The 57,671-nt window shown below is 73.0% G+C and carries 41 protein-coding genes and 2 pseudogenes (1 of these 43 running past the window's edge); 19 read left to right on the top strand and 24 right to left on the bottom strand.

Features of this window, described 5'->3' with window-relative positions; genetic code table 11:
• Positions 1-6,526 carry the 5' end (the start) of a hemopexin repeat-containing protein gene (locus Dsi01nite_RS47870; protein ID WP_203853153.1) on the bottom strand. It extends 6,863 nt beyond the left edge of the window, so 6,526 of the gene's 13,389 nt are visible here — the first part of the coding sequence; its start codon is at positions 6,524-6,526; its stop codon lies off the left edge, out of view.
• A 365-nt stretch (positions 6,527-6,891) separates the two neighbouring features.
• Between Dsi01nite_RS47870 and Dsi01nite_RS47865 the strand changes: the two genes are divergently transcribed.
• A complete protein-coding gene (locus Dsi01nite_RS47865; RefSeq protein WP_203853152.1) occupies positions 6,892-7,254 on the top strand; it encodes a hypothetical protein in 363 nt (120 codons plus the stop codon).
• Between the two features lie 216 nt (positions 7,255-7,470).
• Here Dsi01nite_RS47865 and ptsP read toward each other — a convergent pair whose 3' ends face one another.
• The 9 genes from ptsP to Dsi01nite_RS47820 form a co-directional block, all read right to left on the bottom strand.
• Entirely contained in the window at positions 7,471-9,108 is a 1,638-nt protein-coding gene (gene ptsP / locus Dsi01nite_RS47860; RefSeq protein ID WP_203853151.1) for a phosphoenolpyruvate--protein phosphotransferase, read from the bottom strand.
• Positions 9,101-9,376 (bottom strand): HPr family phosphocarrier protein, encoded by a 276-nt coding sequence (locus tag Dsi01nite_RS47855; protein WP_203853150.1) that lies wholly within the window; start codon positions 9,374-9,376, stop codon positions 9,101-9,103. Before Dsi01nite_RS47855 ends, ptsP begins: the two co-directional genes overlap by 8 nt.
• A gap of 10 nt (positions 9,377-9,386) precedes the next feature.
• Positions 9,387-10,427 carry a zinc-dependent dehydrogenase gene (locus tag Dsi01nite_RS47850; protein WP_203853149.1) on the bottom strand — a complete coding sequence of 347 codons (1,041 nt, stop codon included), beginning with the start codon at positions 10,425-10,427 and terminating at the stop codon, positions 9,387-9,389.
• A complete protein-coding gene (locus Dsi01nite_RS47845; protein ID WP_203853148.1) occupies positions 10,424-10,852 on the bottom strand; it encodes a PTS mannitol transporter subunit IIA in 429 nt (142 codons plus the stop codon). The genes Dsi01nite_RS47850 and Dsi01nite_RS47845 overlap by 4 nt, the downstream gene beginning before the upstream one ends.
• Positions 10,845-11,153, bottom strand: a complete 309-nt coding sequence (locus tag Dsi01nite_RS47840; RefSeq protein ID WP_203853147.1) for a PTS sugar transporter subunit IIBC family protein — start codon at positions 11,151-11,153, stop codon at positions 10,845-10,847. The genes Dsi01nite_RS47845 and Dsi01nite_RS47840 overlap by 8 nt, the downstream gene beginning before the upstream one ends.
• A gap of 2 nt (positions 11,154-11,155) precedes the next feature.
• Positions 11,156-12,295: a mannitol-specific PTS transporter subunit IIC gene (gene mtlA, locus Dsi01nite_RS47835; RefSeq protein ID WP_239136836.1), complete on the bottom strand. Its 1,140-nt coding sequence runs from the start codon at positions 12,293-12,295 to the stop codon at positions 11,156-11,158.
• A gap of 11 nt (positions 12,296-12,306) precedes the next feature.
• Positions 12,307-13,260, bottom strand: coding sequence for a 1-phosphofructokinase (gene pfkB / locus Dsi01nite_RS47830; RefSeq protein ID WP_203853146.1), 954 nt, complete (start codon positions 13,258-13,260; stop codon positions 12,307-12,309).
• A gap of 82 nt (positions 13,261-13,342) precedes the next feature.
• Positions 13,343-14,104, bottom strand: a complete 762-nt coding sequence (locus Dsi01nite_RS47825; RefSeq protein ID WP_203853145.1) for a DeoR/GlpR family DNA-binding transcription regulator — start codon at positions 14,102-14,104, stop codon at positions 13,343-13,345.
• Positions 14,105-14,113: 9 nt separating this feature from the next.
• Positions 14,114-14,662: a hypothetical protein gene (locus Dsi01nite_RS47820; RefSeq protein ID WP_203853144.1), complete on the bottom strand. Its 549-nt coding sequence runs from the start codon at positions 14,660-14,662 to the stop codon at positions 14,114-14,116.
• A 110-nt stretch (positions 14,663-14,772) separates the two neighbouring features.
• Here Dsi01nite_RS47820 and Dsi01nite_RS47815 point away from each other — a divergent pair, with 110 nt between their 5' ends.
• On the top strand, positions 14,773-15,888 hold the full coding sequence (locus Dsi01nite_RS47815) for a sensor histidine kinase (protein ID WP_203853143.1): 1,116 nt from the start codon (positions 14,773-14,775) through the stop codon (positions 15,886-15,888).
• Entirely contained in the window at positions 15,885-16,517 is a 633-nt protein-coding gene (locus tag Dsi01nite_RS47810) for a response regulator (RefSeq protein ID WP_203853142.1), read from the top strand. The genes Dsi01nite_RS47815 and Dsi01nite_RS47810 overlap by 4 nt, the downstream gene beginning before the upstream one ends.
• A 15-nt stretch (positions 16,518-16,532) precedes the next feature.
• On the opposite strand, the gene Dsi01nite_RS47805 is transcribed toward Dsi01nite_RS47810, so the two are convergent.
• Positions 16,533-17,993 carry a glutamate synthase subunit beta gene (locus Dsi01nite_RS47805; protein WP_203853141.1) on the bottom strand — a complete coding sequence of 487 codons (1,461 nt, stop codon included), beginning with the start codon at positions 17,991-17,993 and terminating at the stop codon, positions 16,533-16,535.
• A gap of 166 nt (positions 17,994-18,159) precedes the next feature.
• Here Dsi01nite_RS47805 and Dsi01nite_RS47800 point away from each other — a divergent pair, with 166 nt between their 5' ends.
• Together Dsi01nite_RS47800 and Dsi01nite_RS47795 are read left to right on the top strand one after the other, a co-directional pair.
• Complete coding sequence (locus tag Dsi01nite_RS47800; RefSeq protein ID WP_203853140.1) at positions 18,160-18,483, top strand: ArsR/SmtB family transcription factor; 324 nt, start codon at positions 18,160-18,162, stop codon at positions 18,481-18,483.
• On the top strand, positions 18,480-18,968 hold the full coding sequence (locus Dsi01nite_RS47795) for an SRPBCC domain-containing protein (RefSeq protein WP_203853139.1): 489 nt from the start codon (positions 18,480-18,482) through the stop codon (positions 18,966-18,968). Before Dsi01nite_RS47800 ends, Dsi01nite_RS47795 begins: the two co-directional genes overlap by 4 nt.
• Here the strand turns inward: Dsi01nite_RS47795 and Dsi01nite_RS47790 are convergent.
• A complete protein-coding gene (locus Dsi01nite_RS47790; protein ID WP_203853138.1) occupies positions 18,965-20,572 on the bottom strand; it encodes a methyl-accepting chemotaxis protein in 1,608 nt (535 codons plus the stop codon). The two genes, Dsi01nite_RS47795 and Dsi01nite_RS47790, sit on opposite strands and share 4 nt — an antisense overlap.
• 240 nt (positions 20,573-20,812) lie before the next feature.
• Between Dsi01nite_RS47790 and Dsi01nite_RS47785 the strand changes: the two genes are divergently transcribed.
• The gene (locus tag Dsi01nite_RS47785; protein ID WP_239136835.1) at positions 20,813-23,947 is read left to right on the top strand and encodes a fascin domain-containing protein; all 3,135 of its coding nucleotides are present in this window, start codon (positions 20,813-20,815) and stop codon (positions 23,945-23,947) included.
• 77 nt (positions 23,948-24,024) lie between these two features.
• On the opposite strand, the gene Dsi01nite_RS47780 is transcribed toward Dsi01nite_RS47785, so the two are convergent.
• The 3 genes from Dsi01nite_RS47780 to Dsi01nite_RS47770 all read right to left on the bottom strand — a co-directional run bounded on the left by Dsi01nite_RS47780 (position 24,025) and on the right by Dsi01nite_RS47770 (position 30,018).
• Positions 24,025-25,575: a penicillin-binding transpeptidase domain-containing protein gene (locus Dsi01nite_RS47780; RefSeq protein ID WP_203853137.1), complete on the bottom strand. Its 1,551-nt coding sequence runs from the start codon at positions 25,573-25,575 to the stop codon at positions 24,025-24,027.
• A gap of 242 nt (positions 25,576-25,817) precedes the next feature.
• The gene (locus Dsi01nite_RS47775; protein WP_203853136.1) at positions 25,818-29,525 is read right to left on the bottom strand and encodes an FHA domain-containing protein; all 3,708 of its coding nucleotides are present in this window, start codon (positions 29,523-29,525) and stop codon (positions 25,818-25,820) included.
• A 49-nt stretch (positions 29,526-29,574) separates the two neighbouring features.
• Positions 29,575-30,018: a CBS domain-containing protein gene (locus Dsi01nite_RS47770; protein ID WP_203853135.1), complete on the bottom strand. Its 444-nt coding sequence runs from the start codon at positions 30,016-30,018 to the stop codon at positions 29,575-29,577.
• Positions 30,019-30,550: 532 nt separating this feature from the next.
• On the opposite strand from Dsi01nite_RS47770, the gene Dsi01nite_RS47765 reads away from it, so the two are divergent.
• From Dsi01nite_RS47765 to Dsi01nite_RS47745, 5 genes are read left to right on the top strand one after another with little or no spacing between them, the layout of a single operon-like run.
• The gene (locus Dsi01nite_RS47765) at positions 30,551-30,721 is read left to right on the top strand and encodes a hypothetical protein (protein ID WP_203853134.1); all 171 of its coding nucleotides are present in this window, start codon (positions 30,551-30,553) and stop codon (positions 30,719-30,721) included.
• A 10-nt stretch (positions 30,722-30,731) separates the two neighbouring features.
• A complete protein-coding gene (locus Dsi01nite_RS47760) occupies positions 30,732-31,763 on the top strand; it encodes a sugar ABC transporter substrate-binding protein (RefSeq protein WP_203853133.1) in 1,032 nt (343 codons plus the stop codon).
• The gene (locus Dsi01nite_RS47755) at positions 31,763-33,250 is read left to right on the top strand and encodes a sugar ABC transporter ATP-binding protein (protein WP_203853132.1); all 1,488 of its coding nucleotides are present in this window, start codon (positions 31,763-31,765) and stop codon (positions 33,248-33,250) included. The genes Dsi01nite_RS47760 and Dsi01nite_RS47755 overlap by 1 nt, the downstream gene beginning before the upstream one ends.
• Positions 33,247-34,239 (top strand): ABC transporter permease, encoded by a 993-nt coding sequence (locus Dsi01nite_RS47750; protein WP_203853131.1) that lies wholly within the window; start codon positions 33,247-33,249, stop codon positions 34,237-34,239. The genes Dsi01nite_RS47755 and Dsi01nite_RS47750 overlap by 4 nt, the downstream gene beginning before the upstream one ends.
• A 58-nt stretch (positions 34,240-34,297) precedes the next feature.
• Positions 34,298-37,411, top strand: coding sequence for a hypothetical protein (locus Dsi01nite_RS47745; protein WP_203853130.1), 3,114 nt, complete (start codon positions 34,298-34,300; stop codon positions 37,409-37,411).
• On the opposite strand, the gene Dsi01nite_RS47740 is transcribed toward Dsi01nite_RS47745, so the two are convergent.
• Positions 37,403-39,508: a DUF4132 domain-containing protein gene (locus Dsi01nite_RS47740; RefSeq protein ID WP_203853129.1), complete on the bottom strand. Its 2,106-nt coding sequence runs from the start codon at positions 39,506-39,508 to the stop codon at positions 37,403-37,405. The two genes, Dsi01nite_RS47745 and Dsi01nite_RS47740, sit on opposite strands and share 9 nt — an antisense overlap.
• 126 nt (positions 39,509-39,634) lie before the next feature.
• On the opposite strand from Dsi01nite_RS47740, the gene Dsi01nite_RS47735 reads away from it, so the two are divergent.
• From Dsi01nite_RS47735 to Dsi01nite_RS47715, 5 genes are read left to right on the top strand one after another with little or no spacing between them, the layout of a single operon-like run.
• Complete coding sequence (locus Dsi01nite_RS47735; RefSeq protein ID WP_203853128.1) at positions 39,635-39,979, top strand: CU044_2847 family protein; 345 nt, start codon at positions 39,635-39,637, stop codon at positions 39,977-39,979.
• Positions 39,976-41,220, top strand: a complete 1,245-nt coding sequence (locus Dsi01nite_RS47730; RefSeq protein ID WP_203853127.1) for a S1 family peptidase — start codon at positions 39,976-39,978, stop codon at positions 41,218-41,220. Before Dsi01nite_RS47735 ends, Dsi01nite_RS47730 begins: the two co-directional genes overlap by 4 nt.
• Entirely contained in the window at positions 41,220-42,143 is a 924-nt protein-coding gene (locus tag Dsi01nite_RS47725) for an AAA family ATPase (protein ID WP_203853126.1), read from the top strand. The genes Dsi01nite_RS47730 and Dsi01nite_RS47725 overlap by 1 nt, the downstream gene beginning before the upstream one ends.
• Positions 42,144-43,295: a VWA domain-containing protein gene (locus Dsi01nite_RS47720; RefSeq protein WP_203853125.1), complete on the top strand. Its 1,152-nt coding sequence runs from the start codon at positions 42,144-42,146 to the stop codon at positions 43,293-43,295.
• Entirely contained in the window at positions 43,292-48,091 is a 4,800-nt protein-coding gene (locus Dsi01nite_RS47715) for an FtsK/SpoIIIE domain-containing protein (RefSeq protein WP_203853124.1), read from the top strand. The genes Dsi01nite_RS47720 and Dsi01nite_RS47715 overlap by 4 nt, the downstream gene beginning before the upstream one ends.
• On the opposite strand, the gene Dsi01nite_RS47710 is transcribed toward Dsi01nite_RS47715, so the two are convergent.
• Positions 48,088-49,722, bottom strand: coding sequence for an amidohydrolase (locus tag Dsi01nite_RS47710; RefSeq protein WP_203853123.1), 1,635 nt, complete (start codon positions 49,720-49,722; stop codon positions 48,088-48,090). The two genes, Dsi01nite_RS47715 and Dsi01nite_RS47710, sit on opposite strands and share 4 nt — an antisense overlap.
• Positions 49,723-49,888: 166 nt before the next feature.
• Here Dsi01nite_RS47710 and Dsi01nite_RS47705 point away from each other — a divergent pair, with 166 nt between their 5' ends.
• Positions 49,889-51,457: a putative Ig domain-containing protein gene (locus Dsi01nite_RS47705; RefSeq protein WP_203853122.1), complete on the top strand. Its 1,569-nt coding sequence runs from the start codon at positions 49,889-49,891 to the stop codon at positions 51,455-51,457.
• 54 nt (positions 51,458-51,511) lie between these two features.
• Here Dsi01nite_RS47705 and Dsi01nite_RS47700 read toward each other — a convergent pair whose 3' ends face one another.
• Complete coding sequence (locus tag Dsi01nite_RS47700) at positions 51,512-52,207, bottom strand: DUF899 family protein (RefSeq protein ID WP_203853121.1); 696 nt, start codon at positions 52,205-52,207, stop codon at positions 51,512-51,514.
• A 56-nt stretch (positions 52,208-52,263) separates the two neighbouring features.
• Here Dsi01nite_RS47700 and Dsi01nite_RS47695 point away from each other — a divergent pair, with 56 nt between their 5' ends.
• Positions 52,264-52,926: a winged helix-turn-helix transcriptional regulator gene (locus tag Dsi01nite_RS47695; RefSeq protein ID WP_203853120.1), complete on the top strand. Its 663-nt coding sequence runs from the start codon at positions 52,264-52,266 to the stop codon at positions 52,924-52,926.
• 101 nt (positions 52,927-53,027) lie between these two features.
• On the opposite strand, the gene Dsi01nite_RS47690 is transcribed toward Dsi01nite_RS47695, so the two are convergent.
• Positions 53,028-53,786 (bottom strand): GNAT family N-acetyltransferase, encoded by a 759-nt coding sequence (locus tag Dsi01nite_RS47690; protein ID WP_239136833.1) that lies wholly within the window; start codon positions 53,784-53,786, stop codon positions 53,028-53,030.
• Positions 53,787-54,239: 453 nt separating this feature from the next.
• On the opposite strand from Dsi01nite_RS47690, the gene Dsi01nite_RS47685 reads away from it, so the two are divergent.
• Positions 54,240-54,698: an Rv0361 family membrane protein gene (locus Dsi01nite_RS47685; RefSeq protein ID WP_203853119.1), complete on the top strand. Its 459-nt coding sequence runs from the start codon at positions 54,240-54,242 to the stop codon at positions 54,696-54,698.
• Here the strand turns inward: Dsi01nite_RS47685 and Dsi01nite_RS47680 are convergent.
• The 5 genes and pseudogenes from Dsi01nite_RS47680 to Dsi01nite_RS47665 all read right to left on the bottom strand — a co-directional run bounded on the left by Dsi01nite_RS47680 (position 54,692) and on the right by Dsi01nite_RS47665 (position 57,503).
• Positions 54,692-55,690: a hypothetical protein gene (locus Dsi01nite_RS47680; RefSeq protein ID WP_203853118.1), complete on the bottom strand. Its 999-nt coding sequence runs from the start codon at positions 55,688-55,690 to the stop codon at positions 54,692-54,694. The genes Dsi01nite_RS47685 and Dsi01nite_RS47680 overlap by 7 nt on opposite strands.
• A gap of 91 nt (positions 55,691-55,781) precedes the next feature.
• Positions 55,782-56,075 carry a hypothetical protein gene (locus Dsi01nite_RS57930; RefSeq protein WP_239136831.1) on the bottom strand — a complete coding sequence of 98 codons (294 nt, stop codon included), beginning with the start codon at positions 56,073-56,075 and terminating at the stop codon, positions 55,782-55,784.
• Between the two features lie 251 nt (positions 56,076-56,326).
• Positions 56,327-56,458 (bottom strand): annotated as a pseudogene (locus Dsi01nite_RS59045) (IS5-like element ISFal3A family transposase); the annotation flags it as partial.
• A 71-nt stretch (positions 56,459-56,529) separates the two neighbouring features.
• Positions 56,530-56,731, bottom strand: a pseudogene (locus Dsi01nite_RS59040) (transposase); the annotation flags it as partial.
• 55 nt (positions 56,732-56,786) lie between these two features.
• Positions 56,787-57,503 (bottom strand): DUF7919 family protein, encoded by a 717-nt coding sequence (locus Dsi01nite_RS47665; RefSeq protein WP_203853117.1) that lies wholly within the window; start codon positions 57,501-57,503, stop codon positions 56,787-56,789.
• Between the last annotated feature and the right edge of the window lie 168 nt (positions 57,504-57,671).

Raw genomic sequence — 57,671 nt, 5'->3', positions numbered from 1 at the left:
CGCCGGCGAACACGTAGGCGGTGCGGTCGTTGCCGGTCACCGCGTCGATCAGCGGTCCGGCGCCCAGCCCGGCGAGCTCGTCGTCGAAGGTGGCCGGCAGGTTCGCGAACGGCTCCTCGAGGCGCAGCCCGCCCACGATCGGCTTCGGGTAGCCGGCGTCGGCGTACTCGTAGTCCGCGCCGCTGTAGCGCACGAACTGGTCGCCGGAGAACAGGTACGTCACGCCGCGCAGCACCACGGCCGCGTCGACCCGCGCGCCGGCGGCCAGGAACGCGTTGCGGGAGCGGCCCCACCGGTCGCGGATCGGCTGGCGGGGCTCGACCACGCCACCGGCGTACCGCGCGTACTCCCCGTCCAGGAAGAAGTAGGTCGCGCCGTCGCGGCCGGTGAACGCGGCCGTGAGACCGGTCGCGTCGCCGAGCCCGCGCCAGATCCGCTCCAGCGGTCGCGGGTAGGACCAGGTGCCGGTCCGCTCGTCGCGCTGCAGGCACACGCCGCCGGTGACCAGCAGCATCGTGTCGCCCTCGAACAGCACCGCCGCCGGCAGCACCGTCCCGGCCGGCCGGTGCTGCCGCGGGATGTCCCAGAAGGTGGCGTCGACCGTGACCGGCGTGCGCTCGTCGGGCCGGCTGTAGTCGGCACCGGAGTAGGTGACGCAGCGCGCGGTGCCGTCCGGGCCCGGCGGCTCGAACAGGTAGGTGGTGCCGGCCCGCACGTAGGCCAGCGCCACGCCGCGCAGCCCGCCCCAGTGCTCGGCGACCGGCCGGGCCGGTCCCTCGGCGTCCGCCCCCGCGTACTGCGTGCCGGTGTAGGTGACGAAGTGCTCGCCGCCGAAGACGTAGGTGTTGCCGTCGGCGCCGACGAACGCCGCGTCGACCCGCCGCTGGATGGTGGCGCGGGCGCGGCCCCATTCCTCGGCGAACGGGTAGGCGCGGTTGAGCCCGGTGTTCCAGCAGGCGTCGCCCTGGAACAGGTAGGTGGTGCCGTCGGTGCCGTGCAGGACCGCGTCCAGGCCGGCGCGGAACCGCTCCGGGACGCCGCGCAGCGCGCGGGGCCGGGCCGGCGTCGCGGTCGGCGAGGTGCCTTCCAGGGCGCTGAGGTGGCTCCAGCCGCCGGGACGCTCGGCCAGCAGCGCGCCGTCCTCGACGAACGCGCAGCCGATCGGGCCCGGCAGGTCGTCGTAGCGCCGGTAGGTGGTGGCGGACACGACGTGGCACTGCGCCCCGCGGAACAGGTAGACGTTGCGCCGGTCCGCGACCGCCGCGTCGACGCCGTCGAGGCGGGCGGCGAGGTGCCGCAGCCGGGGCTCGTGGCGCAGGTCGGTGAGCAGCTTCGGGTAGCCGAGGTCGACGGTGTCGTACCCCCGGCCGGTGTAGCGGACGTACTGGTCGCCGGAGAACAGGTAGGTGTGTTCGCCGGCGACGAACGCCGCGTCGACCCGGCCGGTGCGGGCGATATTGTTCGGCACGTTGCCCCAGAACGCCGCGACGCGCGCCGGGTAGCGCTCGTCGACGCGGGTGCAGCGCGGGTCGGTGTACCGCACGTACCGGCCGTCGGCGAACACGTAGGTCTTGCCGTCGGCGCCGACGAACGCCGCGTCGACGTGGTCGAACGGCAGGCTGTTCCAGTCCTCGTCCAGCGACATCGGCGGGGACCACCAGCGGCGCTTGTTGTCGAACACCACGTACTGCCCGCCGCTGAACAGGTAGGTGCGCCGGTCGTGGCCGGTGAAGACCGCGTCGATGCCGGCGAGGCGCCCCGGGCCGGACACGAACTCGTCGGGCAGGTTCCACCAGTTGTCGCCCAGCGGCCGCGGGTACCCCGGGTCGGGGACGGTGTAGTCGCGGGTGGAGTAGCGCACGTGGACCTCGGTGTCCTTCGCCGGGTCGAAGTGCGCCTCGATCCGGGCCGCGGTGGCCGCGCCGGTCTCCGGGTCGGTGCCCGCCTCGACCAGCCGCAGCCGCACACCCTCGACCGACCAGGCCGGGCGAGCGCCGGTGACCTTCGCGTCCTCGGCGACGGTGACGGCGTGCTCGGCCAGGCGCTGCCGCAGGACGCGCGGCAGCCGGCCCGTGTCGAGGGCGGCGGCGTGCTCGGCCGGCGCGTCGAACAGCTTGCCGCCGGTGCCGAACAGGTACGTCGCGCCGTCCAGCACCACCGCCGCGCCGACCCGGCGCAGCCCGCCCCAGTCCCCGGCGATCGCCCGCGGAAAGCCGGGATCCACCGCGGAGTAGTCGGCGCCGCCGTAGCGCAGGTAGGTGTCGCCGCTGAACAGGTAGGTGTGGCCGTCCAGCCCGACGAACGCGGCGTCGACGGCACCGTCCGGGTTCAGCGACGGACGCAGCACGCCCCACCGTTGCCGGGTCGGCACGGTTTCGGTCTGGTACCCCGGGTAGTCCGCGTCGGTGCCCAGCGCGACCGTCTGGCCGTCCTTGAACAGGTGCGTGGTGCCGCTCGCGTCCACGAACGACGCCTCGAGCCCGTGCCGGAACGCCGGCGGCGTGGCCGGGCGGTGCGTCTCGATGCGCTGCGGGTAGCCGCCGTCGACCCGCAGGCCGGCGTTCTCGAGGTCGTCCGTGTGCCGGAGCACCTGGTCGCCGGCGACGAGGAAGTGCTGCGAGCCGTTCGTGTACGCGGCGTCGACCCGCTCGGCCGCCTCGAACGCGTTGCGGACCCGGCCCCACACGGCGCCGACCGGGCGTCCCTCGTCCGGGTCGTCGGTGCCCGCGCCGGGCCCGACGGTCCGGAACCGGTCGCCGGCGAAGAGGTAGGTGCGGCCGTCGTGGCCGAGGAACGCGGCGTCCAGCGACCGGCGGAACGGCGCCGGCAGCGCGGCGGCATGCTGCTCGTTCTCCCACCACTGCCCGATCGGGCGCGGGTAGCCGTCGTCGACGGTCGCGGCGCCGCTGGTGGTGTACCGCACGTACTGGTCGCCGCAGAACAGGTAGGTGCGGCCGTCCCGGTCGACGAAGGCGGCGTCGATGGCGGCCGGGGCGGCGAACGCGTTGGTCACGGCGCCCCACTGCTGCGTCCGCGCCGCCCACCGGCCGCTGCCCGGCTGCCGCACGAACGTCAGCCCGGCTCCCGCGGGGTCGCGGCCGACGAGCCACTCCGCGCCCGCCGGGTCGGTGAACGCGGCGTCGACGCTCAGGCCGGTCAGGGCCGCCGACAGCGCGGACAGCGGCGCCGGAGCAGGGTCGGCCGGGGCCTGCGCGCCGGCCGGGTAGGTCCAGTAGGCCGTGTCGCGGAACACCAGGACCGTGCCGTCGGCGCGTTCGAGCAGCGCGTCGATGCGGTCGATGCCCGGCGGCAGCGCCAGAGGCTCGGCGAACTTCCCGGTCAGCTGCTGGTCGCGGAAGGCCAGCGCCACCTCGTCGGCGTCGAGGCCGAGCCGGGCGGCGAGCAGCGCGAAGCCCTCGATGCGGCGGAACGCCCGGAGCAGCGGCACGTCCTCGTCGTCGTCGTCCGGCACCAGCAGCTCGACGACCCCGGCGGCGGCACCGAGGACGGCGGTGCAGATCGCCTCCGCGACCGCTGCTGGCACGCCGAGCGCGTCGCGGAGCACCTCGAAGACCAGGGCCCGTTGCCGCGCGCCGTGATCGGCCAGGACGGTGGTGATCTCCTCGATGCCGGCCAGGACCCGCACGGCCACCGCGTGCAGCAGGAAGAACACGTCCATGCTGAAGTCGGCCAGCCCCGGCACGGTGAACGCCGGCGCGTTGGTGACGGTGGCGAAGTGGGCGAGCCGGTCCTCGGGCACCGTCAACGCCGGGGTGAGGTGCCCGACGCCGATGAGGTGGGCGACGAGCTGGTCGCGGCGGGTGTCGTCGAAGCCCAGCCCGGTGAGCGCGGCGAGGTCGAGCCGGAAGGCGCGCTGCTCGGCCAGGATCGCCGCGATCCGGTCGAACACCGTGTCGTTTTCGCTGTCGGTGAAGCCCTCGACGGCCAGGGTGTTGCCGGGGTCGGCGAAGAACGCGAGCCCGTCCGGGCCGGGGCGCCCGTCGACGAGCGCGAAACCGTCGAGCCCGTCGGCGAACCGCTGCGCGACCGCCACGTCGGCGATGTCGCGCAGGTCGTCGGGGCTCAGCCGGAGCAGCCGGTCCCGGGCGTCGCGCAGCTGCGCCTGCATGGCCGCGAGGACCTGGCGGCGGTACGGGTACAGCTCCAGCGCCAACCCGAACTCGGCGGGTGAGCTGTCCAGCAGGCCGAGCGGATCGGCGTAGGTGCCGTCGGCGTCGATGTGCCCGTTGTGACGCAGGCTGTCCAGCAGCACCCGCTCGTCCGCGCCGGTCCCGGCGAAGATGGCCGGGTCCAATGGGATCGGTTCGGTGCCGAACCTGGCCACGACCTCGCGCAGCAGCGCCAGGACGGGCTGGGTGACGTCGTCGAGCTCGGCGTCGACCTGCAGCTGCGCCGCGTTGCCGGGGTCGCCGAAGAATCCGGGCTCGCGCACCCGCCCGTCCGGGTCCAGCAGGCCGTTGTAGATCAGGTTGCCGTACAGCTCGGTCCGCTGCGCGGCGGTCAGCGTCCCGAGCGTCTCCAGGTCCGACGGGTACACCATGGGCCCGTCCGAGCCCTCACACAGCCCGGCGATCAGCGCGAACACGTCGTCGCGGACGTGGCCGAGGCCGCCCGACAGCCGCAGCGCCTCCGGGGTGGACGGCAGCCGGTCGGCCACCACGGTGCCGTCGGCCTCGACGTAGCCGCCGGCGACGAGGCCGGTGAGGATCCGCTCGGTGGTGCGCGCGTCGAGCCCGAGGCCGAGCAGGTCCGCCGGCACGATCACGCCCAGCTCGTTGACCGCCCGGTACGCGGCCGCGGCGCCGGTCCAGGTGAGCACCACCCGGTCGTCGCGGTCGCACAGCACGCCGCCGGTGACGGCGAGGGCGCTGTGCAGCACCTCGGCCGCCCGTTCGCCGAACTGGCCGGCGGTGAACGCGGCGGGGGTCAGCGCGACCGCGTCGAAGCCGCCGCGCAGGCGCTCCAGGACCGCCGTCAGGGCGTCACCGCGCGAGCCGCCCAGCACGGTCACCAGGTCACGCCCGGTGAGCCCGCTCTCGCGCAGCCAGGTGACCGCGCCGAGCAGCGTCTGGGCCAGCCAGAGCCCGGCCACCGGGTCGGTGCCGGCCAGCGCCGACGAGGCCCGGTCGAGCGTCACGCCCGGGTCGATGAGCAGTGGGAACGGGGCGAAACGCGACGCCGCCGGGTCGCGGTCGAGGGCGTCGAGCACGTCGAGCAGGTCGGTGACGCCCAGCCCGAGCCCTCCGGCGAGGCGGGCCACGCGGTGCAGCAGGGCCAGGCCGGCGGGGCCCAGGCCGCGGTCGAACGGGCCGCTGTCGTCGGCGGCGCGGAACCGCTCGACGATCGCGGCCAGGTCGGCCTCGGTGATGCTCAGGGCCGTGGTGATCCGGCGGCGCACGTCCCGGTTGCGGGACGCGAGGATGTCGCCGACGCAGACGAGCTCGCGCAGCCCGGCGTAGGCGCTCGGCGCCGGGCCGGTCCCGCGCAGGACGGTGCCCTCGGCGGCCACGAACGGCACGTTGAACACCCGGTCGAACAGGTCCGCCGGCTCGGCGTCGTCGCCGGCGCCGAGCTCCGGGATCGGCGCGACCAGGCTCACCACCACGTCGACCGGCAGGCGCAGGGCGCGTTCCAGGTGCCGCACGATCGCGATCACGCGCAGCGCCGCCAGGTCGATCCGGTTGCCGCAGCAGGCCCGCAGGACGAGGTCGAGGTCGGTGAACGACAGGCCGGTCCGCCGGGCCAGCCGCACGAACCGGTTGACCCGCTCGAACCACTCGACCGGCACCGGCCGGTCGGCACCGGAGCGCAGCCGCTCCTCGGCCGCGTCGAGCCGGACCACGGCGCCGCCCTGGTGGATGAAGGACCCGGCGGTGCTCTCCGCCGCGCCGGTGCGCTGGTAGAGCAGCTCCCGCAGGTCGGCGGCGCTGAGTTGCATGGCCTGCCGGAGCCGGTCGGCGGACTCGAGCCGGTTCCACGGCTCGTTGCCGAGCGCGAAACACCCGCGCAGGTCGGGGCCGTTGGTCAGCACCGTGGTGAGCAGCGTGACGTCGGCGGCGGTCAGGCCGAGGTGCTCCCGCGCGACCGTGTCCGGGTCGATGCCGTCGGCGAACAGTTTGTACAGGTCGGTGGCCTCGACGCCGAGGTGCCGCAGGTAGGTGCGGATCCGTTCGTGGCGCAGCGAGAACGGCAGCGCGGCGGGCGAGTGAGCGCCTTCGAGGATCGTCTCGGCGGTGGTGTCCGCGGTCGCCTCCAGGGCGCGCTCGAGGACCTCGTTGACGATGTCGAGGTACGGCACCTCGGTGTACGTGTGTGCCAGGTCCAGCGGCACCCGGGCGATGTCCGGCCGCCGCTCGGCGATGCCGCCGTCGACGCCGGCCACGAGTTGCAGCAGGTCGGCCAGGTACGCGGCCGGGGAGTACACCGAGCGGGACTCGTCGCCGCGCTGGAACAGCAGCTCACCGAAAAGGTCCTGGTAACTCGGCAGGGCACCGTCTGAGGGCATGACTGTTTCCTCCGCGACGTGGGGTTGCGGGCGCCGGGCACGCAGCATGAAGATCACGCCGCGCTATGACTCATGCGCTGAACGTGACATCGACCAAGCTATTCGGGCCTGCGCGTGAGCCGGTATCCACCGTTCGGCGAAGAAGCGCGGATGGCGAACATGTCCGAGGTTCGCCGTATTTGAACGCTGCGTCCCGGATCACGGGCAGGTGGGCCTGGCCGGGGACCGGCGCCGCGCGGGAGCAGACCGGCGGGCCGATCGGGGCGGCGGGCAACTGGCTTTATCGTCCGTGAAGGGAATAAAACGTGTCAATCGGGCATTCGGCCCTGTCAGTCGGCGTTTTCCCTTCATATCGTTGCCAGCCGGTGAGCCACCCGAGCCTGGAACGCGAACGGCTGGACCACCTCGCCGCGTCGCCCGACCCGCGCCTGCGCGGGCTCACCTACCGCGACCCGAGCGTGCCCGCCGAGGTCATCGAGCGGCTCAACCACGATCGGGAGACCTTCGTCCGCGGCTTCGTCGCCGTCGACGCCAGGCTGTCGCCCCGCCGGGTCCTCGAACTCTTCGCCGACCCGGACCTGTGCGGTCAGGCCGCCGCCAACCCCCACCTGCCGGTGGACGTCATGCGACGCATCATCGACGACGGCCGGGAGCTGGCGAACGAGCGGCCACCCGAGGGGATGGCGGTCTTCCTCGGCAACTGGGACCCGGAGAAGTCGCCGGCGTAGTGCTCGGGCGACCCCGGGATCAGGGGCAGGTGGACCTGGTCGTCGGGAGCCGACGCGGGGGCAGTTCGGTGCGGCGGTGGCCATGGCACCGACGCGGCCGAGCGCCGATCCTGCCGTCGCGATGTCCCACAATCCCGGGCCTGGCGGAGCGTCCGGGCATCGCAACGGCAGGATCGGCGCGGCTCGGGGCGCCGCAGCGGCCGGTGGGAAGGACGGTCAGGGGCGGACGGCGGCCCGGGCGGCGGTCGGGGTGTCGGCGGCCAGGGCGGCCTTGGCGAACTGGACGCACTCGTCGTGGGTGTGCGCGGCGAGCGCCTCGCGGACCGCGGGGATGCTGCGGGCCGCCATCGACAGGCTGGTGATGCCGAGGCCGACGAGGACCAGGGCGAAGTCGGGGTCGGCGGCCGACTCGCCGCAGACGCCGACGGGCTTGCCGGCTTCGCGGCCGGCGGTGGCGCAGGCGGCGATGAGCGAGATGAGCGCGGGCTGCCACGGGTCGAGGAGGTCGGCGAGGTCGCCGCACATCCGGTCGGCGGCGAAGGTGTACTGGCTGAGGTCGTTGGTGCCGATGCTGAGGAAGTCGACGTCGCGCAGGACGGTGCCGGCGCGCAGGGCGGCGGCGGGGACCTCGATCATGACGCCGGCGGTGCGCAGGCCGTGGTCGCGGCAGGAGGCGGCGAACGCGGCGGCCTCGGCGGCGGTGGCGACCATCGGGGCCATGACCCACACGTCGGCCGTCGACGCCGCGGCGGCCGCGGCGATCGCGGACAGCTGGGTGTCCAGGACGGCGGGCGTGGCCCGGGCGACCCGCAGGCCGCGGATGCCGAGCGCCGGGTTGGGTTCGTCGGCCAGGCGCAGGAACGGCAGGGGCTTGTCGGCGCCGGCGTCCAGCGTGCGCACGACCACCTTGCGGCCGGGGAGCGCGGCGAAGACCTGCTGGTATGCGGCGACCTGCTCCTCGAACGACGGCGGTTCGGTGCGGTCGAGGTAGAGCAGCTCGGTGCGGAACAGGCCGACGCCTTCGACGTCCACCCCGGCCGGCAGGTCGCGGGCCGAGCCGATGTTGGCCAGGAGCGCCACGGGGTGGCCGTCGGCGGTCGCGCCGGGGCCGGCGGAGGCGGAACGGCGGTCCAGCAGGGCCCGCTGCGCGTCGTTGACCGACTTCGCGGACGCGTCCGACAGGCCGGCGGCGACAGCGCCGGACGAGCCGTCCAGGCTTACCAGTACCCCATCCGCAATGTCGAGAACAGCACCGCAGCGGACCACGGCGGGGATGCCGAGGGTCCGGGCCAGGATCGCGGTGTGGCTGGTCGGCCCGCCCTCGGCGGTGATCAGGCCGAGGACGACGGACGGGTCGAGGCCGGCGGTGTCGGCGGGGGCGAGATCGCGGGCCACCAGGATGAACGGGTGGCCGGGCGATGGCACGCCCGGCATCGGCAGGCCCAGGCAGGCGGCGACGAGCCGGTCCCGCAGGTCGTCGAGGTCGCTGACCCGCTCGGCCAGGTATCCCCCGGCGGCCTCGAACGCGGCGCGGTGCTCGGCGAGCGCGGCCACGAACGCGTGCGGCGCGTCGGCGCCGCCGTCGATCGCGGTGTCGACGGCGTCCAGGAGCGTCTCGTCGGCGGCCATGAGGACCTGGGCGCGCAGGACCTCGGCGGCGGTGGCGTCGGCGGCGGCGTCGGCGCGCTCGCTCAGCGCCGACGTGACGGTGGCGACGGCGGCGCGGGCGCGGGACCGCTCGGCGTCGATGTCGATGACCGCCGGTGCGGGCGGGAGCGGAGGCGGCGGGGCCAGCCGGTGGACCGGCCCCGCGGCGCGTCCCGGGCTGACGCCGATGCCCTGGAGGTCAGCCATCTTCGGCGTCCAGGTCCCGCTCGAGGAGGGCGGCGAGGGTGTCGACGGCGTCCTGCGCGCCGTCGCCGTCGGCCTCCAGGGTCACCTCGGTGCCCTTCTTCGCGCCCAGGGACAGCACGGAGAGCATGCTGCGGGCGGGCACGGCCTTCTTCTCGCCGGTGCGGATGGTGACCGGCACGGGCTGTTTCGCGGCCGCGGCGACGAACAGCGCGGCGGGGCGCGCGTGCAGGCCGCTGGCGGAGCCGACGACGACGGTCCGAGTGGGCATCAACGACCTCCTAGGGTTCGATGGTGACCTTGATGGCCTCGCCGCGGGCCACGATGCCGAAGGCGTCGAGGGCGTCGGCGAGGGGCAGGCGGTGGGTGATGAGGTCCGCGACGGGGACCGCGCCGGAGGCGATGAGCTGCAGTGCCTCCTTGTTGTGGGCGGGGCTGGAGCCGTTGGCGCCGACGATGGTGAGCTCGCGGTAGTGCACCACGTTGGAGTCGACGGACACGACCGGCTTGTCCTTCGGCAGGCCGCCGAAGAAGCTGATTCTGCCCTGCCGCGCGGTCATCTGCAGCGCCTGCTCCTGGGCGGCGCCGGACGCGGCGGCGGTAATGACGACGTCGGCGCCGCGGCCCTCGGTGAGTTTCATGACGGCGTCGACGACGTCGGTCTCCGCGCCGCAGATGGCGGCGTCGGGACGGACCAGGTCGGCGGCGAGGTCGAGGCGCTCGCGGTTGAGGTCGACGAGGAAGACGCGGGCGGCGCCGCGGGCCCGGGCCAGCCGCACGTGCAGGCAGCCGATCGGGCCGGAGCCGACGACCACCACGTCGTCGCCGTCGCCGACGCGGGCGAGGTTCTGGCCGTTGAGGACGCAGGCGAGGGGTTCGGCGACGGACGCCTCGGCGTAGCTGACGCCGTCGGGGATGCGGTTGAGGCCGTCGACGTCGAGCACGTTGCGCGGCACGACCATGTACTCGGCGAAGCCGCCGTCGAAGTGGTATCCCATCGACACCTGGTTGGGGCAGACGGTCATCCGCCCGCGCCGGCACTCGCCGCAGCGGCCGCACGGGATCGCCGCGATCACCTGAACCCGGTCACCGGGCGCCCACCCGGTGACGTCGGCGCCGACCTCGACGACCTCGCCGGCGATCTCGTGACCCATGACCCGCGGCGGGACGATGTGGTGGTGGCCGTGGTTGTAGATCTTCACGTCGGTGCCGCAGGTCGAGCAGGCCCGGACGCGGATCTTCACGTCGGCGGGGCCCGGGGTCGGCTCCGGCGCGTCCTCGATGCGGACGTCGCCGGGGGCGTGGAACGTCAGGACTTTCACGATGTCTCCAGGAGTTCTAGCACGTCGGCGGGGTCGGTCGCGGTGCGGAGCCGCTGTGCCTGGTCGGGGTCCATCAGGACTTCCGCGAGGGACGCCAGGATGTCGATGTGGCCGTCCCCGGCGGCGGCGATGGCGACGCAGACGCGCACGTCGTTGCCGTCCCAGTCGACGCCGTCGGGGAAGCGCAGCACCGCGAGGGCGTCGCGGCGCACGTTCTCCTTGCTGTTCAACGTGCCGTGCGGGATGGCGACGCCCTCGCCGATGTAGGTGGAGACGCTCTGCTCGCGGGCGAGCATCGCGTCCACGTAGTCCTCGCTGACGGCACCCACCGAGACGAGGACCTCGCCGCAGCGGCGGATCGCCTCGTCCCGCGATCCGGCCCGCTCCTGGAGCCGGATCGCGTCGCTGGTCAGCAGGTCAGCCACTGAGCTCACCGCCGCGTTGGACGGCGTTGACCACCTTCGTCACCGCTGGGTCGCCGATGAACACCTGGATGGGCACGATCACCTTGTCGGGGGCGCTGACCCGGGCCCGGGCGGCGAGGCCCTGGTGGCAGATGACCACGTCGGCGTCGGCCGGGATCTGGTTCACCGGGGTGTGCTCGACCGTGACGTTGGTCTTCGACAGCTGCCGCCGCAGGGTGCTGGCGAGCATGACGCTGCTGCCCATGCCGGCGTCGCACGCGACGACGACCTTCTTGATCTCGGTGCCGTTGATGGTGGGCATGCTCAAACCTCCTGGCGGGCCTGGGGAGTGCGCGGGGCGCCTTCTTCCACCACGGTGGCGTCGTCGGCCGCCACGGCGTCCGGGTCCTCCGCGGGCGGTTCGCCGCGGCCGAAGCCCAGCAGCAGCGAGGCGACGGCGAAGGTGACGGCGGCGGAGATCGCGATGCCGAGCAGGACGACGAAGTAGCCGCCCTTCGGGGTGACCGCCATGTAGGCGAAGATGCTGCCGGGCGCCGGGGTGGCGACGAGTCCGGCACCGGTGACCATGAAGGTGCCGACGCCGGCCGCGCCACCGGCGATCATGGCGAGGATCAGCTTGGGCTTCATGAGCACGTACGGGAAGTAGATCTCGTGGATGCCGCCGAGGAACTGCACGATGATCGCGGCCGGGACGCTGGGACGCAGCGCGCGGGGGCCGAAGAGCATGAACGCGAGCAGCAGGCCGAGGCCGGGGCCCGGGTTCGACTCGATCATGAACAGGATGGACTTGCCCTTGTCGGCGGCCTCGGCGACGCCGAGCGGGCCGAGCACGCCGTGGTTGATGGCGTTGTTGAGGAACAGCACCTTCGCCGGCTCGACCAGCACCGAGGTCAGCGGCAGCAGGTCCTTGTCGACCAGCCAGTCCACGCCGGAGCCGGCGCGCTTGGTGAGCCACTCGACGACGGGGCCGATGCCGTAGACGCCGCCGATGGCCATGGCGCCGCCGATGATGCCGGCACTGAAGTTGTCGACCAGCATCTCGAAGCCGGGACGGATCCGGTTCTCCACGAGCCCGTCGAAGAGCTTGAGGAGATACGCGGTGAGCGGACCGATGATCATGGCGCCGAGGAACATCGGCACGTCGGCGCCGATGACGAGGCCCATGGTGGCGACGGCGCCGACGACCGCGCCGCGCTGGCCGTGCACGAGCCGGCCGCCGGTGTAGCCGATGAGGACCGGCAGCAGCACCGTGATCATCGGGCCGACGAGCCCGGCGAGCTTCGCGTTGGGCAGCCAGCCGGTCGGGATGAACAGGGCGGTGATCAGCCCCCAGGCGATGAAGGCGCCGATGTTGGGCATGACCATGGCGGCCAGGTAGCCGCCCACGCGTTGCACGGAGGCCTTGAAGCCACCGCCTTGGACCTGCGGGGTGTAGGTCGACACGGGGTTCTCCTTCAGGAGGGCGGACCGGAGCGCAGCAGGGGGCGGAGCTGGTCCGGTTGGGGGTGGATGGCGACGTTGTGGCGGATCAGGTCGGCGGGGCCGGGCATGCGGCTGCCGGGCAGGCTGACCGCGGCGGCGCCCCAGGCCAGGCCTTCGGCGAGGGCGGCGGCGCCGTGGGCACCGGCGGCGAGGAACCCGGCCAGGAGCGCGTCGCCGGCGCCGACGGTGCTGCGGGGGCGGACCACGGGGCAGGTGCCGGTGACGACCCCGTCGGCGTCGACGAGGACCGCGCCGTCGGCGCCGAGGCTGGCGACGACCGTGCCGGCACCCCAGGAGCGCAGTTGCTGGGCGGCCTCGACGACGTCGCCGAGGTCCGCGAGTGGGGTGCCGACGACCTCGGCGAGCTCGTCGCGGTTGGGTTTGAGCAGGGTCGCCCCGGCGAGCGCGGCCTCGCGCAGGGCGGGGCCGCTGGTGTCGACGGCGACCCGGATGCCGGCGGCGCGCAGCCTGCGGCAGAGCTGCGCGTACGCGTCGTCCGGCAGGCCCGGGGGGACGCTGCCGCACAGCACGACCCAGTCGGCGCTACCGGCGCGGGTCAGCACCCGGTCGGTGATCTCGTCGAACTCGGCACGGAACATCGCCGGGCCGGGCTCGTTGACCTTGGTGACCGTGCCGTCGGGCTCGGCCAGGGTGATGTTGGAACGGGTCCGGCCGGTGATCGGGACCGCGAGGACCTCGACCCCTTCGGCCTTGAGCAGGCGGACGAGCTGACCGCCCTCGTCACCGCCGCACGGCAGGACCGCCACGGACGGCACTCCGTTGGCGAGCAGCGCCCGGGACACGTTGACGCCCTTGCCGCCGGGGTCGAGGTGGGCGGCGGTGGCGCGGATGACCTCTCCCCTGGTCAGCGCATCCACCTCGACCGCCCGGTCGAGGCTGGGGTTGAGCGTGACAGTGACGATCATGCTGACCCCCTGGCCGCACTCCGGCGGCAACCCAAGCAGAGCCGGCGACGCATGACCAGCCCTCCACTTCGCTGCGGGCCGGTCATGCGCGCGTCACCCGAACGCCCGCGGCCTCGAGGTCGCCGACCAGGTCACTGTCGGCGACGGTGTCGGTGATGAGCAGGTCCAGGTCGGCGAGCTCGCCGAACCGGGCCAGGTAGTCGTTGCCGAGCTTGGTGTGGTCGGCGAGCAGGACCGTGCGCCGGGCGGCGCGGATCATGGCCCGCTTGACCGCGGCCTCGGCCGGGTCGGGGGTGGTGAGGCCGCGCTCGACGGAGATGCCGTTGGTGCCGACGAACGCCACGTCGACGTACAGGTCCGCGAGGGGCCGCAGCGACCAGTCGTCGACGGTGGCGAGGGTCTTGCCGCGGACCCGCCCGCCGAGCAGCAGCACGTTGAGGTTGGGGCGGACCCCGAGGGTGGTGGCGATGACCGGCGAGTTGACCACGACGGTCAACTCCCGGTCGGCGGGCAGCAGCGAGGCCAGGCGGGCGGTGGTGGTGCCCGCGTCGAGGATGATGGCGCCCTCCTCGGGCACCTCGGCGAGCGCGACCTTGGCGATGCGCTCCTTCTCCTCGATGAGCACCGCGTCACGGGTCGCCAGGGCGGGCTCGAACCCGATCCGTTCGACCGGGATCGCCCCGCCGTGCACCCGGCGCAGGACGCCGGCCCGCTCCAGCATGGTGAGGTCCCGGCGGATGGTCTCCGTCGTGACGTTGAGCTCGTCGGCCAGGCCCGCGACCTCGACCCGGCCCTTGGCGCGGGCGATCCGGAGGATCTCCTGCTGCCGTTCTTCGGCGTACATCGTGTTGTTTCACCGCCGTTTCGTTTTGCTTGTGCTTTGTTTACGCCCGCTTTTGTTGGAAGTCAAGAGTGGCCCGGTCACGAACCAGATGGCGAGCACGACCGACACCTGACTCAGGCCCGCCTTCAGCGCGCCGGTGCGGGCCGGGTCGCCGATCCACCAGATCCCGGCCCCGAGAAAAGCGCAGGTCAGCGCCCACGCGATGGCCGCCAGGCCGAAGAGCCGCCACTCGTGTGCCCGTTTGTTGGTTGGTTTCTGTGGTTTCGGGCCGCCGGCGAAGCGGTGCGCGAACCGCACGTCCGCCCAGCGCACCATGCTGTGCCCGAACGCGAGGGAGAACCCGAGGTACAGCGCCGCCAGGGCGTGCCGCGTCCCGGCCGTGGCGCCGGCGCGCAGGTCGAGCGCGCACGCGACGAGCAGCACCAGGTCGACGAGCGGGACGGCGGCCAGCACGACCGCGCCGGCCCGCGGGCGGCGCAGCGGGTACCGCAGCAGCAGCCCCGCGGCCAGGACGACCCAGAACGCGATCTCACAACCGATGATGAATCCGATGACCATGTTCTGAGGGTTCCGTGCCCCGGGGGCCGGCGCGTCAGTCGTGACGACGGGCCACGGGTACATCCTTCGTCGCATACCGGTCCAGCCGCCCGAAGTGGTGGAATCGAGTCATGCGAGGACGGACCGTCGACCTGGCGCTCGCCGGGACCGGGCTGGGCGTGGGGCTGCTCATGTTCGCCACCGGGCAGTACCAGGCGCAATGGGGCGTCGGCTGGCTGGTGCCACCGCTGCTGGTGTGCTGCGCGGCGGTCCTGCTGCGTCGGGTGTCGCCGCTCGCGTCGGTGCTGATCGGCACGGTCGCGCTCACCGCCGACGTGATCGTCGGGCCCTCGCTCGCGACGCCGCTCGTCTACACCCAGGTCCTCTACGACGCGTGCGTGCACGGCCGGCAGTCCCTGGCCCGGGCGCTGCTGGCGTGCTCCGTCGTCGGCTCGGTGGTCACCGCCGTGGTGGGCCTCGTCGTGTTCCGCGACATCCGGGCGCTCGGGCTGGCGATCCTGCTCGCCCTGGTCACCGTCGTGCCGGTGCTGACCGGCACCCACGTGCGGCACCATCGCGAGCAGGCGATCGTCGCGCGGCAGCTGGTGCGCCTGGCCGAGCTGGACCGGGCCAACGCCGTCGCCGGGGAGCGCGCCCGGATGGCCCGCGAGCTGCACGACGTCGTCGCCAACCACCTCAGCGCCGTGGCCATCCACGCGACCGCGGCGCTCAGCGCGGACCTCGGCCCTGACGGGACCCGCGACGCGCTGCGGGTCATCCGTGAGAACAGCGTGCGCGGCCTCGCCGAGATGCGCCAGCTCGTCGGGTTCCTCCGCGACCCGGCGGCCGGCGAGGACGTCACGGCCGGGCTGGCCGACCTCGAGGATCTCGCCGGTCGCGCCAGGCGTTCGGGTCTGTCCGTCGCGGTGTCGGTGCGGGGTACGCCCGCCGACCTGCCCACCTCGGTGGACCTGGCCGCGTATCGCATCGTCCAGGAGTCGCTCACCAACGCCCTCAAACACGGCGACGACGGCCACGTCACGGTCGAAATCGACTACGGTCCATCCACAGTGGACATCGCCGTGGCGTCACCCCTGGCCGGCGGCGCGCCGCGCACCGACGGCGCGGGCGCGGGCGTCATCGGTATGCGGGAACGCGCCGAGCTGCTCGGCGGGTCCCTGGCCGCCGGCCCGCGCGACGGCGGCTGGCTGGTCGCGGCCCGGCTCCCCCGCGAGGTGACGGCGTGACGGTGCGGGTGCTGGTCGCCGACGACCAGGGTGCGGTCCGCGCGGGCCTGGTCCTCATCCTGGGTTCCGCGCCCGACCTGGAGGTGGTGGGCGAGGCCGCCGACGGGCAGCAGGCGATCGACCTGGCCCGCGCGCTGCGCCCCGACGTCGTGGTCCTGGACGTGCGGATGCCGCGCCTCGACGGCATCGCGGCCACCCGTGAGCTCGTGGCGCTCGGCGTGCCGGGCGTGCTGATCCTGACCACGTTCGACCTGGACGAGTACGTGTTCGGCGCGCTGCGGGCCGGCGCCGCCGGGTTCCTGCTCAAGGACGCCGAAGCGGCCGACCTGCTGGCCGCGGTGCGGGCCGTGGCCCGGGGCGACGGTGTGATGGCGCCTGCGGTGACCCGGCGGGTGATCGCCACGTTCGCGGGGCCGCCGGCACCGCCGGTCGACCTGGCCGAGCTCACGGAGCGTGAGCGCGAGGTGCTGCGTTGCCTCGGCGACGGTCTCTCCAACGCCGAGATCGCCGGCCGGCTCGGTATCGCCGAAGCCACCACGAAGACCCACGTGAGCCGCGTCCTGGCCAAACTCGGCCTCCGCAGCAGGGTGCAGGCGGCCATCGCCGCCCGGGGCCTCAACATGGGCTGAGGCCCCGGCGGCGGCTTATGCGAGGGGCGCGGACGCCGGGGTGATCGGGGCCGGGAGCCGGCCGCCGCCGCCCAGGTACTGGTGGACCGCCGCGGCCGCGGAGCGACCTTCCGCGATCGCCCAGACGATCAGCGACGGGCCGCGACGGGCGTCCCCGGCGACGAAGACGCCCGGGGCGGCGGTCTGCCACTCCTTGTCGGTGTCGATCGTGCCGCGCCGGTTGCGGGGCAGCTCGACCTGCTCCAGGTGCGGGCCGGGCTGCGTGCCGGCGAACCCGATCGCCAGGAACGCCAGGTCCGCGGGGATCTCGCGGATCGTGCCCTCGACCTCGGTGAGGGTGAAGCCCGGGCCGAGGACGACGTCGACGAGCTCGACCGCCCGCAGCTGGCCGTCGTCGTCGCCGATGAAGCGGCGGATCGTGCAGCCGTAGTTGCGCTGGCCGCCCTCCTCGTGCGCGGAGGCGGTGCGGAGCATGATCGGCCAGGTCGGCCACGGGTTGCGGCTGCTGTCGCGCTGCGGCGGCGGCAGCGGGACGACCTCGACGAGCTGCACGCTGACCGCGCCCTGGCGGTGCGCGGTGCCGAGGCAGTCCGCGGCCGTGTCACCGCCGCCGACGACGATGACGTGCTTGCCCGCCGCGGAGATCGGCGGGGCGTCCAGCTTGCCGGCGACGACCTTGTTGGAGCCTTCCAGATACACCATCGCCTGGTGGATCCCGCTCAGCTCGCGGCCCGGCGTGCCGGGCACGTCGCGGGCGTCGAGCGCGCCGCAGGCCAGCACCACAGCGTCATGCCGCTGGCGCAGGTCGGCGAGGGAGACGTCGACGCCCACATTGCAGTTGGTGACGAACGTCACGCCCTCCGCTTCCATCTGGGCGAGCCGCGCGTCGATGTGGTGCTTCTCGAACTTGAAGTCCGGGATGCCGTAGCGCAGCAGACCTCCGGGGGCGTCGCTGCGCTCGTACACCGTGGTCGCGTGCCCGGCGCGGGCCAGCTGCTGCGCCGCGGCCAGGCCCGCCGGTCCGGAGCCGATGACGGCAACGGTGCGACCCGACGGCGCCGCCACCGGGAAGGGCCGCAGCGGCCCGTCGTCGGTCGCGCGGTTGATGATCTCGACCTCGACCTGCTTGATCGTGACCGGGTCGTCACCGATGCCGAGGACGCAGGCGGCCTCGCAGGGCGCCGGGCAGAGCCGCCCGGTGAACTCGGGGAAGTTGTTCGTCGCGTGCAGCGCGTCGGCGGCGCGGCCCCAGTCGCCGGTGCGCACCAGGTCGTTCCAGTCCGGGATCAGGTTTCCCAGCGGGCAGCCGTTGTGGCAGTACGGGACGCCGCAGTTCATGCACCGGCTGGCCTGCTCGTGGATCAGCTGGCCGTCGGCGCGCTGGTAGACGTCGCGCCAGTCGGCGACCCGTTCGGGCACCGGCCGCAGCAGCGGCAGTTGACGACCGTATTTCAGGAACCCCGTCGGATCGGGCACAGCTGACCTCCACCGTTTGCCTGGCGGCGCAAATCGAAGGTGGGACAGCGTTGGCCCGGGATATGGCACCTTAGCCGCCGCGCCCATGACCTTCACAAGGGGCTACCCCTGCCCAATGCACCACACCGTCTTGACATGTGACCTTTAGGTCACATAACTTTGGGTAGTGGATGACGACGACCGCGTCTTCAAGGCACTCGCCGATCCCACCCGGCGGTTCCTGCTCGACCTGCTCTTCGCGCGTGACGGCCGCACGCTCACGGAGCTGGAGTCGGAGCTGGAGATGTCCCGCTTCGGGGTCATGAAGCACCTCAAGGTGCTCGAGGAGGCCGACCTGGTCGTGACCCGCCGCGCGGGGCGGGAGAAGTTGCACTTCCTCAACCCGATCCCGATCCGCCAGGTGCACGACCGGTGGATCGACAAGTACACCGAGCACCACGTCACGGCACTGCTGGAGCTGAAAGCCGACCTCGAGGAGAACGAGTCATGAGCAGCACGCAGGTCTACAAGGTCTACATCAAGGCGACCCCGCAGAAGATCTGGGACGCGATCACCACCCCGGAGTGGACCGCGCGGTACGGCTACCGCGGCGCCAACCACATGGACCTGCGCCCGGGCGGCGAGTTCCGGGGCCTGTCGAACGAGGGCATGATCGCCGCCGGCGCCCCGGAGGTCGGCGTCGACGGCGAGATCGTCGAGGTCGATCCGCCGCTCTACCTGGTGCAGACCTGGCGGATGCTGATGGACCCGAACCACATCCCGGAGGGGTTCACCCGCCTCACCTATCAGCTGAAGGAGGGCAAGGACGGCGTCACCTCGCTGACCGTGACCCACGAGATCGGCGACGAGGCCGGCCTGGCCGAGATGCTCGCCGGCGACCTGGAGGAGATGGGCGCCGGCGGCGGCTGGCCGTGGATCCTCAGCGACCTCAAGTCGCTGCTGGAGACCGGCACCGCCATGACGGACCCGGTTTAGTAGCGGAAGCGGCCGACCAGGTCCTGCAGGTCGGCCGAGACGCGGGTCAGATCACCCGCGGCCGCCCCGATGCCGGCGACCCCGTCGGTGGTGGTGCGGGCGGCCGCGGCGACGGCGGCGACCTCCCGGGTCGCGTCGTCGCTGCTGACCGCGACGCCGGTGATGGTGCGGCTCATCTCGGCGGTGGTGGCGGTCTGCTGTTCGATCGCCGAGGCGATCGACGTCTGCAGGTCGTTGATCCGGGTGACGACCCCGGAGATCTGGGTGATGGCGGCGACCGCGCCGCTGGTGTCGGACTGGATCGCCACGATCCGGGACGAGATGTCCTCCGTGGCGCGGGCGGTCTCCGCGGCGAGGTCCTTCACCTCGCCGGCGACCACGGCGAAGCCCTTGCCCTGCTGCCCGGCGCGGGCCGCCTCGATGCTCGCGTTGAGCGCCAGCAGGTTGGTCTGACGGGCGATGCCACTGATCACCTGCGCCATCTCGCCGATCTGCCGGCTGGAGGAGTCGAGCTTGTCGACGCTGGCGGTGACGTCCGCGGCAAGGGCACTCGCGGTGGCGGCGACCCGGGCGGCCTCGTGCGCGCTGGCGGAGATCTCGGCGATGGAGGCGCCCATCTGCTCGGTGCCGGCGGCGGCGGTCTGCACGCTGCGGGAGATCTCGCCGGTGGCGCTCGTGACGGCGGCGGCGCGGGTCGCGGAGTCAGCCGCCGACACCTGCAACGCGCCGGACACGCCGGTCAGCTGTCCCGAGGACGCGGCGACGACCTTCGCCCGGTCGTCGACGGAGCGCATCGCTTCGGCGAGGCCGGCGGCGAACCGGTTGAACGCGGCGGCGATGGTGGCGAGCTCGTCGCGGCCGCGCTCGTCGAGACGCGCGGTGAGGTCACCGTCGCCGTCGGCGATGTCGGCGAGCCGGGCGTCGAGGGCGCGCAGCGGCTGGGCGATGCCGCGGATCACCACGAGGGCCGTGCCGACGGCGAGGATCAGACCGGCGATGCCGGTGAGCCACATGAGCCGCCGGCTGTCGTCGGCCTTGGCAGCCGCCGCGGCGGCGACGGCGAGGCCCCGGTCGGTGACGTGCGCGGCGAGACCGCTGGTGGCGTCGGCCGCCGCGCTGAACTCGGTGATCGAGTCGCCGGAGGCGAGCTCGTCGGCGACCGCCTTCGCGGCGGGGGTGCCGGTCCGGTACGCGGCGATCATCTTGTCGTCGATGGCCATGAACCGGTCGAACGCCGCGACGGCCTGCTCGAGCAGGGTGCGCTCCTCAGCGGTGAGATCGGCGGCGGTCGCGGTGGCGAACGCGGCGCGCAGCGCCTCGGCGGCGATGAGGAACTCCTTGCGCTGGCCGACGGTGTCGTCGAGGGCGCCGGGCACGCCGCGGTCGAAGTCGAACGCATAGCCGGTCTGCCAGCCGGAGATGTCCGCGATGCGGAACTTCACCTCCATGACGACCGTGGAGAGCCGCATCGCGCTGGTGGTCTCGGTGCCCGCGGTGCGCTGGGTGCCGAACCCGGCGACGGCCGTCGCGAGCAGCACACCGGACACCAGGGTGCCGATCGCGGCCAGCAGGAGAATACGGGTCGTGATCCGCCACCGTCGCATCGGACCGGTCACCTTCGATTCCTGGCTCAGCCGCACGGATCTCGTGCCACAGTGGGCATCGGCACCCAGAGGCAAGAGCTGAGATACATCCCATCTTTCGAGAACTGTCACTGGCCCGGCCCACGGGTACAACGGACGTTGCAGGCATTGACGAAGCCAGACATCCAATGTTGACTGCTCTTCACACGAGAGGGACTCGACGGCGCGAGGCTCCCGCTCCAGATACCAAGGAGAGTTTCTGTGGGCAAGCCCCGCCGACTCGCCCTCCTGGCGGCCGCCACCGTCCTGTTGGGCACGTTCGTCACCCTGATCCACGGCCAGAACGCCACCGCGTCGACGACCGATGAGGCGTTCAACCCCGGCACCGGCGCACTCGACGTCGACTATGCCAGTTACCTGGGCAAGCACGACATCGTCTACAACAGCCCCCAGACCAATCCGCTGCACGGGCTCACCGTCGGCAACGGCAAGACCGGCGCGATGGTGTGGAACACCAACGGCCTCACCATGCAGGTCTCCGGCGTGGACCTGTCGCAGCAGTCGGCGTTCGCGGCGGGCCTGGTCAACCTCAACACCAACCCCGGCCTGGACACCGGCGCGAACAGCTACCAGCAGCGGCTGTCGCTCTACGATGGGACCCTGACCACCCGGTACACCTCCGGCCGCAGCGTCACCGTCATGGGCGTGCCCGGCTCCGAGGTCATGGGTGTGCACGTCGAGGACGACCGCACCGGTCTCGGCACGACCACGCTCGACCTGAGCCTGTGGGACCCGAACACGGTCACCAACAGCGCGGACGTGCCGAACCTGGACACCTGGAAGCAGGTCAGCACGTTCGCCGACGCGACCGCCGCCGGGTTCAGCCGCGGGCAGAGCGACGCCAACGGCTTCGGCTACACCTTCGCCGCGACGGTGGAGGGCGCGGCGTACACCACGCAGGTCGTCAACGGCACCCGGGTGCGGCTCAACATCACGCCCGCCGGCAGCTACACGATCTGGTTCACCGCGGCCAGCCGGGTCAACTCCCCCGGCGCCAACTCGGTGACCCAGGCCCGCAACCAGCTCGCCGCGGCGAAGAGCACCGGCTACCTGACCAACCTCAACAACTACCGCAACTGGTGGCACGCGTTCTGGGCCAAGAGCTTCGTGCAGTACAGCGGCGCCGCCGGCACCGGCGACTACCTGGAGAACGTGTACTACCTGTCGACGTACATGATCGCGGCCGGCGGCTACGGCAACTACCCGTTCCACTTCATCAACGGCGTGTTCCGGGCGACCGAGGACCGCACCAAGTGGAGCAACGGCTACTGGTTCTGGAACCAGCGCGACGTGTACAACTCGTTCCTCGCGTCGAACCACGTCGACCTCTTCGCGACCGAGAACCGGCTGTACAGCCGCAACCTCACCGCGCTGAAGGCCTACACTTCTACCAGGTACGGCATCGACGGGCTGTGGGTGCCGGAGACGATGGGCTGGGACGGCAACGCCCGCGGCACCGTCGGCAGCGACTTCGTCAACGACATCTACTCCACCGGCACCGAGGCCGCCTACAACATGTACCTGCAGTACCGGTACACCAACGACACCGCGTATCTGCAGAACACCGCGTATCCCTACATGCGCGAGGCGGTGAAGTTCTACCAGTCCAAGCTCAGCTACGACGCCGGCACCGGCCGGTACTACATGGCGACGTCGAACGCGCACGAGACGTACTGGGACGTCAAGAACGCGATCACCGACCTGGCCGCGGTGCGGCTGCTGTTCCCGCTCACGATCGCCGTGAGCAACCAGCTCGGGCTCGACGCCGGCCTGCGCGCCGGATGGCAGAACGTGCTCGATCGCATCGAGCCCTACAAGACCAGCAACGGTGCGTGGCTGCCGCACGACCCGCCGGCCCCCGCGCAGCAGCGCAACGGCGAGAACGTCACCTCCGAGCTGATCTGGCCCTACGACCTGACCGGCATCGGCGCGCCCGACTACTCCACCGCGCTCAACAGCTGGAACACCCGGCCCAACCCCTACAGCAACGTGTGGGCCAACGACGCCGTCCAGGCCGCCCGGCTCGGCCTCGGCGACCAGGCGCTGCAGGGCATGAAGCTCATGCTGCAGCGCTACCAGAACTACCCCAACGGCATGACCAACAACACCAACGGCGTCTTCGAGTACCTCGGCGTGCACCTGGCGGCGATGAACGAGACGCTGCTGCAGTCCTACAACGACAAGATCCGGGTCTTCCCGGCCGCGCCGAACGACTCCAACTTCGTCGGCCGGTTCACGCTCCTGGCGAAGGACGGGTTCCAGGTCAGCTCGGAGCGGGAGGGCAACGAGACCAAGTACGTCGGCGTCAAGAGCCTCTACGGCAAGCAGGCCAGCGTGGTGAACCCGTGGGGCACCGCCGAGATCCGGGTCCGCCGGGCCTCGGACAACGTGACCCTCACGACCACGACGGCCGGTGAGGTCACCTTCGCCACCGCCGCCAACACCGTCTACATCGTCGAGCGGACCGCGAAGCCGCTGACGTCCTACACCAGCACCTCGCTGAGCGGCACGGTCAACAACGGCGTCAAGTCGCTGTCGGGCACCGCGTCCACGCTCGGCACCGGCGGCGCCGGCACCCCCGGGCTCGTCAACAACACCTCGCTGACCTACGACGCGAACTGGCACCTCACGACCGGCCGCGGCTACGGCGACTACAACGACGACACGCACCACTCCACGACCGTCAACGCCACGGCCAGCTACACGTTCACCGGCACCGGCGTGGAGCTGCTGTCGGAGCGCTTCAGCGACATGGGCAACGTCGACGTCTACATCGACAACGTCCTGCAGGCCAACGTGAACCTGTTCGCCAGTGGCGCCCGCCAGGCACAGCAGGTGGTGTACAGCAAGACCGGCCTCACCAACGGCACCCACACGATCCGCGTCGTGAACAAGACGACCTCGGTCGGCATGATCGACGCGCTGCGGATCCTCACCGGCGGCACCCCGCCGACCGGCACCGGCCAGTCGCTCATGGCCCAGGTCAACAGCCGCTACGTCACCGCCGGGTCCGGCCCGCTGATCGCTTCGCAGACCACCGTCACCGCGGCCGAACAGTTCGAGATCGTCGACCTCGGCGGGGGCAACGTCGCCCTGAAGGCCAAGGCCAACGGCCAGTTCGTCTGCGCGGAGAACGCCGGCGCCAACCCGCTGGTCGCCAACCGCGCCGCGGCCGGCTCGTGGGAGACGTTCAAGCTGATCCACAACGCGGACGGCACCGTCAGCCTCCAGGCCACCGTCAACAACAAGTACGTCGTCGCGGAGAGCGCCGGTGCCGCCGCACTGATCGCCAACCGGGACGCGATCGGCCCCTGGGAGAAGTTCCTCCTCCAGTAGCCGGATCTTTGCGACAACCCGGAGGATCGCGGCGGATCCTTCGGGTTGTCAGCGCACGCGCGGGCAAATTCCCGAGGTCAGGCGGCGAGGGCGAGCTCCCGGGGCGGGGCGGTGAAGTCGCGGGCCGGCAGCGGGGCGAGGGCGTCGTGCGCCACCCCGGCGATCACCCCGCTCGCCGCCTCGGGCACCCCGGTGCCGAGCTGGGCGGTGCCGCCCTGCGCCGTCGTGAGCATGCCCGCGGTCGCCAGCTGGGGTGCGGCGATCACCAGGGAGAAGGTGCGGCGGTTGCTGGTCAGGCCGAACTGGCCGGACACCGGGCGGTCCACGGCGGCGCGCACGGGGGTGGTCAGGACCTTGCCGGCGCCGCAGCGGTCGCCGAACGCGGACCGGTCGCCGAGCGGGCAACGGCCCGCGTCGATCGCGGCGCGGGCCACCTCGGGGCGCAGCACCGACGCGCAGTTCGGTCCGACGCCGGCGACCGGGCGTCCGCCGGAATCGGCGACCTTGGCGACCGGGAGGGGGTCGCAGTGGGTGCCGTCGGCGGCCAGGGTCGCGTAGGCGTTGGCCAGGTCCAGGGCCGTGGTCGCGGAGACGCCGAGCGTGAACGCGCCCCACTGCGCGTTGGCCGCCGGCTCGCTGAGCGTCTGGTCCTCCTTGCTGCGGAAGGCGATGCCCAGGCGCTTGGCCATGGCGATGGCCTGGTTGGCACCGACCTGTTCCTCCAGCGCCACGAAGTACGTCAGCACGGAGTGACCGAACGCGTCCCACATGGTGCGGCGGCCCGACTGGTACGCCGGATCGCCGGTGTTGGCGGGGCACCAGTACCCGCCGTTGCACGCTGCCGGGCTCGACGGGTCGATCCGGTACTTCGACTGGTACACCCGTTTCGTGTCGATCGCGTGGTCCAGCCGGAGGCCGCTGTCCAGCGCCGCCGCCAGGGTGAACATCATGAAGGGCGCACCGGCCGCCTCGCCGGGCGTGTCCGCGTCGCCGGAGACGATCGGGGCCACGGTGTCCGGTCCGGCGGGAAGTCGCAGCGGCGGCTGGTTCTGGTCCACCGAGCTCGTGGGCAGCGGCTGGCGGCGGAAGTTGCGGTTCACCGCCATCGTCTTGACCAGGCCGGTGCCGGGCTCGATCGCGGCCAGGGAGAACACCTTCGGGTCAGTGACCGGCAGCAGCGCGTCGACCCGCCGTTTCGTGCCGGCCTGCAGCTGGAGGTCCAGCGACCCGCCGATGCGGTACCCACCGTGCAGCAGCCGGTCGGTCCGCTGCGCCACGTCGTCACCGAAGAGGGCCTGCGCCTGCCACCACGTGACGACGTACTCGCAGAAGAAGCCCCAGTCGTTGACCGGGGCCCGCACGCAGCCGTCACGGGGATCGTCGGTGTCGAACCGCGCGATGAGTGTCGTGCCGTCGGCCGCGTACAGCTCCGACGGTTTCCGGGCGGCGGCCGCCGGCGCCTGCGACCCGCCGGGCGCGGCCGTGTCCCGGGACGACTGCCACAGCACCACGCCGACCACGGCGACCAGCACCAGGACGACCGCCACGGCCAGCACCGCGCGCCGGTTCACCGGCCCGGGTTCGGGTCCCGACTCGATGATCGACTCACTGGTTGATGCCCCCGCCATTGCCGCCCCCGCCACCCAGGTCATTCGCTCCCAATGAGCGGTTTGGATGATATCGACTGATGTCGCGGGACGCTGACCCGAGCCGGCGGCCCGGGCGTCAGACGTCGGCTTCGAGGGCGAAGCGTGGGAGCTGGTCAACATCCTGGCGAAGGAGAACTTCTACGCCGTCATGCGGCGTCCAGGCAGCCCGGCCTCCTGAGCGCATCGCCCGGACGACGGATCTCGGCGGCCGACGGGCGCGGTCAGTCCGGTAGCTGGAGGGGGCCGCCGTGGCCGGGGAGGCCGCGGTCGGGCGGGATCGGTGGTTCGGTGGTGCCGGCGGAGGTGATGCCGTGGGCGCGGGTCTGGTCGGCGAGCCGGTGGTGGTACGCCGCGACGATGGCCAGCACCCGGCCCGCCGCGTCCAGCAGGACCGGCGCGGCACGGTCGATGACGTCGGCCTCGTGGGTCTCGAAGGCCCGGACGCCGTCCAGGACCGCGGTCTTCAGATCGCGGAGCAGGCGCAGGTCGGTGCCGGCGAACAGCTGGCACAGTGCCGTGACGCGGCGCGGGTCGTCGCCGGCGAGGAGGAGCTCCTTGACGGCGGGGACGCTGCCGCGGACGAGCTCCGTGTCCGGGTCGGCCTCGACGGCGGCGAGGTCGGTGTCGAAGGTGCGGATGTCGAGATGCGGGTCGCAGAAGCCGGCGGTGCGCTGCCACAGGGTGCGCAGATCCTCGTGAACCAGGCCGTCGAGATAGCTGACGAGGAACCGCCGGTGCGCCTCGAGGACGTACTGGGCCTTGAACGGGGTCAGCTCGCGCGGGTCCTCCCCGGCGGTGGCGACCGACGTGATGAAGCCGAAGTCGGCGCTGAGTGCGTTCTGCATGCCGGCGAGCAGGTACACGAACTGCACCCAGGTCGCGAACAGCTGCTCCAGGGAGAGGGCGTGCAGTCCGTCCTCGGTGAGGACGACGCCCCAGCGGGCGCCGAACCGCAGCCGCCGCAGGTGGCCGATCTGATACATGGCGAGCTGGGCGTCGATCTCGGCGTGTGCGTGGTGCAGCACCGTGCGGTACGCGGCGGTCGCGTCCGTGCCGGCGTGGTTGCGGATGATGTGCGGCCCGCCGATGTGCAGGTGCAGGAACTCGCCGACGTCGTACACGGCGCCACCGACCGCCATCCAGTGGCCGGCGTTCGCGCTGTTGCGTCGCGCCAGCTCCGACACCTCGAAGCGGGGGCCCTGCTGCGCGTGGCCGAGATACGTGGTGAAGACGTCCTGGCCGAGCCGCCCGTCGGCGATCAGGCGGCGGATGAACTCGCGGCCGTCGCCGGGCACGACGTCGGTCAGCGCCTCGATGACGGCGGCGGCGAAGGGCGCGCTGCCGCACACGTAGACGTGCGCGCCGCGGCCGCCGTCATCGACCGGGCGCAGGAGGTCCCACAGCGCGTCCGCGTCGGCGCGGATCACGTCGTCGACCCGGCGCCGGCGGCCGTCCTGCACGGTGTGGCGGCCGTCGGCGAAGCCGACCGCGGCGTCGGCGCGGGAGAACGCGACGGTGAACGTGAGCCGGCCCGCCGCCGCGGCCGCGTCGAGGACCGGGTGCGCCACGTACTCCTGCGGCGTGCGGATCCCGACGTAGAGCAGGTTCTCGCCGGGCCCGGTGCGGGCGGCGACGAACCCGAGGAACGGAGCGACGCCGGAGCCGGCGGCGAACATGACGACGGGGCGCGCCGGATCGTCCGGCAGCCGGAACCGCGGGGTGGGCACGATCTGCAGTGACAGCCGCTGCCGTCCCTCGTCGCCGGCCCGGCGCAGGAAGTGCGACGCCGCGCCACGGCGCTGCCGGGGGTAGGACCATGGCGTCCGGGCGGAGGTGTACTCGAGGCCGGCGACGACCAGGTGCAGGGTGCCGGCCGGGCGGCCCGGCGGCGGCACCGAGGCGATGGAGTACAGCCGGAACGGCTCCGGCGGGACGACCGCGCAGAACGCTTCGGCGTCGCCGGGATCCGCCTTCCACAGCCGGGTGACGTCATAGCCGCCCGCGTACAGCAGGTTCAGGACGTCCCACAGCTCCCATTGGTCCTCCATGCGGGCGTCGACGATGCGCTGCCAGGACCCGACGGCGGTCAGTTCGGCGAGCTGTTTCGCCAGCTCCCGCCCGACCGGCCGGAGCCGGGCGAAGCGCAGCAGCGTCCGCAGCGGCAGGACGTCGACGTCGCCGTATCCGGCCCGGCAGGCCACCGCCCGCCGCCACGGCGGGGTGAGCCGCACCAGTTCGTCGCCGGTCGCCTGCAGGGCCGCCACGGTCCGCCGGACCAGGTCGTCGTCGTGCTCAGGGAGAATTCCGACCCGGTCGCCGGGCAGGTGGTGCACGCCCTGGCCGGCGACGTCGATCTCCAGGTAGCAGGTCCACGCGCCGGACGCGCCGGTGACGACCCGGCTCCGGCGGGCGGTCCCGAACACGACCGGCGGTCCCACCGGGGGGCGTCGCTCGTCGCGCACGACGGCCAGTTCGTGGTCGACCTTGTCCCAGGTCCGGTCCTTGAACAGGCCGGTGAACCGGGCGCCGGTCGTCACCTGCCGGCCGACCTTGAACGACACCTCCAGGAACCCGTAGGCCTTGATCCGGTGCAGCCCCATCCAGCCGCGGTCGCCGACGTACGCGTCGAGCACGGCGTTGTAGACGCCACGCAGTGCCGGGTTGCGGGTGTCCTCGACGTACTGGCGCACCGACACCTCCCGCAGTGCGGCGACGAGGTCCTGCCAGTGCCGCGGGAAGAACCCGGCGAGGTACGTGCTCTGCCGCCCGACCAGCGAACCGTAGTCACGGCGCTCCAGGAACGCGTCCAGGGCGTGGATCTGCGGCTGCGCGGTCCCGCTCGGGCTGGGCGCACCGTCGAAGATCGGCACGCCCGCGGTGCCGACGGTCTTGGCCCACAGCACCTGATCCAGCGGGTGCCGCCCGCGTGGGTTCGGGTCGATCTGCGGATAGACGGTCTGCGTGACGTGCTGCAGCCGGTCGAGGATGACGAGCAGGGCCCGCTCGACGGCGGCCGGGTCGTCGGCGGCGACGGCCTCCTGCGCGTCGAGCATCGCCCCGAGCACCGGCGTCAGCCCCATCGCGAACTCGGTCGTGACCAGGTAGAAGACCCGCTCGGCGGCGTTGTCCCAGGTCGGCACCAGCAGATCCATGTTGTCCAGGACCCGCGGACCGGCCGGATCACGCAGCCGCCAGTTGTAGAAGAACAGGTCGATGTACGACACGGCCGGGACCTGCTTGCCCAGCCGGCGCGACACCAGCGTCCACGGCCGCAGCAGCGACTCCGGCAACGCCCCCGGCGGGTCGACCGCCATGTACTGGTAGGCGTGGGCGTACACGCCGAGCAGCGTCGAGGCGCGCAGCAGGTACCGGTCGGGCAGTGCCTCCGGCCGGGCGTCCAGGACCGGCATGGCGTCGAACGCCCGGCGCAGCGACAACCGGCGGAACAGCTCCGGCAGCCGCTCGCTCATGTCGTCCCAGGCCCGGTGCGACTCCGGCAACGCCGTCAACGGCGGGTCGACCGGCAGGAAACCGTGCTCCAGCGACAGGAACCCGTCCAGCTCGTGCCCGGCCCGCCGGTTGTCGGCCTCGGCCGCCTCGATCACCCGCCGGGCGGCGACGCCCGGCGGCTCGAGCGCCCGCAGCATCGTCCGCTCGCCGGGGTCCATGAACGCCGTGGCGTCCGGGTCGATCAGCGTCCACCCGATGTCGAACCGGCCGATCCGCAGCCGATCCCCGGCGGTGAGCACCCGCCGCGTCACCCGCTCGTCGTTGACGAACGTGCCGTTGGTGCTGCCCAGGTCGGTGACGACCAGGTCGGCGCCGTCGAGCTCGAGGCGGGCGTGCCGCCGGGAGACGTCCCGGTCGTCCAGCACCACCACCGTCGCCGCCGCGCTGCCCCGCCCGAGCGTCGCCGGCAGCGTGCACACCCGCTCGGCACTGCCGCCGGCGTGCCGATCGGTGATGACCAGCCGGAGCTCAGGAATGGTAGATCACCGCTCGGCAGAGGTCGGCCCGCGACAGCGTGCCGACGAGCGTGCCGTCGTCGACCACCGGCAGCCGGCGGATGCCGCGGTCGAGCATCACGATCGCGGCCCGGGCGAGCTCGTCGCCGGAGCGGACCGTCGCCGCGTCGCGCACCACGAGCGGGTCGACGACCCGGTCGGCGAGCGCCCGGCCGCGCTCCAGGAACAGCCGGAACGCGTCGGCGAGGGTGCCGCCGGCCTCGGTCACGTCGTCGAACCCCGGCAGCATGGCGCGCACCAGGTCCTCCTCGGACACCGACCCGATGAATCGCCCGTCGTGGTCCAGGACCATGAGCTGGCCGACCTCGGACACGCTGACCACTTCGGCCGCCCGCCGGATGGTCGTGCCGAGCCTGATGTAGGCCGGAAACGCCGTCATGACGTCTTTGACCAGCATGTCACCTCCAGGTCCGCCCCTCCCCGCGCCCGCACGCCGGGATGCCGCCGCAGATGAGGTTGATCTGCGATGGTCATCATCGCACCGCACGGGCAGGTTGTTCATTGCACGAGCGGCCGATGGCGAAGGTCAGCCGTTCACCGCAGTTTGGGCGCGGAAGAGGCGGCCGGGCGCAGCGAGCATGGGGGGTCGAGGGGTGGGAACCCCCGCGCCGGCAGGCGCGGAGCAGCACGGGACGGCAAACAGCGCCAGTCCCGGAGGGGCCCCTCCGGGACTAGCGCCTACCCTGCTCGGCGTCGGCGTCGCTCTGCAGGGTGTCGTCCGCAGGACTTCGAGCGGTGGGTCCGCTCATCGAACCATGGACAACCCTCGACACGAAGTGAACATCGGAGGTATCGGTTCGTCAAGAAGGGTGCCGAACTTCTGTCGCATCGAACAAAAGCGACAGGCTTCAAGATTTTGCCCCTTGCCGATCATGGGTCGGGCCTGCTAGACATCGGATGTATCCGAAGGGACTGCGGCAGGGAGGGTCATGACCAACCGATTCGTGTCGCTGGACACCTATGACGCGCGCGTCCAGCTCGACGCCGCCCGCGTCGCCCAGGTGAACGAGACCGTGGCGAGCTCTACGATGCGGGCCGAGAGCCGGGCCCGCCACACCTTCCCGGACGGTCCCGGCTGGCACACCCCCGAAGGAACCTGAGGATCCCGCCATGAAGCTGTTACGACCGGCCATCCTGGCCACCGCCTTGGTCGTCTCGCTCACCGCCTGTGACTCCGCCGCCACCCCTGAGAACGCCGGAGGAACCAAGCCGATCGCCGTCGACCTGCCCCGGGCCGACTCCGATTTCTGGAACTCCTACGCCAAGTACGTCCCGGCGTTCGCGAAGGAGGCCGGCATCAACCTCATGACGCCGACGAACTCGCAGAACGACATCGCCAAGCTCGTGGCGAACACCCAGGCGCTCACCAGCCAGGGCGCGAAGGCGATCGTGATGGCGCCGCAGGACACCGGCGCGATCGCGACCACGCTGACCCAGCTGGAGCAGAAGAAGATCCCCGTCGTCACCGTCGACACCCGGCCCGACAAGGGCAACGTCTACATGGTCGTGCGGGCCGACAACCGCGCGTACGGGCAGAAGGCGTGCGAGTTCCTCGGCGCGAAGCTCGGTGGCAAGGGCAAGGTCGTCGAGTTTCAGGGCTCGCTGTCCAGCGTGAACGGCCGGGACCGGTCCGAGGCGTTCGCCGAGTGCATGCAGAGCAAGTTCCCCGGCATCACCGTGTTCGCCGAGCCGACCGACTGGGAGGGTGCGAAGGCGTCCGCCGCGCTGCAGACCCGCCTGGCCCAGCACCCCGACATCAACGGCATCTACATGCAGGCCGGCGGCGTCTTCCTGGCCCCGACGCTGCAGCTGCTGCGCACCAAGAACCTGCTCGTCCCGCCGGGCGACCCGAAGCACATCTTCATCGTCTCCAACGACGGCATCCCGCAGGAGTTCGAGGCGATCCGCAAGGGCGAGATCGACGCGACCGTGTCGCAGCCCGCCGACCTGTACGCGAAGTACGCGCTGTTCTACGCCAAGGCCGCCGTGGAGGGCAAGACGTTCCAGCCCGGTAGGACCGACCACGACAGCACCATCGTCGAGGTCCGGAAAGGGTTGCTCGAGGACCAGCTGCCCGCCCCGCTCGTCACCAAGGACAACGTCGAGGACTCGGCGTTGTGGGGCAACCAGATCGGCAAGTGATGACGGGCGCACCGGCGGTGGAGGCCGTCAACACGAGCAAGCGCTTCGGCGCCACCACGGCGTTGCACGACGTGTCGCTGTCCATCGCGCCGGGCAGCACCCACGCCCTCGTGGGCCGCAACGGCGCCGGCAAGTCGACGCTCGTGTCGCTGCTCACCGGGCTGCAGAGCCCGGACGCCGGCGTGGTCCGCTTCGATGGGGAGCCGGCCCCGCCGGTGCCGGACCGGGCCGCGTGGCGCCGCCGCGTGGCCTGCGTCTTCCAGCGCTCCACCATCATCGCGGACCTGTCGGTGGCGGAGAACCTCTTCCTCAACCGCCAGGGCGACTTCGTCCGCTGGGGGCCGCTCCGCCGGCGCGCGAAGCAGCTGCTGGACGACTTCGCCGTCGACGTCGACCCCGCTGCCCGGGCCGGTGACCTGGGCGTCGAGCAGCGGCAGCTGGTCGAGATCGCGCGGGCCCTGTCGCAGGGCACCCGGTTCATCATCCTCGACGAGCCGACCGCTCGGCTCGACGCGACCGCGATCGAACGCCTCTTCGTCCGGCTCCGGGCCCTGTCCGCGACCGGCGTGACGATGCTGTTCATCTCGCACCACCTGCGGGAGGTGTACGAGGTCTGCGACACCGTCACCGTGCTGCGGGACGCGCGGCACGTGCTGACCGCGCCCGTCGGCACCGTCGACCACGACGCGCTCGTCACCGCGATGACCGGCGAGGCGGTCGGGCTCACCACGGTCGGTGCCCGCCCGCCGGTCCCGCCGGAGACCCAGGTGGCGTTGCGGGTGGCGGGATTGACGTTGCGCGGTTCGTACACCTCGATCGACGTCGACGTGCGCGCCGGGGAGATCGTCGGGGTCACCGGCTCCGGCAGCAGCGGCAAGGTCGCCCTCGCGGAAACCGTCGGCGGGCTGCGGCGCCCCACGACCGGCACGGTGACCGTCGGCGGCCGCACCGTCACACCGGGCAGCGTGCCGGCCGCCCTCGCCGCCGGGATCGGCCTGGTGCCGCACGACCGGCACCGCGAAGGGCTCATCCCGCTGCTGTCGGTGGCGGAGAACGCCACCCTGCCGATCGCCGCGTCGTTCGGGCCGGCCGGCTACGTCTCCCCCACGAAACTGGCGGCGACCGCGCGGGCGTTCATCGACCGGTTCGACATCCACACGTCAGGGCCGGCCGCACCGGTGAGCAGCCTGTCCGGCGGCAACGCGCAGAAGGTCGTGCTCGCCCGCGCCCTGAGCACCGCGCCGTCGGTCCTGGTCCTGATCAACCCGACCGCGGGCGTCGACGTGCGCTCCAAGGAGTCCCTGCTCGACGCGGTGCGCACCGCCGCCGGCACCGGCACGGCGGTGCTCATGGTCTCCGACGAGCTCGACGACCTGCGCCACTGCGACCGGGTCCTCGTCATGTTCCACGGCCGCGTCGCCGCGGCCCTGCCCGCCGGGTGGAGCGACACCGACGTCGTCGCCGCCGTCGAAGGAGTCACCCGATGAGCACAGTCCCGGCCCGCCTCTCCGGGATCCGCCTGGCCAGGATGCGGGACCTCACCCTCATCCCGGCGATCCTCGTCCTGCTCGTCGTCGGCGCGGTCGTCGACCCCGTCTTCCTGTCCAGCACCAACATCATCAACGTGCTGCAGCAGCAGACCGAGCTGTCGCTGCTGGTCCTCGCCGAGACGGTCATCCTGATCGGCGGCCGCTTCGACCTGTCCCTGGAGTCGACCGTCGGCCTCGCGCCGGCGCTCGGCGTCGCGCTGGTCATCCCGGCCGCCAGCAACGGGCTCGGCACGTCCTGGCCCTCGGCGCTCGCCGTGCCGCTGATCCTGCTCGTCGGGCTGCTCGTCGGCGCGCTCAACGCGCTGCTGATCGTGCGTTTCGGGCTGTCCGCGTTCATCGTCACGCTGGGCATGCTCATCACGCTGCGGGGGCTGCAGATCGGCATCACCGGCGGCCAGAGCCTGTTCGAGCTGCCGCCGTCGGTGCTGTATCTCGGCAGCGCCACCTGGCTCGGCCTGCCGCTGTCGATCTGGCTCTGCGGCACGCTCTTCGCCGTGGGGATCGCGGTGCTCGGCTGGTTCCGGCACGGGCGGGCCGTCTACGCGGTCGGCGGCAACGTCGACGCCGCCCGCGCCGCCGGCATCCGCACCGACCGGGTCATGTGGATCGTCTTCATCGTCGCGGGCGTCCTCGCCGCGCTCGCCGGGCTGTTGATGACCGGCCGGCTCGGGTCCATCGCCGCGGCGCAGGGCGACGGCCTCATCTTCAAGGTCTTCGCCGCCGCGGTCATCGGCGGCGTCAGCATGAACGGCGGCAAGGGCACCCTGTTCGGCGCCCTCTGCGGCGTGCTGGTCCTCGGCCTGATCACCAACATCCTGACCCTCGCCGGCGTCTCGGCGCAGTGGATCCAGGCGGTGTACGGCCTGATCATCCTCGTCGCCCTGGTCCTCGCCCGCGTGACGACGGGCAAGGCGCAGGACTCGTAGGGCGGCACACAGACCGGCATGGTGGGCGGTGTCTTGGCGGTCACCGCCCACCATGCCTTTGCGCTATCGTGACCGCCTGAACACCATCGACGCACCCTCGCGGCGGCGGGAACTGGCCCGGTTCGCGCTCAGCCTCTCCGCCGCGCAGTACCAAACCCACCACACGCGACTGTCCGCCGGCGACGTGGACGACCGGCAGGACGCGTTGTTCCTCGCCGTCGTGCGGCGCGACGTCGCCGCGGTTGAGCGGGCCCTCGACGACGTCGACCTGCTGGGCCGGGCGTTGTCCGCGGCGGTCCGCCTCCCGGTGTCCGACGCCGCGCTGCGCCGCCTCGCGCTGAGCGCACCGTTCGTCATCCGGCGGCAGGTGTACCGCGTGCTGCGCCGGTCCGGTCGCCGGGACCTGGCCGGGTCGCTGCTGCCGCTCGTCCCCGCCCGGGACCGGCCGCTGCTCCTGTCGGCCTGCTCCCCCGACGCCGTCGAGCGGTGGCTGCCGGCGCTGCGGGTCACGGTCGACGACCTGCACCGCCTGGCCCGGGTGGCGCCGGTCGCCGTCGCGCGCCGGCTGGTCGAGGACGGCGCCACGGACCCGGCGCTGCGGTGGTTCGACCGGCGGCACGCCGTGGAGACCGCGCTGCGGCGCGATCCGACCGCGGCCGCGATCGTGTCCCCGGACCGGCACTGGTACGAGCTCGGCACCCCGGCCGCCGTCGCGGCGGCGCTGCGGGACCGCACGTGGTGGTGGTTCCCGACGCCGTCGCACGGCCTGCCCCGGCTGCCCCGGCGGGCCCGCCGCACGGTCCGCCGGCTGCCGGCCGCCGACCTCGACACCCTCGCGCGCCTCACCGACGCCGAAGGGCGTGCCGCGCTGCTCGGCGCGCTGCCACCCGCCCGCCGCCGCCCGCTGCCGGGTCCGTCCGTCGTCGAGCTCATGGCCCTGCCGTTCGCCGACCGGGTGGCCGGGGCACGGACGCTGCTGGCGGAGCGCCCCGGCGATCCGGAGGTGCTCGCGCTACTGCCGTACCAGGAGGTCCGCGACACCCTGCTGAGCATGACCCACAGCCACCGCCCCGACGAGCGGGAGCGTGGCTGGCTGGCGCTGCTGCGCAGCGCGATGCTCGACCCGGACCCGGCCGCCGACACCGACGCGATCGGCCGGGCCGGGCGCGCCTGGACCGACCAGCACCTCGTCCAGCACCCGGTGCTGAGCCTGCTCGGCGCCGCACCCGCCCGCAGTGTCACCGCCGTGCCGGTGCCGGTGATCGCCGCCGTCGTGCACGCCGTCCTCACCCGCCCCGACGCCGCCCCGGGCTCGTGGCTGGACATCGACGAATGGCTCACCCGCACCCTCACCGTCGCGCTCGGCGCGGCGCACCGCCAGGACGCCGGTGCCGCCGAGGTGGCCCGGGCGGCCGAGGTCTTCCTGGTGTACGCGCGCACCATGCGGGGCCTCGGCCCGTGGTACGGCGCGCCACGGCTGCGGCCGCACGTCCAGGCCGCCGTGTGGGACCTCGCCCGCCGCGACCTCGACGGCCGGGCGCTGCTGGCGGTGGCGGCGCAGCTCGGGCTGGACCTCGGCGACCGGATGCGGGACATCGCGCTGGGCGCCACGGATCCCGAGATCGCGCGGGAGGCGGCGCGGCTGTGGGTCGGCGGCGCCCCCGCGGACCGGGCCGAGCGGCTGCGGACCCTGCTGGAGCACGATCCGGCGGTCGCGCGGGTGCCGGAGATCGCCCGCCTGCTGACCACCCGGCACACGAGCCTGCTCGACCACGCCGCGGTGCGGTCGCTGCGGCCGTTGCTCCCGGCCACCGCTGCGGCGCTGCGGGCCTGGCGACCGGCGCAGCGAACCTGGTATCTGGACGCCGCGGCCGAGCAGGCCACCGACCCGTCCGTCGCACCCGCCGACCGGATCGCGGCCGTCCGCGTGCTCGACGACCCGGAGCTGCTCGTCACTCTCGCCGGGGCGGACGACGGCGGGGTCGCCACGGCCGCGCTGGGCGCCCTGGCCCGCGGCACGCAGGGCCTGACCCATCTCGCGGAGCGCGTCGACGACCCCGTCGGCTACCGGGCCCGGGCCGCCGCCCGGGCGCTGCGGGCCGCGCTGGACACCGTCACCGACGCCGCCGCGGTCGGCGTCCTCACCGCCACGCTGCGCAGCGGTGGCCGGCTCGCACCGGCGAAGGAGGCCGTGCGGGCCCTCGGCGCGCTCGGCACCCCGGCGGCCGTGGCCTCCCTCGTCGACGCCTGGCGCCTGCCCGACCTGCACCGCGACGTCCGCGCCACGGTGGCCGCCACCCTGGTCCCGTCCGTCGAGACCACGGGCGGCGTCGCGGAGCTCCTCGCCGCGGCGCTGCGCCCCGGCGCACAACCCGGGGCCGTCCGGGCCGCGATCCTGGCGACGCCGGTCGAGCGGGTCCCCGCCGATCGGCGGCCGGCCATGGCCCGCCTGCTGGTCCGTGCCCTCGACACCGGCGACCCGGCGGTGCTGATCGGATACGCGCGCTGGACCCGCTACGCACCCGAGGGCCTCGACGTGGTCGCCCGGATGGTCGGCATCGATCACCCCGACGACGTGTCCGGCGCGGCGCGGTCCACCCTGGGCGCTGCCCTGGGCACCCCGGCCGGCGACCACGCCTGGGCGGCCACCGTGGAGGTGCTCGCGGTGCAGGCGGACCGCGACCCGGTGACGGTCCGGCGCCGGCTGGCCGGCCTGGCCACCACGCTGACCCTCGGCCTGTCGCACACGCCGCCGGCCGCCCGGCGCGCCGCCGCCCGCGTGCTCGAACGGGGGCTCGTCCCGTGCGACCTGCCCAGCGTGCGGGTGCGGCTGCTGACCCACCTCGCCCTCGGCGACCTCGCGGAAGCCGATGGCGCCGGGCCGGACCAGGCGCTGTGGGACCGGCTGCTCGACGCCGTGGACGACCGGCCGCACCGGTTCGATGTCGAGTCCTGGCGGGGCCTGCCCCGCCTGACGGAGCCCGCCCGCCTGGCCGCGGTCCTCGACCACCTCGCCGGGCGTCCCGGCCTCGCCGCGGCGCTGCTGTGGCTCCGGCTCGCCGCCACGCAGGAGCGCTGGCCGGCGCCGCAGCTGCGCCGGCTCGACGAGCTGCGCCGCCATGCCGACCCGGACGTCCGGGAGGCCGCCCTGGACGTGTCGGCGTCAGGCTGACCCGCCGCGCAGCTCGACCAGCAACTCCGACAACGCGGCCGGGTCGGCGGTGCCCAGGGGGAGGTGCCGGGCCAGCTGCAGGTGGTCCGACCAGGCATCGTCCAGCCAGATCTCGGTGACCTGCTGGTCCGACGGCGCGTTGAACGCCGAGTCGGCCCCCGGAGTGATCTCCACCAGCAGCGACAGCCCGTCCGGCAGGTCGTGCGCCAGCTGCGTGTGCGGCCGGCTCGGCACGAAGGACGAACCGTTGCCCCGCCACGCTCTGCGGTGCATGAGTTCCAGGGCCCGCCCGGTCGAAAGCGGCCCGAACCCGGTCAGGCCGGTCGCGGCGCGCTCCGCCTCGGTGAGCGTCACCACCGGCCGGTGCAGCTGCGGAAACGGCGGCAGGATCTCATAGTCGGTGCAGAGCTGCATCCAGTGGGCCAGGTCCGGGCCCAGGTCCGCGGGGTGCACGAGGCCGAGCAGTGCGTCCCCGTCGACGGTCGCCGCCGAGTCGTGCAGGTCGGCGAAGCTGCCGTCCTCGGCGATCCGCAGGGCCCGGATCAGGCGGCGCCGCTGGTCGTACTCGCCCCACAGGAGCCGCCGCGCGAGGGGTCCCAGGATCGGGTGCGGCAGCACGACCGCCGGCAGGTCCCGGGCCGGCCGGAACCGCCGCGCGAGCAGGTCCCGCTGCAGCCGGGTGCTCTGCGCCGCCACGGTCGCGCGCAGGTCCTTCTTCAGTTGCAGGAATCGTTGGTACGCGTCGGGATCGGTGTCCTTCACACCCGGCTTGGGTGGCCTGGCGACGGGCCGCCCCGCAAGGTCCACGACCCGGAGGTTGAGGTGGTCGTCGGTGACCACCGTGAACGCGCGCGGCCCGTAGTCCAGCGTGACGCCGGTGTCGAGGCCGTGGGTGGCCGCCAGCCGGTCCGCCAGCTGCGTCACGGACAGCCCGCGCCGGGCGGCGGCCTGCGTGAGGTAGTTGGTGGCCCGCTCGTTCGTCGCCCCGCCCGACATGTTCTCCTCGATCGCCACCAGCTGCCGCAGCGCCGCGTCCGTGCCTACGGTGGCCAGGACCGCGAACCCGTCGATCGCCCGCGCGTAGCGGCTGAGGGCCGGCCACGATCGCACCAGCGGCGCGAGCACGTCCATGGTGGCGTCGTCGCCGATGTGCGCCTGCGCCAGCAGCGCCCAGGACTCCGCCGGCGGCGCCCCGTCCTCCACCCACTCGTGCAGCACGGCCCGGCCGAACGCCGCCAGGCTGGCAGGGTCGCAGCCCGCGATGCGCTCGCGGGCCTCCGGTTCGGCCGGCTGGACGAGGGGCTGCGTGGCCACCGACGACTCGACGGCCACCGGCACGGCACCGTCGGATCCGGGCGCCGGCTCCGGCGGTCCGGCCAGGCGCGACCAGCCCAGTGCCTCCACGACCCGGGCCACCTGGTCGTGCGGCAGCGCCCCGCCGCCGGCCCGCTGCAGCTCCGGCAGCCGATCGGGGCGGGTCCAGGCCGGCGGACGGCCCTTGCGCGTGGCATACGCCGGCACCGCGAACAACGACGGGACCCCGGACGCCGCCTCCAGGAAGCGCAGCGCGTCCTCCGCCTGCTGCTGGGCCCGGCCCGGGCGCCCCTCGGCGACCGGCGTCAGCGTCCGCATCGCCACGTCCGCGTGCCGCTGCAGCCACAGCCGCGCCCAGAGCCGCGCCGAGCCCAGGTGCCGGAGCCAGCCCGCGATCAGCGTGGCCACCTCGGCGCCCCGGAACGGCAGCACCAGCAGGCCCAGGCGGTCGGCGTCCCCGCCCGCGTCGCGCAGCACCAGCGGCAGCGCGTCCAGTCCGAACCGGGCGACCGCGACCCGGTCCAGGTCGATGCGCTGTCCATGGCGCAGCAGGATCAGCGACTTGCCCAGCAGCGCCCGCGCCGACGACTCCGGCCCCCGCACGATCAGCCATGACAGCTGCGCCGGGGTCAGGTTCGACAGATCGTCGGCCCGCGCCACCGCGGCGCCCCAGTCCGGCTGCTCGCGCCCGTGCTCCAGCGCCGTGGCCCGCGACCACCACCGGTCCCGCTCCCCGTCCTCCCACGCCAGGACCGTCGACCGCAGGTCGGGCCCGCTCGTCATCAGTTCCAGCCTCCAGGGTGCCTGCCGCCGGGAATCGATGCCGCCGACCGTACAGGCCCACCGGCGCGGGCAAGGCGCCCGGAGTACCGGTAGTGAGCCCCGTGCATGCGACGGTACGGTGTGGCGATGAGCGAGGCGGCGGTGGCTGAGGGTGTTGTGGTGCAGGTGGTCGAGCTCGCCGGCGGGCGGGAGATCTCGTGGGGTGACGGGACCGTCGAGCGGTTGCGGGACCGGCTGTCCGACGTGCAGTCCGCGATCGTCGCCGGGGTGCGGGCCGTCGCCGCGAACGTCACTCCCGACCTGTCCGGGTGGGAGGTCGCGGAGCTGCAGGCGAAGTTCGGGGTCACGCTCAACGCCGAGGCCGGGGTCGTCGTGTCGCGGGCCACGACCGGGGCCACGTTCGAGGTGACGGTGACCTTGCGGCGCAAGCCCGACGCGGAACCGGCCGCCGAGGCCGGCCAGAGCGGATGATCGACGGGCGCATCGTCGCCGGTGGCCGGGATCTGGGCAGCGGGTTCGTCCTGACGGACCGGATCGTCGCCACGGCGGCGCACGTGGTGCGGGACCGGGCGGCCGAGGACCTCGAGTTCGTGACGGCGGCCGGGGTCCGGCTACCGGTCGAGGCGGTCCAGGCGGAGCCGACGATCGACGTCGCGACGCTCCGGGTCGCGGAGTCCCTCGCCATCGTGCCCGCGTTGAAGCACGCGGTGCTGCGCGCCGACTGGCGGGTCACGGCCCGGCCGAGGAACCACGACGCGCAGCTCACCGGCACGGTGACAGCGACCGACCATCTCATCGTCAACCAGGGCGGCACGGAGATGACGGTGCTGCAGCTGCACGTGGCGGAGGCGTTGCGCGACTACCGCGGCTACTCCGGCAGCGCCGTGACCGTCGACGGTGCGGTCGTCGGGGTGCTGGTCGAGCAGGTGCGCGAGCGGGCCTCCACGGGCGACGCCCGGCCGGCCGCGGCCAACGTGCTGTTCGCGGTGCCGGTGGCGCAGATCGTCCGCAGGTTCAGCCTGGGCGTCGTGGTCGGGCGGTCGGACCGGGCGCTGCCCGTGCACCAGCTGCTGGACACCGCATACTTCGATCTCGACCGGCTCAAGACCGCGATCCTCGAGGAGATGGCCACGGCCGGCGGGCGGTTCCTCGCGTTCGGGGTCGACGCCGGTGAGCAGGCGGTGGTGGACAACCTGTGCGCGTGGCTGCGGCAGTACGTGGGTGAGATCGCCCGGCAGCACTGGCTCGATCTCAGCGCCGAGCTGCACTCCGTCGACACGGCGGTGCGGAAGATGACCCGCTACCCGGCCGTGCTGGCGGCCCGCAACGTGATCTGTCCGGTGACGGTGCGGGGCACCCCGGCCGCCGACGTGGCGGAGCTGGTGCGGCGGGTCCGGGAGGCATACGGGCAGCCGAAACGCTGGTGCATGCTGTTCCTGCTCGGCGTGCCCGCCGGCGGGTTCCCGGACGAGGTCACGGCGCTGCCGCCGCCGCGGTTCGCGCACCGGGACGTGGAGCGGTGGGCGGCGCACGTGACCGTGTACAAGCGCTGGCCGCGGCCGCTCGCGACGGCGTGGACGGCGGACATCGTCGGCCGGATCGGCGAGGAGCTCGACGTGCGGTACACGTATGAGGAGCTGGCCGAATGTATCGACCGCGTCCGGTTCCAGCCGGACGAGCTACGCGGCTACCTCGAGGACCTGGAGGCCTGATGCTGACCCGCCACCGCGTCGACACGTCGCTGCGCTTCGATCGGCTCGCCGAGCTGCCGGAGCGGCGCGACATCGAGGTCGCCGGCGAGGCTGCCGGACCGCAGCCGCGGTTCGAGCCGCGCCTGCGGGAGCCGTACCGAGCCTCCGCCGACCTGGAGGAGGCGGTGAACGTCGCGATCGCGCTCGGCCGGCCGCTGCTGCTGCAGGGTGACCCGGGCGCCGGCAAGACCCGCCTCGCGCACGCCGTCTCCTACGCGCTCGGGCTGCCGCTGGAGGAGGCGTACATCAAGTCGACCAGCCGTGGCCAGGACCTGCTGTACGTGTACGACGCCGTCCGCCGCCTGTACGACACCCAGCTGGGCCGCGCGGCCACCGCCGAGAGCGACTACGTCCGGCTCGGGCCGCTCGGCCGGGCGATCGTGCGGGCCGGGCACGGCCGCCGGTCGATGGTGCTCATCGACGAGATCGACAAGGCCGACATCGACTTCCCCAACGACCTGCTGCGGGAGCTGGACCAGCTCGCGTTCGACGTGCCCGAGGCGCACGGCGAGCGGCACGCGGTGCCGGCCGACCGGCCCGACCTGCGGCCCGTCATCGTCGTGACGAACAACGAGGAGAAGGCCCTGCCGGCCGCGTTCCTGCGCCGGTGCGTGTTCCACCACGTGCGCTTCCCCGACGCGGCCGCCGAGCTCGACGCGATCCTCGCCCTGCACGGCATCGGTGACATCCAGCTCCGCGCGGAGGCGATCGACACGCTGCTGCGGCTGCGGTCCCTGGACCTGGCGAAGAAGCCGGGCCTCAGCGAACTGCTCGACTGGGTCAGCTACCTGCAGGCGGTCGGTGCGCGCCCCGGCGCCGGGCGGCTGCCGTTCTCGGGGGTGCTCATCAAGCAGCACGCCGACGCGCTGCGCCTGGAGCGCTGAGTGCCGCCGTTCGTGCTGGCGATCGTCGACCAGCTCCGCCGGCGGGGGCTGCCGATCGGCGTGGACGACTGTGACGCCCTGCGCCGCGCCCTGGCGGCCGGGTTCGGCTGGACGTCCGGCGCCGCCCTGACTGAGCTCTGCGTGATGCTCTGGGCGAAGACCGAAGCAGAAGCGGACATGGTGCGGGCCGCGTTCGCCCGCGTCGATGCTCCACAGTGGACCCTGGCGGTGCCGGCCCAGCCCGCACCGGCGCCGGTGGAGGCTACCGGCGACGCACCCCCGATGGAGCAGGCACCCGCGCCGCCGGCGGTCGACGCCGCACCCGCACCGCCACCGGTCGCCGCACCCGGCCGGGGTCTTCCGGCGGCGCCGCCCGGCACCGGACGGGCCGACACCACGCTGGTCATGACCCCTCAGTACCCACTGACCGAACGCGAGATCGTCCAGGTCTGGCGGGGCCTGCGCCGCCCGACCCGGCACGGCCCACCGGTCGAGCTCGACGTCGACGAGACCCTGCGCCGCTCGGCGCGCCTCGGGCTGCCGGTGCCGCCGGTGCTGGTCCCGGCCCGCCGCAACACAACCCGGCTGCTGCTGCTCGTGGACCGGCAGGGGTCGATGGCGCCGTTCCACCGCTACGTCGAGCACGTCGAGCAGGCGGTCCGCCGCGCCGGGCGGCTCAGCGCGCTCACCGTCGTCTACTTCCACAACACCGCCGGCGCGGCGGACCCGGGGCTGCTGCACGCGGTCCCGGACCCGTTCGACCCGGCGATCGACGCGGTCCTGCCGGCCCTCGCACCGTTGCGGGACGGCACTCTGTACCGCGATCCGGCGCTGACGTCGCCGGTGCCGTTGCGGGAGGTCCTCGACGCGGTCACCGCGACCACCGGCGCCGCGGTCATCAGCGACGCCGGCGCCGCCCGCGGCACGCTCAGCCCGGCCCGGCTGCTGGACACCGCCGCCCTCGGCAAGGCGCTGCGGGCCGCGGCCGGCGCCGTCGCCTGGCTCAACCCGGTCCCGGCGGCCGGCTGGCGGCGCAGCACCGCCGAGCAGGTCGCCCGGCACCTGCCGATGTTCCCGCTGACCCGCGCCGGCATGTATCAGGCGGTCGACGTGCTGCGCGGCCGCCCGTTCCCCGTGGCCCGGCCGCTGTGACCACCGCCTGGGTCCGCGCCTCCCCCGTCGCGGCCCGTCTCGCCGCCGCCCGGTCCCGCCTGCCCGCCGGCGCCCTGGAGCTGGCGTGCCACGCCGCCGTGGCGGTCGCGGTCGACGCCGGCCTGCTGCACCTGCTGCGGATCAACTTCTTCCTCGACCCGCCCACCGTCCTGCCGTTCGAGGCCGAGGCGGCGCTGCTGCTGTCGCCGCTGTTCCGCGAGGTCGGCGAGGACCTCTACGAGATCGACCCGGCCCTGCGCGACGCCCTGCTCGCCGCGCTCACCGCCCGGTTCGGCCCCGAACGACCGGCCCGGGTGGCGGTGCTGCTGGAGCAGTACACCGACCAGCACCCCGCATGGCACCTGCAACCGGAGCTGGAGCACGCGCAACGGCTCACCGCGCTGAACCTGGTCGACCCGGCCCGCGCCGCCGACTGGCTCGCCACGAACCGCACCTCGGCCGGCGGGCCGGCGCTGACCCGCGAGTGGTTCGTCGCGATGACCGGCCGCCTGCGACCGCGGGCGTCACTGCCGGACCGGCTGGCCGACGCGGTCGCGGCGGCCGACGCGCCGTCGCACGAGCTGCGGGCCGCGGCCGTCGCCGAGCTCGGCGAGCTGGCCCTGCTGCCGGGCGCCGACGTGCGGGCCATCGCCCTGCAGCTGGAGCGGGTCGCCCGCGTCGACGACGGCCCGGTGCGCGACCTGGCCGCCGAGGTGCTCGACACCGTGAAACGGCTCGTCCCGCCGCCCCTGGCACGCGGCATCTCCGGCGGGCCCGACGACACCTACCCGGCCGCGTCCTTCCCGGCGCTGCACGGCATCGACCCGCCGACGTTCGACCCCGCCCGGGCCTGGACCGGCGCAGACGGCCTGACCGCGGCGATCGGCGTCGATCCGGACGGCCGCCCGGTCGGACTCTACCTGGGCGGGATCGGCTCGCACTGCCTCGTCGTCGGCACCGCCGGGGCCGGCAAGTCGGAGCTGCTGCGCACGCTGATCCTCGGCCTCGCGGTCCACCACAGCCCGGCCGAGCTGAACATCCTGCCGGTCGACCTGCGCGGCGGCGCCACCTTCGCCGGTCTCGAGTCCCTACCGCACCTCGCCGGGCTCGCCGTCGACTCCGGCGACCTGATGTCGCTCATCGAACGGCTCAAGGAGGTCGTCCTCGGCGAGATCGCCCGCCGCCAGCAGCCGTTCACCGGGCTCCGCCCGCGTCTGCTCATCGTCGTCGACGAGTTCGGCTCGCTGCTGACCGCCGACCCCACACTCGTCGACACCTTCACGTCCATCGGTCGCCTCGGCCGCCAGGTCGGCATCCACCTGGTCGTGGCGTGCGAACGCCTCGATTCGGGTCACCTGCGCGACCTCGACGCCCACCTGTCGGTCCGGATCGCCCTGCGCGCCTTCTCCGAGCACGAGTCCCAGCTCGCCATCGGCACACCGGACGCGGCCGGGCTGCCACCGCGGCCCGGCCATGGATTCCTGCGGGCCATCGACGGCCGGCCGCGCCGCTTCCGGGCCGCCTACGTGTCCGACGTCCACGCCGCCTCCTGGGACGACATCCTCGCCCCGCGCCCCGACTCGCTCCTCGACGTCCTCGTCCGCCGGATGGCCGGGCACGGCACCCCGGTCCACCAGATCTGGCTGCCGCCGCTGCCCGCGGTGCTGGCGCTCGGCGACCTGCCGGCCGACGGCGTCACGATCGGCGAGGTCGACATGCCCCGCGAGCACCGGCGCGGACCGTTCACGATCGACGTGTCGGGAGCGTCCGGGCACGTCGCCATCGTCGGCGAGCCCCGCAGCGGCAGGACCACCGCGTTGCGGACGGTCGTCGCCGCCCTGTCCCGCTCGGCCCAGCACGTCAGCGTGTACTGCATCGGTGCCGACCTCGGCCCGCTGGAGGACGCGCCGGTCGTGGTCAACGTCTTCGACCCCCGCCACCACCGCGACGCGGTGACGGAGCTGATCGCGTTCCTGCGGTTCAGCTCGGCGAGCGACACCGTGCTCATCATCGACGGCTGGGCGCACGTCGTGCGCAGCTTCCCGTCCCTCGGCGATCTGGTGTCGGCGGGACGGGCGGTGATCGTGGCGGCGGACGAACGGTGGAGCCGGTTCCGTATCCACGACCTCGCGGCGTTCGGCACCACCGTCGAACTCCGGCTCGACGAGCCCGAGACGTCCCGGATCTCGGTCCCGGCGGCCCGGTCGCTGCGATACGAGCCACCAGGCCGCGCGCTGGTCGCCGGTGGCCTGCGGCTGCAGATCGCGCTGCCGGTCGGGCAGGTCGGCGGGGACCCCGGCACGTACCTGCGGGAGCTCGCCGCCGCACGGGTGGATCAGCCGTACCCACGGATCCGGCTCGGCACGTTCGAGCCCGGCGGCGAGGAGTTCACGGTCGACTTCACGACCGACCCTCACCTGCTCGTCGTGGGCGCCTCACCCGGTGAACGCCTGGCGGTCCGGCAGGCGATCGAACGGTCCGTCGCCGGCCAGATCCTCGGACCGCACGACACGGCCCGCGTCGTCGAGGAGCTGCAACGGTCGCCGGATGGGGTCAGGACGCCCGGGCCGGACCTCTGGGTGATCGCCGAGGATGTCCTCGCCCCGCTGGCGGCGCTGCGGGACTTCCTGCCGTATGCCCGGGCACTGCGGCTGCGGGTGGTCGCCTTCGCCCCACTGGGGGCGTCGGACGAGATCGTGCGGGTGCTGACGGACCTGGCCACGCCGACGATCACGCTGTCCGGTGCCCTCGGCGAGCTCTCCGTGCCGGACCAGGTGCCCCGGCGGATCAGGCTGGACCCTCCGACCGTCAAGGGGGCCTCCCAGCCGGTGCCGTTCGCCGTGCTGCACGGCATCGATCCGGCGACGTTCGACCCCGAGCAGGCATGGGCCGGACCCGCGAACCTGGCCGTGCCGGTCGGGACCGACCCGGACGGTCGCCCGGTCCGGCTCGACCTGCGTGGCGCGAGCGAAGGCGGCACGGGCCCGCACGGCCTCGTTGCCGCAGCGGCCGGCACCGGCACCTCGGAGGTGCTCCGGTCGCTGGTGCTCGGCCTCGCCGTCAGCAACGGTCCCGCCGCGCTCAACATCCTCGCGGTCGACTTCGGCGACGGCACCACGTTCGCCGGCCTGGAGTCCCTGCCGCACCTGGTCGGGCTCGCCGTCGACGACGTGCCAAGGCTGATGGACGCCGTCCTCGGCGAGATCGCCCGCCGGCAGGACCGGCCCACGGGTCCGATCCCGCGCCTGCTCATCGTCGTGGACGAGTTCGACCGGCTGCTCGACGCGCAACCGGCTGCCGTCAACACGCTCCTGCAGGTCCTCCGGGCCGGCCGGGTCCTCGGCATCCACCTGCTGCTGGCCGCCGGGCGCCTGCAGGAGCGCCGGCTCATCGGCCTCGATCCGTATCTGACGTTCCGGATCGAAATCGACCCGCCGGAGGCGCGCCTGACGACCACGGCGGATGACCGGGTGCACCGCTTCCGGGGCCCACAGCTCCCGGGCGCGGTGGAGGCGCTCGTCGCTCGCATGGCCGGCCGCGGCGGACCCGTGCACCAGATCCTGTTGCCCGCTCTTCCGGCGGTCGTCGCGCTCGGCGACCTGCCGGACCACGGGGTCGCGGTCGGCCTCATCGACCTGCCGAACGAGCACCGCCAGGAACCGCTCGTGCTTGACCTGGCAGTCTGGGCAGGGCATACAGCGATCGTCGGCGAACGTGGCAGCGGCACGACGACCGCGTTGCAGACCGTGGTGACCGCCATTGCGCGCCAGGGCACGCCGTATCACGTCTACTGCCTCGGCGGAGGTCTCAACACCGTGGCGGGCCTGCCCTACGTCGGTGGGGTCTTCCATCGCAACGACGGACCCGCCATCGCCCGCCTGGTGGCCTTCCTCCGCCACCGCCCGCTCGGCACCGGGTCTGCGATGGTGGTGGTGATCATCGACAACCTTCCGAGAGTGGCGCGTGACCATCCGGAGGTTCTGGAGCTACTCACCATCGCGCAGGTCCATGTCGTGGCGACCGCGACCGGGTGGAGCGCATTCTCCGCTGAGGTCTTCGACACGTTCGGCACGGTCGTCGAGCTGCGGCTCGAAGTTCCGGAGACGTCCCAGCTCTCCGTCGACGGGGCCCGGCAGGTCCCCGGCGGCCTGCCCGGGCGCGGACTGCTCGCAGGCGGCCGCGTGCAGATCGCGGCGCCGGTGCGGCGGGTCGGCGGGAACCATCACGAGTATGTCGCCGAGCTGGCCAACGCCTGGACCGGGCCGCCGGCGCCGCGGGTCGAGCCGGACCTTCGGCTGCGCATCGGCACACACGAGGACGACGGCAGCGACTGCGTGCTCGACTTCGCCGAGCACCCACACCTGCTGATCCGCGCCGTCGGGGAGGTCCTGCAGCGGTTGACCGCCGCCGTCGCCGGGTTCGCGGACGGGCAGGTCTTCGGCGGCGACGACGCCGGCACCGTCGCCGACCTGCTCCGGGGCCGGCTGCCCGGCCCGAACGTGCCCGCCCGGCACCTGCTGACCCGGGCCTGGTGGACCGGGCCGGAGCTGTGGGTCATCGTCACCGCCGACACCGATGCGCTGGACGCCCTGGTGGAGTTCCTGCCGCAGGGCCGCGAGCTCGGCTTCCACCTGATCACGGTCGACGAGGGGGTGGCCGGCAACCGGGCCGCCGCGATCGGGCGGCTGCACGAGCTCGGCGCACCGACGATCACCTCCTACTTCGCCGCCCCCTTCATTCCGAAGCTGATGGTCGAGCAGGGTGGTCAGGAACGGCTGTTCAAGCTCGACCTCTAGCGTTCGTGGACCACGTCGCCGTCGACGAAGACCAGGTCGGCCCGGGTCTCGTACAGGGCGGCGCCGGGCTCGAACGGGTCGCGGTCCAGGACGACCAGGTCGGCGGCCTTGCCCACGGTGATCGAGCCGGTCTCGTCGTCGGTGCCGTTCACGTAGGCCGAGCCGAGGGTGTACGCGGTCAGCGCCTGCTCCAGGCTGAGCGCCTCCCGCGGCAGCATCGGCACCTGGGACGTGGGCCAGTCCGCCTCGCCGGAGACCGGTGGTTCGGTGCGGTGGACGGCGACGTGGATCGCCCACCACGGGTCCGGGGTGGTGACGGGCCAGTCGCTGCCGGCGGCGAGACGGCCGCCGGTGCGGGCGATCGAGCCGAACGGATACTGCCAGCCGGCCCGCTCCGGGCCGAAGAACGGCACGCAGAGGGTGTCGTTCTGCTCGTGGTGGGTGGCCCAGAGGGCCTGGATGTTGGCGGTGACGTCGAGCGCGGCGAACCGGGGCACGTCGTCGGGGTGCACGACCTGCAGGTGGGCGAGGTGGTGCCGGGCGCCGGAGGCGCCGCCGCGACCTGCCTCAACAGCGCGGTGGCCGCGGGCGGTCTCGACGGCGTCGAGGCATTCGCGGACCGCGCGGTCGCCGATGGCGTGGAAGTGGACGCCGAAGCCGGCCGCGTCGAGCAGCGTCACGTAGTCGCGGAGCCGGGCCGGGTCGACGTTGGACTGGCCGCAGTGCCCGCCCTGACCGACGTATGGGTCGAGCATGGCGGCGGTGAAGTTCTCCGCCACCCCGTCCTGCATGATCTTCACCGCGGTCGCGCGGAACCGGCCGTGCCGGGCGAGCGCGCGGCGGGACTCGAAGGCGGCGATCTGGGTTTCGTCGCCGCCGCGGTCCCACCAGAGCGCGCCGGTGACCCTTGCCCGCAGTACACCTGCCGCGTCCGCCTGCATGTAGGTGTCGAACTGGTCGCGGGTGCCGGCATAGGCGCCGACGATCGCGTCCTGCCAGCCGGTGACGCCCAGGCTGAACAGGTAACGCTGGGCTTCCACGAGTGCCCGGTCGTAGTCCTCGGCGGTGTCGGCGGGCAGCAGCCCGGTGATCAGGTCCATGGCGCCCTCGTGCAGGACCCCGGTCGGCTCCCCCGCCGCGTCCCGCTCGATCCTACCGTCGGCCGGGTCCGGGGTGTCCCGGTCGATGCCCGCGATCAGCAGCGCGCGACTGTTCACCCACGCCGAGTGATGATCCCGGTTGGGCAGGAACACCGGCCGGTCGGGGGCGACGGTGTCGAGGTCGTCGCGGTGCGGCAGGCCGCCGGGGAACGCCGCCATCGACCAGCCGCCGCCGGTGATCCAGCCGTCACCGGGGTACGCGGCGACGGCGGCGAGGTAGTCGGCCTTGGCGTGCCACGGGGTGAGGTCACAGCGCAGCCGCTCCAGGGCGCCGGACACCGGGTGGATGTGCGCGTCCTGCAGGCCGGGGACGAGCGCCCGGCCGTCGAGGTCGACGACGTCGAACGCCTGGCCGGACAATTCCGACAGGACGGCGGCCCGGTCGCCGACGGCGGCGATCCGCCCGTTTGTCACGGCTACGGCCTCGGCCCCGCCGAAGACCCGGCCACCGATGAACAACAGCGCACTCATGCGCGCAGCATGCCCGGCAACCATGGGGGTACGCAAAGGGTCCACCCCGTTGACCGGCATGCCCGTCGATGTGATGGTGCCATCACCACATCGACGGTCGGCGAAGTGTTCGCGGTATCCCGCGACGCCCGCTGCGTTTCCCCCAACCGGAAGGGACCACCCACCCATGCGCATGAGACGGGTCATCGCGATCGGCGCGGCCATCCTCGCCGGCGCCGCGAGCGTCGTCGCCGGCCCCGCACCAGCCCAGGCCGTGCAGGTCACCGGGCTGGGCTCGACCATCGCCCTGAACAACTGCTCGGGCTCCCTGGTCCGGTATCCCAGCTCGGTCGACAGCGACCGGGCGATGCTGCTCACCAACGGCCACTGCTACGAGGGTGGCTTCATCAACGCGGGCGTGGTCCTGCAGAACCGGACCAGCACCCGCACCGGCACGCTGCTGAGCAACACCGGCACGTCGCTGGGCACCGTGCGCGCCGACAAGCTGATCTACGGCACCATGACGAACACCGACGTGGCGCTGTACCAGCTCACCCAGACGTTCGCGCAGATCAAGACGAGCTACAACACCACCGCGCTGACGATCGCCGCGGCCCGACCGGCCGACGGCACGGCGATGACGATCCCGTCCAGCTACTGGAAGCAGGTCTGGACCTGCACCATCAACGGCTTCGTGCCCACCCTGCGCGAGGACCAGTGGACCTGGCACGACTCGATCCGCTACAACACCGGCTGCCAGACCACCCACGGCACGTCCGGCTCGCCGATCGTCCGCTCGTCGGACAACGCGGTCATCGGCATCAACAACACCGGCAACGACGACGGCGCCAGCTGCACCCTCAACAACCCGTGTGAGGTCGACGCCAACGGCAACGTCACCGTCCACCAGGGCCAGAGCTACGGTGAGCAGACCTACTGGTTCACCACCTGCCTCAACTCCTCGCGGGTCATCGACCTGACCGTCGCCGGCTGCCTGCTCACCAAGCCCGCCGGCACCGGCAACACGGTCACCGTGACCAACCCCGGCGCGCAGACCGCGACCGTGGGCACCGCGAAGTCGCTGCAGATCTCGGCGTCGTCGTCCGGCTCCGGCCAGACCCTGACCTACTCGGCGACCGGCCTGCCCGCGGGCCTGACCATCAACGCGAGCACCGGCCTGATCTCGGGCACGCCGACCACGGCGCAGACGACCACCTCCACGGTCACGGCCACCGACACGACCGGGGCGAGCGGCACCGCCTCCTTCGGCTGGACGGTCAGCGGTGGCGGCGGTGGCACGTGCAGCGGCCAGAAGCTGCTCAACCCCGGCTTCGAGTCGGGGGCCACCTCCTGGAGCGGGACGACCGGCGCCATCGGCCAGTGGTCCAGCCAGGGCCAGCCGGCCCGCACCGGCACGTACTCGGCGTGGCTGCTCGGCTACGGCTCCACCCACACCGAGTCGGTCTCCCAGTCGGTCACCATCCCGGCCGGCTGCTCGGCGACCCTGACCTTCTACGTGCACATCGACACCGCCGAGACGACCACCTCGACGGCGTACGACAAGCTGACGGTGACCGCCGGCTCCACGACGCTCGGCACCCTGTCCAACCTGAACAAGGCCTCCGGGTATCAGGCCAAGACCTACAGCCTGAACGCGTTCGCGGGCCAGACGGTCACCCTCAAGTTCAACGGCACCGAGGACTCGTCGCTGCAGACCTCCTTCGTGCTGGACGACCTGGCCGTCACGGTCAGCTGATCCGCGCCGGCGGGCCGGGCTGCACGCAGCCCGGCCCGCCCCCCGTTCGGCGGATCAGTGACCGTGCTGCGGATCCCCGGTCCTGGTCCACTGCGCCACGGGACGGCCGTCCCGGGTCCATCGGGTGTAGGTGGGCTCCTGCGGCCAGCCCTCGGGCGAGTCCTCCCACACCTCCTGCCGCCCGTAGACGGTCAGGTCGAGCAGCTTGTGCGATGCCATGATGGCCTCGACGCCGCGGTCGGTGCTCTCGTACGTCAGGAAGAACCGGTCGCCCTGGCGCAGGTAGCAGGCCAGGATGCCGCCGCCGGCATAGGCGGGGTCGTCGACGCCGTGGGTCGAATACCAGTCGTGGCGGTAGCCCATGAACTCACGGAACGGCGCCATCTCCGCATACGGCCCCTCACCGAAGACGGCGAAGGACACCCCGCGCGCCTCGAGATAGGCGGCGTCGTGGAAATCCCAGATGGATGCGGTGCAGCCGGGGCACTGCGCCTCGAACGGCTTGCCCTCGTGCCACATGTGCTTGTACACCACGAGCTGGTCGCGCCCCTGGAAGATCTCGGCGAGCGGCGTCGGCCCACCCGCCCCGACCAGCGCGATCGGCTCGATCTCGGTCATCGGCAGGCGCCGGCGGGCCGCGGCGATGGCGTCGCCCTCGCGGGTGTGCGCCTTCTCCCGGGGCAGCAACGCCCCGCGCTCACGCAGCCAGGTCTCGCGGTCGACGACCGCCGGAGCGGGGATGAACGTCATGGCTGCTATCTTAAACATAGTCGATGCTCGGTTGAACAGAGTTAGGGGTGTGCCCGGTGCCGATCAGGCAGACCTACGGTGGCCTCGGCGACGCGTGCCGCGCCGCGAACGCCCTCGACCTCGTGGGCGACCGGTGGACGTTGATCGTCGTGCGTGAGCTGCTCCTCGGGCCGAAGCGCTTCGCCGACCTGCAGGAGTCGGTCCGCGGCATCACCCCGGCCGTGCTCACCGACCGCCTGCGCGCCCTGCAGCAGGCGGGGATCGTCGACCGGGTGGTGCTGCCGGACCTCGCCCGCACCCGCGCATACCTGGTCACGGACTGGGGGCTCGGCCTGGAGCCGGTCCTCGCCGCGCTGGGCCGCTGGTTCTCGGCCGGCCCGTCACCCGACACCGCCGGCGGCATGACCCCCGACGCGGTCGTCGTGGCCATGCGGACCATGGCTCCGCCCTCGCCGGCCGGGGTGCCGCGGATCGTGCTGCGCCTCCACGACGCCCGCCGGGCGGACCCGCCGGTGCAGCACTTCCACACCGTCGCCCACGACGGCGTCGTGCTCGTGGCGGCGGGCGCCGTCGCGGATCCGGTGGCGACCGTGACGGTGGACTCGAGCACCTGGAGCGGGGTCGTCTTCGGCGGCCTGGGCCTCATCCCCGCCGTGGAGGTGACCGGCGACCGCGACGCCGTCGCCTCACTGGTGAGCCTCTACGCCGCCGCGACCTGAGCGGCGCGTCTTCCCGCTCGTCAAGGAAGACCTGCCGTGGTGACGGACACCGGGCGCCCCGCCGGCCGGCGTCGGCATGAGCCGGCCGGCGGGGCCCGGTATCAGCGCAGCGCCATGTACAGGCGCTGACCGGCGGGCTGGTAGCCGACCCGCGTGTAGACCCGCCAGGAGTCCTCGCCGCCGGCCTCCAGCCAGGCGATCTCCACCCCGGCGCCGAACAGCCGGCCGGTCAGGTCGGCGGTCAGCGCACCGGCCAGGCCGCGGCGACGGAACGGGGCACGCACGGCGACCCCGGCGACCTCGCTCAGCCCGCCGGACGGCGGGATGCCTTGAGCGCCACCCACGCAGACGTCGTCGCCGGTGACGGCCATGAGTGCCACCCCGCCGGCGTCCTGCGCCCGGCGCATCCGGGCCACGTCCTCCGCAGAGGCCACGGACCCCCCGCCGAACGCGTCGTGCTGCGCGCCGATCAGCGCCGCACGCTCGCCGTCGTTGTCGGGTGCGCGCAAGGTGTACCCCTCGGGCGTGGCCGTCGCCCGCAGCGTCTCCGGCCGGCAGCACAGGTACGTGTGCCGCGCCTCCACCGCGAACCCGGCGGCGACCAGCAACGGCTCCAGCTCCGGGGCGCACCCGACGACGTATTCCAGGCGCGGGACGCGGTCGGCGTCCCGGAACGCCGCCACGAGGTCGGCGACGTCGGCACCGGTGATGGCCGCACCGGGACGCGGCGTGGCGTAGTTGATGTTGGGATTCGCGGTGGTCGGGTCCACCCCGATCACGAACGGCCCCACGTGCACGGGTGCGGGCCGGTTGGACAGGTTGACGACAACGGACTGCTGGATGCGGGCATCCAAGGACACGGTGATACCTCAAGACATGGCGAAGTTGACGATGGGCGATCGATCGCGTGGGCCGCCCAGCGCTGTAATGGTCGGCGCGACGGGAGGTCCCGGTCGCGCGACCGACGCTCAGGCGGCCGCTCGGCCATCCCGGGTCACAGGCTTCAGTCCTTCATGCGCCATGCCGACGCCGTGCGCGCGGGCAGGGCCACACTGCCGCATCCCGGCACCGCGCGTCAACCAGTTTTCCGGCCCGCCGGCCTACTCCTCGTCGTCCGGCAACGGCGGCGAGTCGGCGATGCGCCACAGGTGGAAGACGTACTCCTCCGCCGCCGGGTCGCGCCGGGCGGTGAGGTGCAGGCGATAGATGTCGCCCCAGTTGTCGTGAACTCGGCCGGTCGCGCTACGGGGGCGGCCGGCACCCGCACGTTCGTGGGATGACGACGCCGGCCGGCGCCCCTTATCATGATCACCGTGACCAATCCGTTCGAGGTGCCCCAGCCGCCGCGGCCGCAGCGTCCCTGGAAGACGATCCTGATCGTGCTCGGCGTGGTGCTCGTCCTGTGCTGCGGTGGGGCGATCTTCGGCGGCTACCGCCTGTTCAAGGGCGTGCAGGGAGCCACCGAACCGGCCCGCACGGCGGCCGAGACCTTCGTGACGGACCTCGAGCACGGCGACGTCGACGCGGCCTACGGGCTGCTGTGCAAGGCGACGAAGGCCAAGTACACCCTGGAGACCTTCCGCGACGGCGTGTCCAAGCAGCCGAAGATCAGCAGCCACGCGTTCGGCGGCGTCAACGTGATGAACTACAACGGCAAGGTCTCCGCGACCGTCGTCCTCGTGCTGACGTTCGACACCAGCTTCACCGAGCGGCACACCTTCCCGCTCGTGAAGGAGGACGACCAGTGGCTGGTGTGCGGCCAGCCCTACTGACCCTCCGCCCAGCCGGCCCACGCCGCGAGCCACTCCTCGTGAGCGGCATGGTGCGCCTGCGGGTCCCGGCCGCCGTGGTCCCGCAGCCGCCGCCAGGCGAGCTGCGCGGGACGGCTGGGGACCCGGTCGCTCATCCCGGTGCCGTGCAGCAGCGTTTCGCCGATGGCCCGCTCCCGCAGCGCCCGCTCCTCCCGGAACCAGGCCGCTTCGCGGCGCAGGCCCGCCAGTTGGTCCACCATGCCGCGCACCGAATGTTCGGCGGCCGCGGCCGGCTCGTCGGTCAGCTCCGTCTGGCGCCGCACGGCCGCGCGCCACAGCGTCCCCCAGTACCACGGCAGGTCGGGTCGCACCGCATGGGCGGCGAGCCATTCGGGCTCCTCGGGGGTAACGGCAAGGACCATGTCGGCCAGCGCCCGGTGCGGCTCACCCCGCAGATGATCCGGAATCTCCCCGCCCGCCGGCACCTCACCCCGCCCCGGCGTGGCCGGCCGCTGGAGCCGGGCCAGCATCGCAACCACGTCATCCATGGTGTCCACGGCGATGACGTCGGGGTGCCAGTCCTGCGCGCCGACACTGATCTCCAGGTCACCCAGCCGGCAACGGACCGCCCACCACCGATCGCCGACCCGGATGATCCGGCCCGCCACGCGTGCCCCGTCGACGAGCACCGTGACGTCGTCCTCGACCCATGCCAGGGTCGGGAACCCGGTCCTTGCCCGCCGCAGCCGGTGCTCCACCATCCACCCGGACGGCTGGCTGCCGGCCGCTCGTGCCGTGTCCACGACCACCCGGACGTTTCCGGCGTCGTGGACGACCTCGACGCCGAGCACCGCGCCGTCGTCGCAGTAGAGCTGGCCGAACCTCGGCTCGGCGGGCCGGGTCGCCTCGGACACCGCGACGACCCCGATGCCGCTGGCCTCGATGTCCCGCCGGATACGTTCGGTCTGAGCGGCATACATCTCGTCCGCCCGGCGAAACTGATGGGATTCCACGCGCGGCGCCTCCCTGCGATGCCGAAGCCCCAGTCTGCCATCGCGACGCCGTCCCGATGACCCTGCCGACCTGCGGACGGCTCGCTCGCGGCTACGCCTTGAGCGCCGCGGCCGTGGCCGCGGCGAAGGCCTCGGGGTTGTCCAGCATGATGTTGTGGCCCGCGTCAGGTACGGCGATCACCCGGACACCGGCGTCGGTCAGGGCACGCGCACCGGCCGGGTGGAGGTAGGTGCGCGGCATGGGCAGCTCACGCATCGTGGGGGTGGTGCCGCGGCCGAGGGGTGCCGCAGTGCGGTGCAGCGCCTCCGGACCGCTGAGGCGCATTGTCGCCGCCCAGGCCGGGCCGACCCGGGTCAGCGTCTCGGCCCGGCCGGGGCCGTGCACGACCTGCTCCTCGGTGCAGCGGGCGCTGAGGCCGACGCCCTCAGCAGGCTGCGCCGGCCGGCGAGGGCGGGATCGGTGGCCACCGCCGCGTAGTACGCCGGCGAGGAGGCGCCGAGCCCGTGCAGATAGACCCGAGTGGGTTCGGCGCCGGGAAACTCCACCCAGCGGATCGTCGTGCCATCTGGCCGCACTTGGGCGCCGCGCATCGCATACCTCCTGACGCCTACCTCGTGTCTGAGAGTGTGGTTGAACCGTTTGCGGCCGTTGATCTTTTTGCCCGCGTCGTGGCCCCGGCTGCCGCGCCCGACGGTGTCCGTGCCCTTGACGCTTTGGGAGTCGATGATGCCCGCGCTGGGCTGCGGGTTGCGGCCCTGCTGTATCCGCGCTCGCTCCCGCAGCGTGGTGAGCATCGCCTCGGTGACCTTGGACTCTTCCCGCTGCTTGAAGTACCAGTAGACCGTCTGCCATGGCGGGAAGTCGCCGGGCAGGTACCGCCAGACGCTGCCGGTGCGGACCACGTACAGAACAGCGTCCACAATGGATCTGCGTGGATGCTTTTCCGGTCTACCGAAGCGTTTGGGCGCCGGGAGCAGCGGCCCGACCAGTGCCCACTGCTCGTCGGTCAGGGCTGAAGGGTACCGCCGCGGCCGGAGCATCCGGCCAATTTGGCGGCATCGACATCGGTGGTCACGTAGGCACACCGATGCACCCTCATCGGACCTTGTCCCAGAATCCCCACTCCTTGCCGTCGTGGTCGGGACATTGCTGTATGAGCTGCTCGCTGGCCAGCGAAGGTGCGCTGCGTTCAGTCCCGACCGGGGTGAAGTGCAATTCGAACATCCGGCCGCAGCTCCCACATGGAATCATCATGTTCATGGGGGTGCGGTTCCGGACCTTGCGCTCTGCGTCGGGTGGGATCCAGGGGCTCGGCTCGGTGGCCCAGTCGGCGTCGTAACGCTGCACCGCTTCGACGAACTCCGCGGGCGGCCGGTAGGCGTGAGCGGAGACGTAATGCCAGATCAGCGCCGGCGCCGCGAACATCACGCCCGGCCGGGCCGGCAGCCTGATCTCGCGGAACGCAAGCCAAGGCCGCCGGTCCGGCCGGGGATCGGCGATGACATTCGCGTCCGGCGGGCAGAACTCGCAGTCGTGGAGGCCTCGCGTCTCGTTGACGGTTGGATTGCCGATGACGTCGAGCAACGCGCTGGCGAACCCGTCCGGAACCGGGCCTGTGCCGAACGGCTGCGAGGCGTCCAGCCAGCCGACGTTGAGCCGCTCATACCGCGGCCGGTAGTGCAGCCTGCCCCATTCGAGTCTGACGGTGTCGTGGTCGAAGTGCGAGTACGCGTACGGCGTCAGGTCCGCGAAGTAGGCCACGAGGCGAAGATACGGCGGTGATTGCGACAAGCAGCCGATGAGGTTGGTCATGCGGTCGAGACCGGCACATCGGTCAGGTGCGATGAGCAACGCCGCAGCCGAGACGTCCGGCTACGTTGGCGGCATCGACCCAGGCGGTTGCGCCCGATGACAAACAGACCCACTTCTCAAACACGCTCTGAGCTTGTTGTTTAACCTGCGGTCGGTCGGTGGTGACCC

It is taken from the genome of Dactylosporangium siamense (assembly GCF_016862795.1).
GTDB lineage: Bacteria > Actinomycetota > Actinomycetes > Mycobacteriales > Micromonosporaceae > Dactylosporangium > Dactylosporangium siamense.
Note: the sequence above shows the minus strand (reverse complement) of the source record. Positions and strands in the feature narration are given on the sequence as shown.

Excerpts from the sequence above, each read along its gene's own strand:
- ptsP (WP_203853151.1), bottom strand. The coding sequence starts at position 9,108 with ATGGCTGACCTCCAGGGCATCGGCGTCAGCCCGGGACGCGCCGCGGGG.
- Dsi01nite_RS47855 (WP_203853150.1), bottom strand. The coding sequence starts at position 9,376 with ATGCCCACTCGGACCGTCGTCGTCGGCTCCGCCAGCGGCCTGCACGCG.
- Dsi01nite_RS47840 (WP_203853147.1), bottom strand. The coding sequence starts at position 11,153 with ATGCCCACCATCAACGGCACCGAGATCAAGAAGGTCGTCGTCGCGTGC.
- pfkB (WP_203853146.1), bottom strand. The coding sequence starts at position 13,260 with ATGATCGTCACTGTCACGCTCAACCCCAGCCTCGACCGGGCGGTCGAG.
- Dsi01nite_RS47825 (WP_203853145.1), bottom strand. The coding sequence starts at position 14,104 with ATGTACGCCGAAGAACGGCAGCAGGAGATCCTCCGGATCGCCCGCGCC.
- Dsi01nite_RS47820 (WP_203853144.1), bottom strand. The coding sequence starts at position 14,662 with ATGGTCATCGGATTCATCATCGGTTGTGAGATCGCGTTCTGGGTCGTC.
- Dsi01nite_RS47815 (WP_203853143.1), top strand. The coding sequence starts at position 14,773 with ATGCGAGGACGGACCGTCGACCTGGCGCTCGCCGGGACCGGGCTGGGC.
- Dsi01nite_RS47795 (WP_203853139.1), top strand. The coding sequence starts at position 18,480 with ATGAGCAGCACGCAGGTCTACAAGGTCTACATCAAGGCGACCCCGCAG.
- Dsi01nite_RS47790 (WP_203853138.1), bottom strand. The coding sequence starts at position 20,572 with ATGCGACGGTGGCGGATCACGACCCGTATTCTCCTGCTGGCCGCGATC.
- Dsi01nite_RS47780 (WP_203853137.1), bottom strand. The coding sequence starts at position 25,575 with ATGGCGGGGGCATCAACCAGTGAGTCGATCATCGAGTCGGGACCCGAA.
- Dsi01nite_RS47770 (WP_203853135.1), bottom strand. The coding sequence starts at position 30,018 with ATGCTGGTCAAAGACGTCATGACGGCGTTTCCGGCCTACATCAGGCTC.
- Dsi01nite_RS47765 (WP_203853134.1), top strand. The coding sequence starts at position 30,551 with ATGACCAACCGATTCGTGTCGCTGGACACCTATGACGCGCGCGTCCAG.
- Dsi01nite_RS47760 (WP_203853133.1), top strand. The coding sequence starts at position 30,732 with ATGAAGCTGTTACGACCGGCCATCCTGGCCACCGCCTTGGTCGTCTCG.
- Dsi01nite_RS47755 (WP_203853132.1), top strand. The coding sequence starts at position 31,763 with ATGACGGGCGCACCGGCGGTGGAGGCCGTCAACACGAGCAAGCGCTTC.
- Dsi01nite_RS47750 (WP_203853131.1), top strand. The coding sequence starts at position 33,247 with ATGAGCACAGTCCCGGCCCGCCTCTCCGGGATCCGCCTGGCCAGGATG.
- Dsi01nite_RS47740 (WP_203853129.1), bottom strand. The coding sequence starts at position 39,508 with ATGACGAGCGGGCCCGACCTGCGGTCGACGGTCCTGGCGTGGGAGGAC.
- Dsi01nite_RS47735 (WP_203853128.1), top strand. The coding sequence starts at position 39,635 with ATGAGCGAGGCGGCGGTGGCTGAGGGTGTTGTGGTGCAGGTGGTCGAG.
- Dsi01nite_RS47730 (WP_203853127.1), top strand. The coding sequence starts at position 39,976 with ATGATCGACGGGCGCATCGTCGCCGGTGGCCGGGATCTGGGCAGCGGG.
- Dsi01nite_RS47725 (WP_203853126.1), top strand. The coding sequence starts at position 41,220 with ATGCTGACCCGCCACCGCGTCGACACGTCGCTGCGCTTCGATCGGCTC.
- Dsi01nite_RS47710 (WP_203853123.1), bottom strand. The coding sequence starts at position 49,722 with ATGAGTGCGCTGTTGTTCATCGGTGGCCGGGTCTTCGGCGGGGCCGAG.
- Dsi01nite_RS47705 (WP_203853122.1), top strand. The coding sequence starts at position 49,889 with ATGCGCATGAGACGGGTCATCGCGATCGGCGCGGCCATCCTCGCCGGC.
- Dsi01nite_RS47700 (WP_203853121.1), bottom strand. The coding sequence starts at position 52,207 with ATGACGTTCATCCCCGCTCCGGCGGTCGTCGACCGCGAGACCTGGCTG.
- Dsi01nite_RS47665 (WP_203853117.1), bottom strand. The coding sequence starts at position 57,503 with ATGACCAACCTCATCGGCTGCTTGTCGCAATCACCGCCGTATCTTCGC.